The organism is Pseudomonas sp. L13, assembly GCF_009935965.1.
In the GTDB taxonomy this organism is placed as follows: Bacteria; Pseudomonadota; Gammaproteobacteria; order Pseudomonadales; family Pseudomonadaceae; genus Aquipseudomonas; species Aquipseudomonas lactis.
Genome location: NZ_QODJ01000017.1, coordinates 1 through 57,671 on the forward strand (window position 1 = coordinate 1; position 57,671 = coordinate 57,671).

At 61.1% G+C, this 57,671-nt stretch carries 47 protein-coding genes and 2 tRNA genes (1 of these 49 running past the window's edge); 37 read left to right on the forward strand and 12 right to left on the reverse strand.

Translation table 11 applies throughout. The features are described from left to right. Positions 1–253: 253 nt before the first annotated feature. The 5 genes from DK871_RS11160 (at position 254) to DK871_RS11180 (ending at position 7,030) form a co-directional block, all read left to right on the forward strand. Positions 254–862, forward strand: a complete 609-nt coding sequence (locus tag DK871_RS11160; RefSeq protein WP_161905072.1) for a YqiA/YcfP family alpha/beta fold hydrolase — start codon at positions 254–256, stop codon at positions 860–862. Positions 863–908: 46 nt separating this feature from the next. Next, entirely contained in the window at positions 909–2,813 is a 1,905-nt protein-coding gene (gene parE / locus DK871_RS11165; protein ID WP_003188026.1) for a DNA topoisomerase IV subunit B, read from the forward strand. Beyond that, complete coding sequence (locus DK871_RS11170; protein ID WP_161905073.1) at positions 2,813–3,808, forward strand: esterase-like activity of phytase family protein; 996 nt, start codon at positions 2,813–2,815, stop codon at positions 3,806–3,808. Before parE ends, DK871_RS11170 begins: the two co-directional genes overlap by 1 nt. A 70-nt stretch (positions 3,809–3,878) precedes the next feature. Next, a complete protein-coding gene (gene parC, locus DK871_RS11175; RefSeq protein ID WP_020301636.1) occupies positions 3,879–6,143 on the forward strand; it encodes a DNA topoisomerase IV subunit A in 2,265 nt (754 codons plus the stop codon). 173 nt (positions 6,144–6,316) lie between these two features. Continuing rightward, a complete protein-coding gene (locus DK871_RS11180) occupies positions 6,317–7,030 on the forward strand; it encodes a membrane integrity-associated transporter subunit PqiC (RefSeq protein WP_161905074.1) in 714 nt (237 codons plus the stop codon). Positions 7,031–7,203: 173 nt separating this feature from the next. Here the strand turns inward: DK871_RS11180 and DK871_RS11185 are convergent, their stop codons facing one another. Continuing rightward, positions 7,204–8,736, reverse strand: coding sequence for a histidine kinase (locus DK871_RS11185; RefSeq protein ID WP_161905075.1), 1,533 nt, complete (start codon positions 8,734–8,736; stop codon positions 7,204–7,206). A 133-nt stretch (positions 8,737–8,869) separates the two neighbouring features. Between DK871_RS11185 and serB the strand changes: the two genes are divergently transcribed. Beyond that, a complete protein-coding gene (gene serB / locus DK871_RS11190; RefSeq protein WP_161905076.1) occupies positions 8,870–10,084 on the forward strand; it encodes a phosphoserine phosphatase SerB in 1,215 nt (404 codons plus the stop codon). 141 nt (positions 10,085–10,225) lie between these two features. Here the strand turns inward: serB and asd are convergent, their stop codons facing one another. Genes asd through DK871_RS11205 form a run of 3 tightly spaced genes read right to left on the reverse strand, consistent with a single transcriptional unit; the run spans position 10,226 to position 13,510 of the window. Continuing rightward, the gene (gene asd / locus DK871_RS11195; RefSeq protein ID WP_161905077.1) at positions 10,226–11,086 is read right to left on the reverse strand and encodes an archaetidylserine decarboxylase; all 861 of its coding nucleotides are present in this window, start codon (positions 11,084–11,086) and stop codon (positions 10,226–10,228) included. Positions 11,087–11,101: 15 nt separating this feature from the next. Then, the gene (locus tag DK871_RS11200) at positions 11,102–11,917 is read right to left on the reverse strand and encodes a rhodanese-like domain-containing protein (protein ID WP_161905078.1); all 816 of its coding nucleotides are present in this window, start codon (positions 11,915–11,917) and stop codon (positions 11,102–11,104) included. A 57-nt stretch (positions 11,918–11,974) separates the two neighbouring features. Beyond that, a complete protein-coding gene (locus DK871_RS11205; protein ID WP_161905079.1) occupies positions 11,975–13,510 on the reverse strand; it encodes an HDOD domain-containing protein in 1,536 nt (511 codons plus the stop codon). Positions 13,511–13,676: 166 nt separating this feature from the next. Here DK871_RS11205 and motA point away from each other — a divergent pair, with 166 nt between their 5' ends. Both motA and motB read left to right on the forward strand, forming a co-directional pair. Then, complete coding sequence (motA, locus tag DK871_RS11210; protein ID WP_003188041.1) at positions 13,677–14,528, forward strand: flagellar motor stator protein MotA; 852 nt, start codon at positions 13,677–13,679, stop codon at positions 14,526–14,528. Between the two features lie 3 nt (positions 14,529–14,531). Further along, positions 14,532–15,551, forward strand: coding sequence for a flagellar motor protein MotB (gene motB, locus DK871_RS11215; protein ID WP_161905080.1), 1,020 nt, complete (start codon positions 14,532–14,534; stop codon positions 15,549–15,551). A gap of 58 nt (positions 15,552–15,609) precedes the next feature. Here motB and DK871_RS11220 read toward each other — a convergent pair whose 3' ends face one another. Together DK871_RS11220 and rsgA are read right to left on the reverse strand one after the other, a co-directional pair. Then, the gene (locus tag DK871_RS11220; protein ID WP_161905081.1) at positions 15,610–16,005 is read right to left on the reverse strand and encodes a type II toxin-antitoxin system PemK/MazF family toxin; all 396 of its coding nucleotides are present in this window, start codon (positions 16,003–16,005) and stop codon (positions 15,610–15,612) included. Between the two features lie 286 nt (positions 16,006–16,291). Continuing rightward, positions 16,292–17,323 carry a small ribosomal subunit biogenesis GTPase RsgA gene (gene rsgA, locus DK871_RS11225; RefSeq protein ID WP_032893853.1) on the reverse strand — a complete coding sequence of 344 codons (1,032 nt, stop codon included), beginning with the start codon at positions 17,321–17,323 and terminating at the stop codon, positions 16,292–16,294. 108 nt (positions 17,324–17,431) lie between these two features. On the opposite strand from rsgA, the gene orn reads away from it, so the two are divergent. Next, the gene (gene orn / locus DK871_RS11230; protein ID WP_161905082.1) at positions 17,432–17,974 is read left to right on the forward strand and encodes an oligoribonuclease; all 543 of its coding nucleotides are present in this window, start codon (positions 17,432–17,434) and stop codon (positions 17,972–17,974) included. 181 nt (positions 17,975–18,155) lie between these two features. Beyond that, positions 18,156–18,773, forward strand: coding sequence for a trimeric intracellular cation channel family protein (locus DK871_RS11235; protein WP_169913170.1), 618 nt, complete (start codon positions 18,156–18,158; stop codon positions 18,771–18,773). On the opposite strand, the gene queG is transcribed toward DK871_RS11235, so the two are convergent. Continuing rightward, the gene (gene queG / locus DK871_RS11240; protein WP_161905083.1) at positions 18,770–19,834 is read right to left on the reverse strand and encodes a tRNA epoxyqueuosine(34) reductase QueG; all 1,065 of its coding nucleotides are present in this window, start codon (positions 19,832–19,834) and stop codon (positions 18,770–18,772) included. The genes DK871_RS11235 and queG overlap by 4 nt on opposite strands. A 63-nt stretch (positions 19,835–19,897) precedes the next feature. Between queG and DK871_RS11245 the strand changes: the two genes are divergently transcribed. The 12 genes from DK871_RS11245 to DK871_RS11300 all read left to right on the forward strand — a co-directional run bounded on the left by DK871_RS11245 (position 19,898) and on the right by DK871_RS11300 (position 34,246). After that, the gene (locus DK871_RS11245) at positions 19,898–20,758 is read left to right on the forward strand and encodes an NAD(P)H-hydrate dehydratase (RefSeq protein ID WP_161905084.1); all 861 of its coding nucleotides are present in this window, start codon (positions 19,898–19,900) and stop codon (positions 20,756–20,758) included. Beyond that, on the forward strand, positions 20,746–21,216 hold the full coding sequence (gene tsaE, locus DK871_RS11250) for a tRNA (adenosine(37)-N6)-threonylcarbamoyltransferase complex ATPase subunit type 1 TsaE (RefSeq protein WP_161905085.1): 471 nt from the start codon (positions 20,746–20,748) through the stop codon (positions 21,214–21,216). Before DK871_RS11245 ends, tsaE begins: the two co-directional genes overlap by 13 nt. A gap of 15 nt (positions 21,217–21,231) precedes the next feature. Further along, positions 21,232–22,653: an N-acetylmuramoyl-L-alanine amidase gene (locus DK871_RS11255; RefSeq protein WP_003188054.1), complete on the forward strand. Its 1,422-nt coding sequence runs from the start codon at positions 21,232–21,234 to the stop codon at positions 22,651–22,653. Beyond that, positions 22,653–24,569, forward strand: a complete 1,917-nt coding sequence (gene mutL / locus DK871_RS11260; protein ID WP_375139737.1) for a DNA mismatch repair endonuclease MutL — start codon at positions 22,653–22,655, stop codon at positions 24,567–24,569. The genes DK871_RS11255 and mutL overlap by 1 nt, the downstream gene beginning before the upstream one ends. Beyond that, positions 24,569–25,540 (forward strand): tRNA (adenosine(37)-N6)-dimethylallyltransferase MiaA, encoded by a 972-nt coding sequence (miaA, locus tag DK871_RS11265; protein WP_161905086.1) that lies wholly within the window; start codon positions 24,569–24,571, stop codon positions 25,538–25,540. Before mutL ends, miaA begins: the two co-directional genes overlap by 1 nt. Before the next feature lie 94 nt (positions 25,541–25,634). Next, positions 25,635–25,895, forward strand: coding sequence for an RNA chaperone Hfq (gene hfq, locus DK871_RS11270; RefSeq protein ID WP_003188059.1), 261 nt, complete (start codon positions 25,635–25,637; stop codon positions 25,893–25,895). Positions 25,896–25,907: 12 nt separating this feature from the next. Further along, positions 25,908–27,209, forward strand: coding sequence for a ribosome rescue GTPase HflX (gene hflX, locus DK871_RS11275; protein WP_032893840.1), 1,302 nt, complete (start codon positions 25,908–25,910; stop codon positions 27,207–27,209). Positions 27,210–27,305: 96 nt separating this feature from the next. Continuing rightward, positions 27,306–28,481, forward strand: coding sequence for an FtsH protease activity modulator HflK (gene hflK / locus DK871_RS11280; protein ID WP_003188062.1), 1,176 nt, complete (start codon positions 27,306–27,308; stop codon positions 28,479–28,481). After that, positions 28,481–29,347, forward strand: a complete 867-nt coding sequence (gene hflC, locus DK871_RS11285) for a protease modulator HflC (RefSeq protein WP_003188064.1) — start codon at positions 28,481–28,483, stop codon at positions 29,345–29,347. The genes hflK and hflC overlap by 1 nt, the downstream gene beginning before the upstream one ends. A 293-nt stretch (positions 29,348–29,640) precedes the next feature. After that, positions 29,641–30,828: an ATP phosphoribosyltransferase regulatory subunit gene (locus DK871_RS11290; RefSeq protein ID WP_003188066.1), complete on the forward strand. Its 1,188-nt coding sequence runs from the start codon at positions 29,641–29,643 to the stop codon at positions 30,826–30,828. 54 nt (positions 30,829–30,882) lie between these two features. Beyond that, positions 30,883–32,172, forward strand: coding sequence for an adenylosuccinate synthase (locus tag DK871_RS11295; RefSeq protein ID WP_003188067.1), 1,290 nt, complete (start codon positions 30,883–30,885; stop codon positions 32,170–32,172). Positions 32,173–32,311: 139 nt separating this feature from the next. After that, positions 32,312–34,246 carry a methyl-accepting chemotaxis protein gene (locus DK871_RS11300; protein ID WP_161905087.1) on the forward strand — a complete coding sequence of 645 codons (1,935 nt, stop codon included), beginning with the start codon at positions 32,312–32,314 and terminating at the stop codon, positions 34,244–34,246. Between the two features lie 108 nt (positions 34,247–34,354). Here DK871_RS11300 and DK871_RS11305 read toward each other — a convergent pair whose 3' ends face one another. From DK871_RS11305 to DK871_RS11320, 4 genes are all read right to left on the reverse strand, one after another. Further along, the gene (locus tag DK871_RS11305) at positions 34,355–35,908 is read right to left on the reverse strand and encodes an iron ABC transporter permease (protein WP_161905088.1); all 1,554 of its coding nucleotides are present in this window, start codon (positions 35,906–35,908) and stop codon (positions 34,355–34,357) included. Further along, positions 35,908–36,933 carry an extracellular solute-binding protein gene (locus tag DK871_RS11310; RefSeq protein WP_161905089.1) on the reverse strand — a complete coding sequence of 342 codons (1,026 nt, stop codon included), beginning with the start codon at positions 36,931–36,933 and terminating at the stop codon, positions 35,908–35,910. The genes DK871_RS11305 and DK871_RS11310 overlap by 1 nt, the downstream gene beginning before the upstream one ends. A gap of 143 nt (positions 36,934–37,076) precedes the next feature. Then, a tRNA-Leu gene (locus tag DK871_RS11315) sits at positions 37,077–37,163 on the reverse strand. 154 nt (positions 37,164–37,317) lie between these two features. Then, positions 37,318–37,404: transfer RNA gene (locus DK871_RS11320), tRNA-Leu, on the reverse strand. 224 nt (positions 37,405–37,628) lie between these two features. Here DK871_RS11320 and rnr point away from each other — a divergent pair. The 10 genes from rnr (at position 37,629) to DK871_RS11370 (ending at position 48,867) form a co-directional block, all read left to right on the forward strand. Then, the gene (rnr, locus tag DK871_RS11325; RefSeq protein WP_161905090.1) at positions 37,629–40,256 is read left to right on the forward strand and encodes a ribonuclease R; all 2,628 of its coding nucleotides are present in this window, start codon (positions 37,629–37,631) and stop codon (positions 40,254–40,256) included. After that, positions 40,253–41,017: a 23S rRNA (guanosine(2251)-2'-O)-methyltransferase RlmB gene (rlmB, locus tag DK871_RS11330; RefSeq protein ID WP_161905091.1), complete on the forward strand. Its 765-nt coding sequence runs from the start codon at positions 40,253–40,255 to the stop codon at positions 41,015–41,017. The genes rnr and rlmB overlap by 4 nt, the downstream gene beginning before the upstream one ends. A gap of 201 nt (positions 41,018–41,218) precedes the next feature. Beyond that, entirely contained in the window at positions 41,219–41,635 is a 417-nt protein-coding gene (gene rpsF, locus DK871_RS11335) for a 30S ribosomal protein S6 (protein WP_005784250.1), read from the forward strand. A gap of 29 nt (positions 41,636–41,664) precedes the next feature. Continuing rightward, positions 41,665–41,895: a 30S ribosomal protein S18 gene (rpsR, locus tag DK871_RS11340; protein WP_002551829.1), complete on the forward strand. Its 231-nt coding sequence runs from the start codon at positions 41,665–41,667 to the stop codon at positions 41,893–41,895. A 36-nt stretch (positions 41,896–41,931) separates the two neighbouring features. Beyond that, on the forward strand, positions 41,932–42,825 hold the full coding sequence (locus DK871_RS11345; RefSeq protein WP_161905092.1) for a hypothetical protein: 894 nt from the start codon (positions 41,932–41,934) through the stop codon (positions 42,823–42,825). An 18-nt stretch (positions 42,826–42,843) separates the two neighbouring features. Further along, the gene (rplI, locus tag DK871_RS11350; protein ID WP_003171376.1) at positions 42,844–43,290 is read left to right on the forward strand and encodes a 50S ribosomal protein L9; all 447 of its coding nucleotides are present in this window, start codon (positions 42,844–42,846) and stop codon (positions 43,288–43,290) included. A gap of 110 nt (positions 43,291–43,400) precedes the next feature. Next, entirely contained in the window at positions 43,401–44,798 is a 1,398-nt protein-coding gene (gene dnaB, locus DK871_RS11355; protein ID WP_003188079.1) for a replicative DNA helicase, read from the forward strand. 184 nt (positions 44,799–44,982) lie between these two features. After that, positions 44,983–47,286 carry a YgiQ family radical SAM protein gene (locus DK871_RS11360; protein ID WP_003188080.1) on the forward strand — a complete coding sequence of 768 codons (2,304 nt, stop codon included), beginning with the start codon at positions 44,983–44,985 and terminating at the stop codon, positions 47,284–47,286. A gap of 202 nt (positions 47,287–47,488) precedes the next feature. Next, on the forward strand, positions 47,489–48,421 hold the full coding sequence (locus DK871_RS11365) for a hypothetical protein (RefSeq protein ID WP_014716676.1): 933 nt from the start codon (positions 47,489–47,491) through the stop codon (positions 48,419–48,421). After that, positions 48,418–48,867 (forward strand): hypothetical protein, encoded by a 450-nt coding sequence (locus DK871_RS11370; protein WP_161905093.1) that lies wholly within the window; start codon positions 48,418–48,420, stop codon positions 48,865–48,867. Before DK871_RS11365 ends, DK871_RS11370 begins: the two co-directional genes overlap by 4 nt. A gap of 54 nt (positions 48,868–48,921) precedes the next feature. On the opposite strand, the gene DK871_RS11375 is transcribed toward DK871_RS11370, so the two are convergent. After that, a complete protein-coding gene (locus DK871_RS11375; RefSeq protein WP_161905094.1) occupies positions 48,922–49,410 on the reverse strand; it encodes a type VI secretion system tube protein Hcp in 489 nt (162 codons plus the stop codon). Positions 49,411–49,597: 187 nt separating this feature from the next. On the opposite strand from DK871_RS11375, the gene DK871_RS11380 reads away from it, so the two are divergent. The 5 genes from DK871_RS11380 to DK871_RS11400 form a co-directional block, all read left to right on the forward strand. Beyond that, positions 49,598–50,512, forward strand: a complete 915-nt coding sequence (locus tag DK871_RS11380) for an NAD synthetase (RefSeq protein ID WP_161905095.1) — start codon at positions 49,598–49,600, stop codon at positions 50,510–50,512. Further along, a complete protein-coding gene (locus tag DK871_RS11385) occupies positions 50,509–51,003 on the forward strand; it encodes a solute carrier organic anion transporter (protein WP_161905096.1) in 495 nt (164 codons plus the stop codon). The genes DK871_RS11380 and DK871_RS11385 overlap by 4 nt, the downstream gene beginning before the upstream one ends. Positions 51,004–51,204: 201 nt before the next feature. Next, the gene (locus DK871_RS11390) at positions 51,205–54,495 is read left to right on the forward strand and encodes a DUF2126 domain-containing protein (RefSeq protein WP_161905097.1); all 3,291 of its coding nucleotides are present in this window, start codon (positions 51,205–51,207) and stop codon (positions 54,493–54,495) included. 158 nt (positions 54,496–54,653) lie between these two features. Continuing rightward, entirely contained in the window at positions 54,654–57,140 is a 2,487-nt protein-coding gene (locus DK871_RS11395) for a circularly permuted type 2 ATP-grasp protein (protein ID WP_161905098.1), read from the forward strand. Then, positions 57,140–57,671, forward strand: the 5' portion of a protein-coding gene (locus DK871_RS11400; RefSeq protein WP_161905099.1) for a transglutaminase family protein. 359 nt of this gene lie beyond the right edge of the window; only the first 532 of its 891 coding nucleotides appear in the window; its start codon is at positions 57,140–57,142; its stop codon lies beyond the right edge, outside the window. The genes DK871_RS11395 and DK871_RS11400 overlap by 1 nt, the downstream gene beginning before the upstream one ends.

The window sequence follows — 57,671 nt, forward strand, 5'->3', positions numbered from 1 at the left end:
GCGTGGTTTGACGGGGCGCCTAAGATCAAAAGCAGATCAAGATCAAGAGCGACTCGCTTCGCATCGTGGTTACCGTCTGCTGCTACAGCCCACAAAGTTGTGTAGATACCTATGCTGCGATGACGGTGTACCTGGCGCTGACTCGTTGACTGAATCGCCGCCATCGCAGGCAAGCCAGCTTCCACATTGGGTCCGCTTCTGCCTGCATTCCCTGTAAACTGCGCCTCTTTGGCCCCAGCACGGAGAGCCCGGCATGTCCGCTTCGATCCTGTATATCCACGGTTTCAACAGTGCGCCGGCTTCCAACAAGGCCAGCCAGTTGACCACTGTGATGGATGCCCTCGGCCTGTCCGACCAGCTACGTGTACCGGCGCTGCATCACCACCCTCGTCAGGCGATTCTTCAATTGGAGCAAGCGATTGCGCAACTGGGCCGGCCACTGCTGGTCGGCAGCTCACTCGGCGGCTACTATGCAACCCATCTTGCCGAACGCCATGGTCTCAAGGCGCTGCTGGTCAACCCGGCGGTCAGCCCCCATCGGATGTTCGACGGTTACCTGGGTACCCAGAAGAACCTCTACACCGATGAGAGCTGGGAATTGACACAGGACCACGTCACGGCGCTGGCCGAGCTGGAAGTACCGGCTCCCCAGGATGCTGCGCGTTATCAGGTGTGGTTGCAGACCGGGGACGAAACCCTGGATTATCGCCTGGCCCAACAGTATTACCGGGCCTGTGCCTTGCGCATCCAGGCCGGTGGCGACCACGGTTACCAAGGGTTCGCCCAGCAATTGCCGGCACTGTTGTGCTTTGCCGGTATTGGCGCAGATCAGTTTCAATCCTTCGATTTTTCGTCACTGTAGAAAATCGCAGGTCACTTTTTAATCGAACGACTCACGACGAGACCCCATGGCCACTCCCAGCGCTAGCTCTTATAACGCCGACGCCATCGAAGTCCTCTCGGGCCTCGACCCGGTGCGCAAACGCCCCGGCATGTACACCGACACCAGTCGGCCGAACCACCTTGCCCAGGAAGTCATCGACAACAGCGTCGACGAAGCCTTGGCCGGGCACGCCAAGTCGGTGCAAGTCATCCTTCACGCCGACCATTCCCTGGAAGTGTCCGACGACGGTCGTGGCATGCCGGTGGACATTCACCCCGAAGAGGGGGTGCCGGGCGTCGAGCTGATCCTTACCAAGCTGCACGCCGGCGGCAAGTTCTCCAACAAGAACTACCAGTTCTCCGGCGGTTTGCACGGCGTGGGTATTTCCGTGGTCAACGCCCTGTCGACCCTGGTGCGGGTCAAGGTCAAGCGCGACGGCAACGAGTACCAGATGACCTTCGCCGATGGCTACAAAGCCACCGACCTGGAAGTGATCGGCACCGTGGGCAAGCGCAACACCGGCACCAGCGTGTACTTTGCGCCGGACCCCAAGTATTTCGATTCGCCCAAATTCTCCATCAGCCGCCTCAAGCACGTGCTCAAGGCCAAGGCTGTGCTGTGTCCGGGCCTGCTGGTCAGCTTTGAAGACAAAGGCACCGGCGAGAAGGTCGAGTGGCACTACGAAGACGGCCTGCGCTCTTATCTGGAAGATTCGGTCAGCGACTTCGAACGTCTGCCCAACGAGCCGTTCTGCGGCAGCCTGTCGGGTAATAAAGAAGCGGTGGACTGGGCGCTGCTGTGGTTGCCCGAAGGTGGCGACAGCGTGCAGGAAAGCTACGTCAACCTGATCCCCACGGCCCAGGGCGGTACCCACGTCAACGGTTTGCGCCAAGGCTTGCTGGATGCCATGCGTGAATTCTGCGAATACCGCAGCCTGTTGCCGCGCGGCGTGAAGCTGGCGCCGGAAGACGTGTGGGAGCGCATCGCGTTCGTGTTGTCGATGAAGATGCAGGAACCGCAATTCTCCGGCCAGACCAAAGAGCGCCTGTCGTCCCGCGAGGCGGCGGCGTTTGTCTCGGGTGTGGTCAAGGACGCGTTCAGCCTGTGGCTCAACGAGCACCCCGAGCTGGGCCTGGCCCTGGCGGAGCTGGCGATCAACAACGCCGGCCGTCGCTTGAAAGCCAGCAAGAAGGTCGAGCGCAAGCGCATCACCCAGGGCCCGGCACTGCCGGGCAAACTGGCCGATTGCGCCGGGCAAGACCCGATGCGTTCCGAGCTGTTCCTGGTGGAGGGTGACTCCGCCGGCGGTTCCGCCAAACAGGCGCGGGACAAGGAATTCCAGGCGATCCTGCCGCTGCGCGGCAAGATCCTCAACACCTGGGAAGTCGATGGCAGCGAAGTGCTCGCCAGTCAGGAAGTGCACAACATCGCCGTGGCCATCGGTGTCGATCCAGGCGCGGCAGACATGAGCCAGTTGCGCTACGGCAAGATCTGCATCCTCGCCGACGCCGACTCCGACGGCCTGCACATTGCTACCTTGCTGTGCGCGTTGTTCGTCCAGCATTTCCGCCCGTTGGTGGATGCCGGTCACGTCTACGTCGCCATGCCGCCGCTGTACCGCATCGACCTGGGCAAGGAAATTTTCTACGCCCTGGACGAAGCCGAGCGCGATGGCATCCTCGATCGCCTGGTGGCCGAGAAGAAACGCGGCAAGCCACAGGTCACGCGATTCAAGGGCCTGGGTGAAATGAACCCGCCGCAACTGCGCGAAACCACCATGGACCCCAACACCCGGCGCCTGGTGCAGTTGACCCTGGAAGACTTCGCCGCCACCTCGGAAATGATGGACATGCTGCTGGCGAAGAAACGCGCGGGCGACCGCAAGACCTGGCTGGAATCCAAAGGCAACCTGGCCGAGGTGCTGGGCTGATGCGCACAGGCTTCGCCCTGGCGATCCTGATATTGAGCGGGCTGGCGGTCACCCCGGTGGCCGCAGCCAGCGTGGCAGAGCTCAAGCTGGTCTCGGAACACCCGGTTGATGGCATGCGCGGTGGGAACCTGTCGGGCCTGGCGTTGTGTGGCAACGAGCTGTGGACGGTTTCGGACCGCGATGACGACCAGATCTACCGCCTGGATACCCGTGCGCCGACCTGGAGCGCCGAGGCGCTGAAGATCGACGTGCCGCCCGTGCCCGAGTCCGGCCTGCCTTGGGGCTTGCGTTCGCGCACCAAGGCCGCTTCGTTCATACGCGGTGGCGACCTGGACTTTGAAGGCATCAGCTGTGATGCCGCAGGCAACCGCTACATTGTCAGCGAAGCCCATGCCGCAGTACTGCAGGTGCCGGCGGCGGGTGCGCCCGAATGGTTGAAAATCGCTCCGGGCATGGTGCGTGAAGCTAGGGCCAGTGGCATGTTGCTGCACTTTAATGCCTTGTTCGAGGGCCTGGCGGTCAACCCGGAAGGCAACCAGATCTGGCTGGCTGCCGAGCGCGAGCGACGTGGCCTGGTCTCGATCAAGCGTGGGCAGAGCGTATGGGATTGCGATGGCCGTTGTGTATTGTTGAGCGAGGCCGGCCAGGAAGTGCAACCGGCACAGTTCCCCAACGCCAAGGCCGTGTCCAAGGACTTTGCCGACTTGTCGCTGTTCAACGGCAAGCTGTTTACCCTGGAGCGCAATGCGTTCCAGATCTGCCGGCGCGACCCGCTCACGGCCAAGGTTGAGCGGTGCTGGTCGTTTGCCGACGAAGCCCTGACGCCGCAGCGACGTTACCCGCAGTCGTATGGCCTGGCTGAAGCCCTGTTGGTGGATGCCGACGGTGCCTGGGTCGGCATCGACAACAATTTCGGCCCGCGTGCCGATGGTGAAAAGCGTCCGATGGTCTATCGTTTCGCCGCCCCGGACGGCGGCTGGAGTGCCCAGCCATGAGTCGAGATTTTTTTGAATTGAATCAGCGCAGCGGCAGTTCCGCTGCGCCTTACCCCATGATGAGGCCCGCATGAGTGACATCCTCGCAGACAGTTTAGATGGCGTAGAACGCCGGTCGCTGGCTGAATTCACCGAAAATGCCTACCTCAACTACTCCATGTACGTGATCATGGACCGTGCCTTGCCGCATATCGGCGACGGCCTGAAACCCGTGCAACGGCGCATCATCTACGCCATGAGTGAGTTGGGCCTGGACGCTGATTCCAAGCACAAAAAGTCGGCGCGTACCGTCGGTGACGTGCTGGGTAAATTCCACCCCCACGGCGATTCGGCGTGCTATGAAGCCATGGTGTTGATGGCCCAGCCGTTCAGCTACCGCTATACGTTAGTAGACGGCCAGGGTAACTGGGGTGCCCCGGATGACCCCAAATCCTTCGCCGCCATGCGTTACACCGAGGCGCGGTTGTCGCGTTATTCCGAAGTGCTGCTCAGCGAGCTGGGCCAGGGCACTGCCGACTGGGGGCCGAACTTTGACGGCACCCTTGACGAACCCCTGGTGTTGCCGGCGCGTTTGCCGAATATCCTCCTCAATGGCACCACCGGTATTGCAGTCGGCATGGCCACCGACGTGCCGCCGCACAACCTGCGCGAAGTCGCCACCGCCTGCGTGCGCTTGCTCGATGAGCCCAAGGCTACGGTCGAGCAGCTCTGCGAGCATATCCAGGGCCCGGATTACCCGACCGAAGCAGAAATCATCACGCCGCGCGCCGACCTGCTGAAGATGTACGAAACGGGCAAGGGCTCGGTGCGTATGCGCGCCGTGTACCACATCGAAGACGGCGACATTATTGTGACCGCGCTGCCGCACCAGGTATCGGGTGCCAAGGTGCTGGAGCAAATCGCCGCGTTGATGCAGGCCAAGCCGTCGAAGTTGCCGCAAGTGGCCGACCTGCGTGACGAGTCCGACCACGAGAACCCGTGCCGCATCGTGATCATCCCGACCAACAGCCGGGTGGATCATGAAGTGCTGATGCAGCACTTGTTTGCCAGCACCGACCTGGAGTCCAGCTACCGGGTCAACGTCAACATCATCGGCCTGGACGGCAAGCCGCAGTTGAAGAACCTGCGCAATCTGCTGGTGGAATGGCTGGAATTCCGCGTGCAGACCGTGCGCCGCCGCCTGCAATTCCGCCTCGACAAGGTTGAGCGCCGCTTGCACCTGTTGGACGGTTTGCTGATCGCCTACCTCAACCTGGATGAAGTGATCCATATCATCCGTACCGCCGAGCACCCGAAGGCCGAGCTGATCGCGCGTTTCGAGCTGAGCGAAATCCAGGCTGACTACATCCTCGACACCCGCTTGCGTCAGTTGGCACGCCTGGAAGAAATGAAGCTGCGCGACGAGCAGGATGCGCTACTCAAGGAACAAGCCAAGCTGCAAGCCCTGCTGGGCAGCGAAGCCAAGCTCAAGAAGCTGGTGCGTAGCGAACTGATCAAAGACGCCGAAACCTATGGCGATGACCGTCGCTCGCCTATCGTCGAGCGTGCTGAAGCCAAGGCCCTGACCGAAACCGAGCTGTTGCCCAACGAGAAAATTACCGTCGTTCTGTCGGAAAAGGGTTGGGTTCGCTCCGCCAAAGGGCATGATATTGACGCCACCGGCCTTTCGTACAAAGCTGGTGATGGCTTCAAGACCGCTGCCGCCGGGCGTTCCAATCAGTTCGCGGTGTTTATCGACTCGACCGGGCGTAGTTATTCGGTGCCGGCCCACACCCTGCCGTCTGCACGGGGGCAGGGCGAGCCGTTGACCGGGCGCCTTACGCCGCCACCGGGGGCGAATTTCGAGTGCGTGCTGTTGCCGGATGACGATTCGCTGTATGTCATCGCCTCCGACGCCGGTTACGGTTTCGTGGTCAAGGGCGAAGACCTGCAGGCCAAGAACAAGGCGGGCAAGGCGCTGTTGAGCCTGCCGAACAACGCCAAGGTGATTTTGCCAAGGCCGGTGGAGGATCGTGAAAGCAATTGGCTGGCGTCGGTGACCACCGAAGGGCGCTTGCTGGTGTTCAAGATCAGCGACTTGCCGCAGTTGGGCAAGGGTAAAGGCAACAAGATTATCGGGATTCCCGGGGACCGGGTGGCCAGTCGCGAGGAGTATGTGACTGACATCGCCGTGGTCCCGGAAGGCTCTACCCTGGTGCTCCAGGCCGGCAAGCGCACGTTGTCATTGCGCCCTGACGACCTTGAACACTACAAGGGTGAGCGTGGCCGGCGAGGTAACAAACTGCCACGAGGCTTCCAGCGAGTGGATGCCTTGCTGGTCGAGACGCCGGTTTAAGCGGTACTAGAGGCCTCGATCTACGATTTAACGCGTAGATCGATGCTTTCGCGCTGGAGTCATGGCGCATATTCACGGATGATATGGCCTTTCCAGCGCCGGCGTGGCCGAGCGTGTTCAGGTTATTTTTAGTATTACATTGTGGTTCGCCTTGTGGCAGCCACTTGGATGGGATGATGACTGCTCCACGCCTTCCTCTATTTTTGATGCTCGCTGGCCTTTTGGGGCTAGCGGGTTGCAGCACACATCAACCGGTGTCGCTGTACCAGCTGGACAGCGGAAGTCCGGCTCAGCCAGCTCAAACCGCTGGCATGGCTGTATTGCTGGGGCCGGTAGTCGTTGCCGATTACCTGCAACGCGAAACCCTGCTTCAACGTCAGAGCGACGGCAGCCTGCAAGGTTCCACGGATGGTCGTTGGGCCGGTAGCCTGTCGTCGGATATCAACCAGTTGATGTTGCGTCAGGTCGCCGGCCAGCTAGACAGCCAGCGTGTGGTCCTGGCACCGGGACCCTCCGGGTTCACCCCGGATGTACAGGTGCTGCTGACCATTACGCGGCTGGACTCCGGCAAGTCGCAACCGGCGATCCTGGATGCACAGTGGCGCCTGATCGACCGTCGCGGGCAAGTGCGGGACAACCGCATTGTGCACCTGCAGGAAGAACATGCAGGCACCACCGCGTCCCAGGTCCAGGCCCAGGGTGTGCTGTTGCAGCACTTGGCCCAGCAGTTGTCGGTGGCGCTCAAGCCATTGGCCAACCAGCCGCCGATTGCCGAAGCGCAGCCGCGTAAACAGGCCCCGGCCCAGGCCAAGCCTGCGGCCCCGGAAAAACCGAAGATGCCGATGGCCACGCCGATTCGCACGGACTTGGAAGTGTTCAGGTTCTGATCTGAATCGCGTACAAACAAAAGGCCCGCTGAATAAGCGGGCCTTTTTGTTGGGCTGTTGTGTAGGAGCGAGCTTGCTCGCGAAAAGCGTCAACGATAACGTGTGCTTGCTGAATAAACGCGGCGTCGTTAAGTTTTTCGCGAGCAAGCTCGCTCCTACAAAAAGCCTTAGCCTCAGGGCTTACGGGTCTCGTGCATCCGCGCCAACTGCCGTTCCAACATCGACGGATACGGCTCCATCAATCGCTCCACACAGCTGGCCCCTTCAGGGCTGGCAATCGGGCGGATACGCGCGCGTTGGCGGATCAGTGTGTCTTCGCTGATCTTGCGCTCCACCAACAGCAGGTTGCGGCTGTGCTGGGACAGGGCCAGGGCATCCTGGGCTATTTCAGTGAGCAGCAGGTCGATCTGGCTCATGCCAAACAGGTCGTCACCCACGGTTAGGCCCAGCTGCAGTTGCAGGGTAATGCCGCTGTCGGCCACTTCGATCTGTAGGGCATGGCCCAGGGCGCGCAACAGCTCGCCGCAGCAGATGGCATTGGTCAGATAGTCTTCGCCGCTGTCCTCGCTGTGGAACAGCATCAACGTGCTGCCATCGTTCAGGGTATGCAGTTCGCTCTGGTAGAGCGAGGCGGCCTGGTCAAGGCAGTCACGGTAGCGTTCGAGCAGTTCGGTCAGGCGGGCACGGGGCAGGCGGCGCAGTTGCTCCTGGGCACCCAGTTGCACGGCGAGTACGGCACTGTGCTGCGGCTCGGCGTTCTTGACCACAACCGGTTTCGGTGCCGCGACCGGGGCGGCTGCCGAGGTGTCGCGCAGGTCGGCGAACGGGTCTTCGTCGTCCAGTTCATCTTCCTCGGCCTTGATCACATGGCGCGGCGCAGGCTTGAGGCCGGCCACCGGGGCGCTTTCGTCGAAGCCTGGGTCGCGCAGGTCGCGCACTTCAAACTCAGGCTCGTCGGTATAGTCCTCGGCGTCGTCGTACTCAGGCTCGGGCTCGACTTCAGGCGCTTTCGGCTCCGGGGCAAAGCTGGCGTGGAGCTGGCGCGCGAGGTCGCCGATTTCATCCTGGCGATCGGTAGCCGGGGTGTGTTCGTCGATATCCCGCAGCCAGATGCGCAGTTGCATCAACGGCGTGGAGATATGCCGGCCCAGGCGCAGGCTCAGGGCCAGGGCCAAAGCCAGCAGGATCGCACTCAGGATGCCCATGCTCTGCAGGCTGATGGTCATCGGCTGCTGGAACTGTTGCATATCAAGGCTGATACGCAGTTGGCCGGCCTTCACGTCCTGGAACGTAATATTGCTCTGGTACAGGCCTTCGGCCTCACCGAGCAGGCCGTTTTTCGGGCGCTGCCCGGCCTCGGCCATGATCCGGTTGTCCACGCTATAGATAGCGGCATGGGCCACCAGCGGGTTCTTGGTCAGGTTGTTGAGCAACACGTTGAGGCTGAGGATGTCGTTGGACACCAGCAACTCAGTCGCCGAAGTGGCGGTCTGGGTTGTCAGGCTTGCGCCCAGGGCATCAGCTTGCTCGTGCATGGCCTGCTTGAACTGCAAACCCATCACGCAGGCGTAGATCACCAGGGCCAGAGCGACCAGGATCACGTTATGGCTGGCGATGCGCAATGCAATCGGTACACGGCGATGGCGCAGTGCCCGGAAGATCAGCAGGAAGAAGTTATCGGTTTTTACTGGCGTGGGCCGGTTCACTTGCGCTCGGCTCTTGGTCCGTGAAGTTGACGCGCAGTATAGCGACAGGCCCATGGCCGGCAAAGCGCTGGCTGTGCCCGATGGTCACTGAAAGTGGGTAGAATGCGGTTTTTTTCCAGCCTGGGGGTGCGCTTTGCGCGAAATTGTCCTGATCAACATCACGGGTGAAGACCGACCGGGTCTCACCGCAGCCATTACCGGCGTCTTGGCCCAGGGTGGTGTGAACATTCTCGACATCGGCCAGGCGGTGATCCACGACACCTTGTCGTTTGGCATCCTGGTGGAAATCCCCAGCACCGAACAGGCCTCCTCGGTACTCAAGGACATCCTGTTTACGGCGTATAAGCTCGATCAACAGGTACGTTTCACCCCGGTGTCCGAAGTCGATTACCAGCACTGGGTCGAAGGCCAGGGCAAAAAGCGCCACATCGTCACCCTGTTGACCCGCAAGGTCACGGCTGAGCAGTTGCAGCGCGTCAGCTCCATTACCGCGCAGTACGGATTGAATATCGACCATATCGACCGTCTGTCGGGTCGCATGCCATTGGACACTCCGGCCGACAAGGGCAAGGGCTGCATCGAGTTCTCCGTACGCGGTGAGCCGGCTGACGCGCAAGCGCTGCGCGCCGACTTCCTGAGCGTGGCCCAGGAACTGAATGTCGATATCGCCTTCCAGGAAGACTCCCTGTTCCGTCGCAACCGCCGCCTGGCGGTGTTCGATATGGACTCCACCTTGATCGAAGCCGAAGTCATCGATGAGCTGGCCAAGGCGGCCGGCGTGGGCGAGCAAGTTTCTGAGATTACCGAGCGGGCGATGGCCGGCGAGCTGGATTTTCGCGCCAGCTTCAAGGAGCGTCTGGCGCTGCTCAAGGGCCTGGACGTGGGCGTGCTGGATTCGATCGGCGCGTCGCTACGCCTGACGGAAGGCGCCGAAACCCTGTTCGCCGAACTCAAGCGCCTGGGCTACAAGACCGCCATCCTGTCCGGCGGCTTCACTTACTTCGCCAAGCAGTTGCAGGCCAAGCTGGGCATTGACTATGTATTTGCCAACGAGTTGGAAGTGGTGGATGGCAAAGTGACTGGCGTGGCGGTAGAGCCGATTGTCGACGCGCAACGCAAGGCCGACCTGCTCAAGGAATTGGCGCACAAGGAAGGCTTGCGCCTGGAGCAGACCATTGCGGTCGGCGACGGCGCCAATGACCTACCGATGCTGGCGATTGCCGGGTTGGGCGTGGCGTTCCGTGCCAAGCCGTTGGTCAAGCAATCGGCCAAGCAGGCGATTTCGACCTTGGGGTTGGATGGCGTGCTGTACCTGCTGGGCTTGCGTGACCGCGACGGCCAGCTATAAGCCGATCTCACTGTAGAAATACAGGCAAAAATGTGGGAGCCGGGCTTGCCCGCGATGGCGGAGTGTCAGTCAACACATCATTGACTGAACTGCCGCTATCGCGGGCAAGCCCGGCTCCCACATACGATCTCACCAGTAATATCAGGCTTTAGCAGCGGCGATACCCTGGCCCATCTGCACCGGTGTACCCGCTGTCAGTTCTTCAGCCCACTTCACCTGGTCCGGCCCGAACAGCACGATGGCGGTCGATCCCAGTTTGAAACGACCCAGTTCCGCACCTTTTTCCAGATGAATCGGCGCGCGGGCGGTTTCGTCGTAGCGGAAGGTTTTCAGCTCGCGCTTGGGCGGCGTCACCAAGCCTGCCCACACGGTTTCAATCGACGCAACGATCATCGCACCCACCAACACCACGGCCATCGGCCCGCGTTCGGTGTCGAACAAGCAGACAACACGCTCGTTACGGGCGAACAGCTCCGGCACGTTTTCGGCGGTGGTCTGGTTGACCGAGAAAATCCGACCCGGCACATACACCATCTCGCGCAGGGTACCGGCTAATGGCATGTGCACCCGGTGGTAGTCCTTGGGCGACAGGTAAATAGTCGCGAACTCGCCGCCCATGAACGGCGCAGCCATTGCCGCATCGCCACCGAGCAGTTCCAGCACGCTGAAGCTGTGGCCTTTGGCCTGGAAGATACGGCCATGTTCGATCGGGCCCAGTTGGCTGACCGCGCCATCGGCGGGGCTCAGCACTGCGCCTGGGGTTGGATCCAGCGGGCGGGCACCGTCTTTCAACGCGCGGGTGAAGAAGGCGTTGAAGTGCTCGTAGGCGCTCAGGTCTTCCACCAGGGCCTGGGACATGTCCACCTGATAGCGCTTGGCGAACCAGGCAGTGAAGGCGTTTTTGAACCAGCGCACGCGGCACTCGGCGATACAGCCGGCCAGGCGCGACAGCAAGTGGTGCGGCAGCAAGTACTGGCTGAGGATAAACAACTGCTTTTTCATAACTGTCCTTAAACCTTAAATCTCAACGGGGGTGTCGGGGTGGTTGCCCCATTCGCCCCAGGAACCGGCATAACCTTTGACTCGCGGATAACCGAGCGCCTTGGCCACCAGGTAGGTGAAGCCAGAGCGGTGGTGAGTCTGGCAGTGGGTGATGATTTCTTTGTCTTTGGTCAGCCCGAGGTCTTCGAGGATTTGCGGCATGTCACGGCGGATACGCAGGTTGCGCGCCTTGTCCATGCCGGCGGTCCATTCGAAGTTCACCGCGCCGGGAATGTGGCCGCCCTTGGCTGCGAGCACTTTCTCGCCGGAATACTCCAGCGGGCCACGGGCGTCCCAGATCCCCAAGTCGGCTGCGCCGAGACGGCTTTGCAGGTATTCACGGGTGGCGGTAGGGCCGTCGTGCAGCGTGAGGCTGACCGGGCCGCGGGCGGCTGGGGGCGCATCGGTGGAAAGCGCGTGGCCTTCCTCCAGCCATGCCAGCAGGCCGCCGTCGAGGTAGTGGTATTTCTGGTGGCCGATCACGTCGAGCATCCAGATAAAACGCCCGGCCCAACCGCCGCCTTCGTCGTCATAGACCACATAGGTGGCGTCCGGGGTGTGGCCCAATTCGCCGAACAGTTTTTCCAGGTCGGCCTTGCTCGGCAGCAGGCCGGGTGCGGGTGGCTGGCCCAGTTGGGTGCGCTTGGGGTCAACGAAATGCGCGCCGGGGATATGCCCTTCGGCGTAGCGGGCGACACTGGTGAGGTCCACCAGTATCAAGTGCTTGGAATCGAGGCGACTCAACAGGTCGGCGGATTCGATCACCAGCGGCAAGCCAGAGAAGTCAGGCATGTGAGGTCTCCTGGGCACAAATGTTGGCGATAAAGGCCGGTGATTGTAGCGCAAGCATCAGGCGCTGCGGTTGGTAAAGCTGTGCAGGGCTTTCTCGATGCATTGGGCGGTTTTGCCGAACGCTTGCACGGTGGTTTCCGAGAACGGCCCGCCGCCCTGGTCCGCCACGATCAGCATGACCACCCGGCCGTTGCAGCTCAGTGAGCGCAACAGCAGGTGCTCGCCGACAAACAGGCGACGCAGGATCGGTGGCAGCAAGGCGAAAAACTGCGCATGGTTGTCGGGGTTCAGGCGTACCTGGGCGGACTTTTCCAGCAGGCGTTGCAGCAATGTGCTGTTGACCACATCCAGGCTCAGGTGGGCCGCGTCCTTGGGCAGGCCGTCGGCCTGGTGCACACGCAAGGTGCTCAAGGCGCGATCGGCCATGAATATCAGTACCCGCTGCATGCCACTGGCCACCAGGGCTTCCTTGGCGCAAGTGGTCAGGTGCATGGCGTTGGCAAAGCGGCTCGGTTCCACCAGCAACTCGGTGCAACGCGTGCGCCACACGGCCAAGGCTTCGGCAGTCGGAGGCGGTGCAGGCAGCAAGCCGCGATGGACTTTCTGCACATGCCACGGCCAGATCAGCGACAGCGCCGGGTGCCAGAGGTCGGGCATCAAGGTGGTACGAGCGCTGGTCACCGCTTGCTGGTGGGCTTGCTGTTGCACATCGCTCAACGGCGTTTGCAGGTACAGCGCCGTCAGGTATTGCCAGCGCTCGGTGTGCGGGCAGGTCCAGGATTCCTGGGCCGACATCGCCAGGCCATTGGCCAGCAACACGGTATTGGCCGGCTGGTTCAGCCAGCGTCGCAGGTTGGGCTCGGCATCGAGCAATTGCTGGTGACGCAGGGCATCGTCTTGACGGGCAATGTGCAGCGCCTTGACCAGCAGGCGTTGCTCGGCCAGCAGCAACTTGTAGCCCTGTGAAACCCAGATCGGCAGGTGCCAGGCTTCGGTCAAGCCCAGGCACAGGTCGAGCAAACGCACGCCGAACAGCTGTTGCTCGACCTGGCGCGCCGATTGGCCTTTATGGATCACCCGCAACTCCCATTCTTCCAGGAGCTTGGGGTAGGCGACGGCCATCGGCCACAGCGGCGACAAAAACAACAGGCTGCCCCAGTGGATGTCCTGCCACAACCGCGCCAGGCGACTGCCGAACAAACCGTTGGCTTGCTGGGATGCGTGCTGGCTGATCAGCAACAGCTGACGCAAGGCCACCGGGATTTCCTGAGCGGGTACCGAAGGCAGGCGCGCCAACAACTCCTCGGCACGTTTGAGGCCAAGGCGGTTAAGCGCGACTTCAAGGTTTTCCGCAGGTTCGGCCAGGCTGCCGTGGGCTTGGCTGTTGGCTTCGCGCATCACGCTCAACACCAGGGCCGGGCTGTTGTGCATCAGCTCAGCAATATCTCGCAATGACCTGCGGCTATCGCGAATGGCTTTGCACACGCGTTCATGGCTGGCCTGGGGCACAGGCAGCAGCACGTCGTCCAGGCACTTGATCCAAGCGGCGAGGGTAGTAGGGCGGTTCGTTGGGACTGTCGTTTCAATTGCCATGATTGGGGCGCGATCATCACTTGCGTTCAACACGCCCGGAACGGGCCGAATTGGCTTTTCGCCTTAACGGGCTATAGTCTGGCGCAGTTTTGCCGATAAGTAGAACAAGAGTTTTGTGCAACACCCCCTATGTCCATGAACCCGACGGCGCAAGTACCCCTCTCCTATGGCTAAAATTATCGGCATCATTGTCGTCATCGCAAGTGTGCTCGGAGGGTACGTCCTCTCCCACGGTAAAATCGCCGCACTGATCCAGCCTTTCGAAGTGCTGATTATCGGCGGTGCCGCGTTCGGCGCATTTTTGCAGGCCAACCCAGGCTATATGACCATGCACGTGGTCAAGAAGTCCCTGGGCATGTTCAGCTCGCGCTTCTCCCACACGTTTTATCTGGAAGTGCTGGGGCTGATCTACGAGATCCTCAACAAGAGCCGCCGCGAAGGCATGATGGCGATCGAAGGGGATATCGAAGACGCCGCGGCCAGCCCGATTTTTGCCAAGTACCCGGCCGTGCTCAAAGACGAGCGCATGACCGCGTATATCTGCGATTACCTGCGCATCATGTCCTCCGGCAACATGGCACCCCACGAGCTGGAAGGCCTGTTCGACATGGAGCTGTTCAGCCTCAAGGAAGAGCTGGAGCATCCTTCCCACGCCGTGACCGGCATCGCCGACGGCATGCCCGGTTTTGGTATTGTCGCGGCGGTACTGGGTATCGTGGTGACCATGGCGTCCCTGGGCGAGGGCGATCAGGCGGCCATCGGCATGCACGTAGGTGCGGCGCTGGTGGGGACCTTCTTCGGTATTCTTGCCGCCTACGGTTTCTTCGGCCCGCTTGCCACTTCCCTGGCCCACGATGCCAAGGAAGAGATCAACCTCTACGAAGCGATCAAGGCGTGCCTGGTGGCCTCGGCGTCGGGCATGCCGCCGTCGCTGGCCGTGGAGTTCGGGCGCAAGGTGTTGTACCCGAAACATCGCCCGAGTTTCTCCGAGCTGGAACAAGCGGTTCGCGGTCGCTAAGCCATGGAAAACAACCAGCCGATCATCATCAAGCGCGTCAAGCGCTTCGCTGCGGGGCACCATGGCGGTGCCTGGAAAATCGCCTTCGCCGACTTTGCCACGGCGATGATGGCGTTCTTCCTGGTGCTGTGGCTGATGTCCACCGCTACGCCAGAACAGAAGATCGCCATCGCCGGCTACTTCAAGGACCCGATTGGCTTTTCGGAAAGCGGCACGCCGTTTGTCATTGACCTGGGCGGCTCGCCGGAACTGGCGCCCGAGCGCACCATCAACCCTGAAGTGCAAACGGAGTCGCCCCAGGAAAAAATCCCGATTGAGCGCGACACTGTCGAGTCCATGGCCGAGCAGGTCGAACAGGAGCGTCTGGAACTGTTGCTGCAGGAATTGCAGAACAAGGTTGAAGAAAACCCACAGTTGCTGAAGTTCAAGGACCAGATTTCCTTCGAAATCACCCCCGAGGGGCTGCGCATCCAGATTACCGATGCGGCCAACCGGCCGATGTTCGACTCTGGCAGTGCGCGCTTGAAGCCGTACTTTGAAGACATCCTGCTGGCCATGGCTGACACCATCAAGGCGGTGCCGAACAAGATCAGCATCAGCGGGCATACCGACGCCAAGCCCTACGCGGGCCAGGGCGATTTCGGCAACTGGGAACTCTCGGCCAACCGCGCCAACGCCGCCCGGCGTGCGCTGGTAGCCGGCAGCTACCCGGACCCGCAAGTGGCACGCGTGGTGGGCTTTGCCTCCTCGCAGCTGTTTGATCCCAAAGACCCGTTCAACCCGGTCAACCGCCGTATCGACATCGTGGTGCTGACCAAAAAAGCCCAGCGTGCGATTGAAGGCGATCAACCACCGCCACCGGCACCGACCCAGGGCGAGGGCGCGCCTGGCGAAGTGCCGGCCGACCCCAACGCCCTACCGTCGGAGCAGGAGCCGCTGCCGGCCCATGAGCTGCGCCAGAAGCTGAACCTGTTTGATGATGGGGGCGTCAAGGATCCTACGGCGCCTGCACCAAGGTCATAGTTGATCTATACGCTGGAAACGTAAACGCCCCGATCATTCGGGGCGTTTTTATTTGTGTTCAAAGTGGGAGGTACGCTTTGACACTACTGACTACGCCTCGCATGTCGTCGGCGCACAGGCGCGGTACGAAGTACTCCCGACCTTTGGTGCGAGTCTTTCTATGCAACTTGTCGAGGCGCTCAAAGCTGACGGTATAAATCATGTCGCACTTCACCCATAGCTCTTTATAACCATCGGACTGAAGTGGATTGGTGCGTAGCAAATGGCGCCAGTCGTATTGGGTCGCTGGTGCAGTAGAGGAGATTGGCACCACGGTGCAGAGCTTGCGATTGTGGGTCGCGGTAGGCGATATCACGACAACCTTGCGGATCTTCAGCATTTCCGGGGCGACAAAGCCTCGGGTGAAGTCACACAGCAAAACGTCGCCTTGTTTGGGGTGATAGTAGAGAGCCAAATGTTAATTCCCCACAAAAAGCAAAGCCGCCCGAAGGCGGCTTCATTCGACACGCAGCGGAGCTTGCTTCGCCCCTTCTGCGCCGCTGGATCAACCCCGAAAAGGATCCAGACTCCTGCCAGCTTTCGCTGGTGACGGAGCAATTATGGGCATCAGGAAATCTGAATACAAGCTGGCTTGTGTGTATGAGCCACCCAGTTGATCCGGACTCTTGATGCCCGCTCCTGTTAAATCAATGGGCTAGGGCGTTCAGCACCCTGGTTTATGTGTATCAAGAAATTGACCGTCAATAACTGCTCTCAGGCAAGCTCGCAATAATCGACCGATAGCTGTTCATCCGCTGCTGCTGCACGCGCCCATCTTCCAGTGCCTTGAGCAGCGCACAACCCGGCTCGCGGTCGTGTTTGCAGTCGCGGAAGCGGCAGGTGCCGATCAGGTCGTTGAACTCGATGAAGCCTGCTTCCACATCGCTGCGGCTGACGTGGCCCAGGCCGAACTCACGAATACCCGGCGAGTCGATCAACTCGCCGCCGCCCGGGAAGTGGAACAACCGCGCGGTGGTGGTGGTGTGGGTGCCCTGGCCGGACAGTTCCGACAGCGGGCCCACGCGGGTTTCGACTTCCGGCAACAAGCTGTTGACCAGCGACGACTTGCCCACGCCTGACTGGCCGACGAACACGCTGATGCGCCCGTTCAATTGCTGTTGCAGCTGTTCCATGCCGTTGCCGTGATGGGCCGACACTTCCAGAACCGGGTAGCCCAGGGTGCGGTAGACCGCCAGCAACGCATTGAGCGCCGGGGCGTTCTGCTCGTCGATCAGGTCGAATTTGTTCAGCAGCAGCAACGGGCGGATACCAGCATGCTCAGCCGCGACCAGGTAGCGGTCGATCAGGTTGGCATGGGGCTCGGGCAGCGGCGCGAACACGATCACGATCATGTCGACGTTGGCCGCCACCGGCTTGAGCTGCCCACGGCTGTCGGGGCGGCGCAGTTCGGTGCTGCGCGGCAACTGGGCGACGATGACGCCGATGCCCTGGTTGCCGGCACGCCACACCACCTTGTCGCCGGTGACCAGTGCAGGTAGGTTGGCGCGCAAGTGGCAACGGAACACCTGGCCTGCGAGTTCGCCTTCGAGCGCCTCGACTTCGACCTGCACACCAAAGTGCGCGATCACCAGGCCCGTTTGTTCGGGGCCCAGGTCGCCGCCCTCGAGCGCTTCCACGGCGGAGGATTCACGTTTGGCGGCGCGGGCGGCGCGTTCACCTTGAATCTTTTCGATGCGCCAGTTTTGGCGACGGTTGAGCTGGCGTTTGGCCATTGGTGTTCCGTGTCGATAATGCAAAAGTTGGGTAAAACGGTCGCGAGTCTAGCACGCCCCCGCCTGCTAAACTGCCCGGCTACGCCAAGGTGCCAAGAGAATCAAGCCATGCAAAACCCACAGAACCTGATTTGGATCGATCTGGAAATGACCGGTCTGAACCCCGACACCGACGTCATCATCGAGATGGCGACCATTGTCACCGACAGCAACCTCAACACCTTGGCCGAAGGCCCAGTGATCGCCATCCACCACAGCGACGCTGTGCTCGCCACCATGGACGAGTGGAACACCCGCACCCACGGTAACTCCGGGCTGACCCAGCGCGTGCGCGACAGCCGCATCAGCATGGCCGAAGCCGAGGCTGAAACCATCGCCTTTCTGGGAAAATGGGTGCCCAAGGGCAAGTCGCCGATCTGCGGCAACAGCATCTGCCAGGACCGTCGCTTCCTTTATACGCACATGAAGGGACTGGAAAGCTACTTCCACTACCGCAACCTCGACGTGTCGACCTTGAAGGAACTGGCTGCGCGTTGGGCGCCGGAAGTCAAAGACAGCTTCCATAAAGGCAGCACGCACCTGGCGCTGGATGATATTCGCGAGTCGATTGCCGAGTTGCAGCATTACCGCAAGCATTTCATCAAGGCTTGATTCTGCGGCGCCAGTGAATGCGCCGTCGCAGGCAAGCCAGCTCCCACATTTGACTGCATTCGCAAATCAAAGTGTGGGAGCTGGCTTGCCTGCGATGCAGGCGACGCGGTTTATCGCCAAGCGCCCCCTTTTGGTGCCCTCGGCAAATGATTAGACTGCCGGCCTCTCTGTCAGGATCGCCATCATGTTGCTGATGCTCTACCTCGTCGCCATCACCGCCGAAGCCATGACTGGCGCCCTGTCCGCGGGTCGGCGTGGCATGGACTGGTTTGGCGTGGTGCTGATCGCTTGCGTGACGGCCTTGGGCGGCGGTTCGGTGCGCGATGTGTTGCTCGGCCACTACCCGCTGACCTGGGTCAAGCACCCGGAGTACCTGGTGCTGACCTCTGTTGCGGCGCTGGTGACGATCTTTATCGCACCGCTGATGCGCCACCTGCGCTCGCTGTTCCTGGCGCTGGATGCGGTGGGGTTGGTAGCGTTCACCCTAATCGGCTGCATGACCGCCCTGGAAATGGGCCACGGTATGTTGGTGGCGTCGGTCAGCGGGGTCATCACCGGGGTATTCGGCGGCATCCTGCGGGATATCTTCTGTAACGACATCCCGCTGATCTTCCGCCGCGAGCTATATGCCAGCGTGTCTTTCCTGGCCGCGTGGTTCTACCTGCTGTGTCTTTACCTGGAGCTGCCCAGCGAGCAAGCGATTCTGCTGACGCTGTTCAGCGGCTTTTTATTGCGCTTGCTGGCGATCCGTTTTCACTGGGAAATGCCCAAGTTCGTCTACAACGACGACGTACACTAGCGGGCCGCGTGTTGCTCCAGCGCCCACTCCACGTGTTCGCGCACCAACTCAGACGGGTAGTCCCGCCGCGCCTTCAAGGCTTCCAACACCGGAATGCTGGAGGGCGCATTGCCCAGGCCCACCGCCAGGTTGCGTAACCAGCGTTCGTAACCGGCGCGGCGCAAGGGTGAGCCTTCGGTGCTGCTGAGAAATTTATCCTCGTCCCACATAAACAATTCGGCCAGTTCAGCGTTATCCAGATTGTGCCGTGGCTTGAAATCGCTTTCGGCGGTGGATCGGGCGAAACGATTCCACGGGCAAACGATCTGACAGTCATCGCAGCCAAATACCCGGTTGCCGATCAGTGGGCGCAGGTCTTCGGGGATGGCGCTCTTGAGTTCGATGGTCAGGTAGGAAATGCAACGTCGCGCGTCCAGCACGTAAGGGCCGACGAAGGCGTTGGTAGGGCAGATGTCCAGGCACGCCGTGCAACGGCCACAGTGTTCGGTAGTGTGGGGTGGGTCCACCGGCAACGGCAAATCGACAAACAGTTCGCTCAAAAAGAAATAACTGCCGGCCTTGCGGTTGAGAACCAGGGTGTTTTTACCGATCCAGCCCAGGCCCGCTTGTTCGGCGATGGCTTTTTCCAGGACCGGCGCGCTGTCGACAAAGGCGCGAAAGCCGAACGGCCCGATTTGCGCCTGGATGCGGTCGGCCAGCTGCTGCACGCGCTTGCGGATCAGCTTGTGGTAATCGCGGCCCAGGGCGTAGCGCGAGATGTAGGCTTTTTCTCGCTGGGCCAGCAATTGCGCCATGTGGGTGTCGCCAGGCAGGTAATCCATGCGCAGTGACACCACGCGCAAGGTACCGGGCACCAGCTCGTCCGGGTGCGAGCGTTTGCTGCCGTGGGCGCCCATGTACTCCATCTCGCCGTGGTAACCCGCGTCGAGCCAGCGTTGCAGGTGCTGTTCATGCTCAGCCAGGTCGAGGCCGCTGATGCCCACTTGTTGAAAGCCCAGCTCGCGGCCCCAGTCTTTGATCGATTGAGCGAGGGCGGGCAGATCGGAGGTAATAGCAGGCATGAGACACGGGAAACCACAGGTTAGATGCGTATAATTCTGCCAGACATCGGAGCTTGAAGACGCATGCCTCAGACAAAACACCCAATTACCGACGTTCAGCTGTTGTTGCCCGGCCATTTGCCGCAACTGGCTGCGCGCTCCCCGGACGCCCATAAGGGCCAATTCGGCCACCTGCTGGTCATCGGTGGTGACCGTGGCTTTGGCGGCGCGGCGCTGCTGAGTACCGAAAGTGCCCTGCGCAGCGGCGCCGGCATGGTCTCGCTGGCGACGCGGCCGGAACATGTGCCGGCCGCTCTGGCTCGGCTGCCGGAGGTCATGGCCGTCGGCGTGAGCTCGGCCAACCAGTTGGTGGGCCTGCTGGAAAAAATCTCGGTGATCGTCATTGGTCCTGGCCTGGGCGATGCCGCCTGGGGCAAAAGCCTGTTGTCGGTCGCGGCCAATGCCCGCCAGCCGCAGGTGTGGGATGCCGATGCGCTCAATCAACTGGCCACTGGCAGCGTCGAGCTGCCGGCCAACTGTGTGATTACCCCTCATCCGGGCGAAGCTGCGCGTTTGTTGGGGCTATCGACAGCCGAGGTTCAGGCTGATCGCCTTAAGGTGGCGCGCGCGTTGAGCCAGAAGTTCAATGCAGTGGCTATCCTCAAGGGTGCTGGCAGTTTGATTGCCAGCCCGGATGGGCGTGTGTCACGGTGTGATCAAGGCCACCCAGCGATGGCGACGGCGGGGCTCGGTGATGTCTTGGCCGGTCTGGTCGGCGCACTATTGGCTCAGGGTATGCCCGCGTACGAAGCGAGCTGCCTGGCCGTGTGGTTGCACGCGACCGCCGGAGACCGCCAGGGCAGTTTTGGTCGCGGCTTGGCCGCCAGCGACCTGATCCCCGCCATTCGTCAATTGCTGGAGGAGCAGTCGCCGTGCCTGAAGTAATTCTTTTTTTGGCAGATGAAGAGGCCATGGTCGCGTTGGGCCAGCGTATTTCGCAGGTCACCCAAGGGGCCGGGTTGATCTTTCTCGAGGGCGACCTGGGCGCAGGCAAAACCACACTGTCCCGGGGGATCATTCGGGGGCTGGGCCACGCGGGCGCAGTAAAAAGCCCGACGTTCACGCTTGTCGAGCCCTACGAGATTGGGGATGTGCGAGCCTTCCACTTCGACCTCTATCGCCTGGCCGATCCGGAAGAACTGGAGTTCATGGGCATCCGTGATTACTTCGACGAGGATGCGTTATGCCTGATCGAGTGGCCAAATAAAGGCACAGGCTTTTTGCCAAAGCCGGACCTGACCATTACCATTACGCCGCATGAGCACGGACGTCAGCTGAAGTTGTTGCCCCAGAGCCCACGCGCTGAGTCGTGGTGTGCTGCTCTGGCATTGGAATTCAAATAATTGGTGGGGTTAGGTATGCGCTTTCGCGCGTTGGTTGCTGTCGTGGGGGTGTTGCTTGCGGCAATGACTGTCAATGCTCTGGCTGCTTCACAGGTGAAAAGTGTTCGCCTGTGGCGAGCGCCGGATAACACGCGACTGGTGTTCGACCTGTCTGGCCCGGTCCAGCACAGCGTCTTTACCTTGACGGCGCCTGATCGCCTGGTGATCGACATCAACGGTGCCAGCCTGGCCGCGCCGCTGAAAGTCTCCACCGCCAACACGCCCATTACCGCCATGCGCTCGGCCCAGCGTACGCCGACCGACCTGCGTGTAGTCATCGACCTGAAAAAGGCTGTGACCCCCAAAAGCTTCTCCCTGGCCCCCAACGCCCAGTACGGCAACCGCCTGGTGGTCGACCTGTTCGACAACCCCGCCGACGCCGCACCGCCGCCTGCGCCAACGCCGAGCGTGGCAACGGTGCCTGCGGTGCCGGTCAACCCTTCGCAACCCCAGGTCAAGCTGCCACCGCCGCCGCCCGCCCCGGCAGGCAAGCGCGACATCATCGTGGTGATCGACGCTGGCCACGGTGGCGAAGACCCGGGGGCATCCGGCTCACGCGGCCAGCACGAGAAAGACGTGGTGCTCGCCATCGCCCGTGAGCTGCAGCGCCAGGTCAACGGCATGAAAGGCTACCGCGCCGAACTGACCCGCACCGGTGACTACTTTATTCCGTTGCGTGGCCGGACCGAAATTGCCCGCAAGAAAGGCGCCGACTTGTTCGTGTCCATTCACGCCGACGCCGCGCCTTCAACCGCTGCCTTTGGCGCCTCGGTATTTGCCTTGTCGGATCGCGGCGCTACCTCCGAGACCGCACGCTGGCTGGCCGACAGTGAAAACCGCTCCGACTTGATCGGCGGCGCCGGCAACGTCTCCCTTGATGACAAGGACAAGATGCTCGCAGGCGTACTGCTCGACCTGTCGATGACCGCCTCGCTGACCTCCAGCCTCAACGTGGGCCAGAAAGTCCTGAGCAATATCGGCCGTGTGACCTCGCTGCATAAACAGCGCGTGGAACAAGCCGGGTTCATGGTGTTGAAGTCGCCGGATATTCCGTCGATCCTGGTGGAAACCGGGTTTATCTCCAACGCCAACGAAGCGTCGAAACTGGCCAGCGCCAGCCACCAGCAAGCGCTGGCGCGCTCGATCAGCGCCGGTGTGCGCCAGTTCTTCCAGCAGAACCCGCCGCCGGGCACCTATATCGCCTGGCTGCGCGACTCCGGCAAAATCGCCCAGGGCCCGCGTGACCATCGTGTGCAACCCGGTGACACCGTTGCCATGCTGGCCGTGCGTTTCCAGGTCACGCCTGCAGCCTTGCGCAGCGCCAATAACCTGAAGACCGATGAGTTGAAGATCGGCCAGGTGTTGACCATCCCCGGCACTTCATTGGCGGCGCAGTAATGAGCGAGTCCACCTTGAACAGCGGCTCGCGCATTGAATTGCTCAGCCCGCGCCTTGCCAACCAGATCGCCGCGGGTGAGGTGGTTGAACGCCCGGCGTCGGTGATCAAGGAATTGCTGGAAAACAGCATCGACTCCGGTGCCAAACGCATCGATGTCGATGTGGAGCAGGGCGGCGTCAAGCTGCTGCGGGTACGTGACGATGGCAGCGGTATCTCTTCGGATGACCTGCCCCTGGCCCTGGCCCGTCACGCCACCAGCAAGATCCGCGACCTGGAAGACTTGGAGCGGGTCATGAGCCTGGGCTTTCGTGGTGAGGCCCTGGCCTCCATCAGCTCCGTGGCCCGCCTGACCCTGACCTCTCGCACCCGTAGCGCCGAGCAGGCCTGGCAAGTGGAAACCGAAGGCCGCGACATGGCGCCTCGGGTCCAGCCGGCGGCGCATCCAGTGGGCACCTCGGTGGAAGTGCGCGACCTGTTCTTCAATACCCCGGCGCGGCGCAAGTTCCTCAAGGCCGAAAAAACCGAATTCGATCACCTGCAAGAAGTCATCAAGCGCCTGGCCTTGGCGCGTTTCGATGTGGCCTTTCACTTGCGCCACAATGGCAAGACCATCCTCAGCCTGCACGAAGCCAACGACGACGCCGCGCGTGCTCGGCGGGTCGCGGCGGTGTGTGGCAGCGGCTTCCTGGAGCAGGCGTTGCCGATTGAGATCGAGCGCAATGGCCTGAGGCTGTGGGGCTGGGTCGGGTTGCCGACGTTCTCCCGCAGCCAGGCCGACTTGCAGTATTTCTTTGTGAATGGCCGGGCGGTACGCGACAAACTGGTGGCCCACGCGGTACGCCAGGCTTATCGCGATGTGCTGTTCAACGGGCGCCACCCCACCTTTGTGCTGTTCTTTGAGGTTGACCCTTCGGTGGTCGACGTCAATGTGCACCCGACCAAACACGAGGTGCGCTTCCGTGACGGGCGCATGGTGCATGACTTCCTCTACGGCACGCTGCACCGCGCCCTGGGCGACGTGCGTCCGGATGATCAGTTGTCCGCGCCGATTGTCACGGCGGTGGTGCGGCCGAGCGGTCCGGAAGCCGGCGAGTTCGGCCCCCAGGGCGAGATGAGCCTGGCGGCCAACTTGCTGCAATCGCCACAGGCACAGCCAGCCTACACCGCGCCAAATTCAGGTGCCGGTGCGGGTTATCAGTATCAATACACCCCGCGCCCGCAATCGACGGTGCCGGTGGCCGAGGCCCAGGCGGCGTATCGTGAGTTTTTCGCGCCGCTGCCGGGGGCTGAGTCGGATGCTGCTGTGGCGTTGCCCGAAGGCGGCGGTGATATTCCGCCGCTGGGTTATGCCCTGGCGCAGCTCAAAGGCATTTATATCCTCGCCGAAAACGCCCATGGCCTGGTGGTGGTGGACATGCACGCCGCCCATGAGCGGATCATGTACGAGCGCCTGAAGATCGCCATGGCCAGCGAAGGCCTCAGCGGCCAGCCGCTGCTGGTGCCCGAATCCCTGGCGGTGAGCCAGCGTGAAGCCGACTGCGCAGAAGAACATCACAGCGTGTTCCAGAAGCTGGGCTTCGAGTTGCAACGGCTGGGCCCGGAAACCCTGGCGATCCGCCAGATTCCCGCGCTGCTCAAGCAGGCCGAGGCCAACCGCCTGGTGGCCGACGTGCTGGCAGACCTGATGGAGTACGGCACCAGTGACCGTATCCAGGCGCATATCAACGAATTGCTTGGCACCATGGCCTGCCACGGCGCCATCCGCGCCAACCGCCGCCTGGCCCTGCCGGAAATGAACGGCCTGCTGCGCGACATGGAAAACACCGAGCGCAGCGGTCAATGCAACCATGGCCGACCGACCTGGACCCAGATGGGCCTGGACGATCTGGACAAACTGTTCTTGCGCGGCCGCTGATGAGCGCCTTGCCCCCCGCCATCTTCCTGATGGGCCCCACGGCCGCCGGCAAGACCGACCTGGCCATCGAGCTGACCAAGGTGCTGCCTTGCGAGCTGATAAGTGTCGACTCTGCCCTGGTTTACCGGGACATGGATATCGGTACGGCCAAGCCGTCGAAGGCGCTGTTGGCCCAGTATCCGCACCAGTTGATCGACATCATCGACCCGGCGCAGAGCTATTCGGCGGCGGATTTTCGCACCGACGCCCTGGCAGCCATGGCCGAGATCACCGCGCGCGGCAATATCCCGCTGCTGGTGGGCGGCACCATGCTCTACTACAAGGCATTGCAGGAAGGCCTGGCCGATATGCCGCCTGCCGATGCTCAGGTGCGCGCCGAACTGGAAGAAGAGGCTGCGCGCCTTGGCTGGCAAGCCCTGCACGACCAGTTGGCGGCGGTAGACCCGGTGTCTGCGGCACGTATTCACCCCAATGACCCTCAGCGGCTCACCCGCGCGCTGGAAGTCTGGCGTGTCAGTGGCCAGACCATGACTGAACATCGGCTGAAACAAAGTGCGCAAAGTGCTGATGCAGACGCATCTGGACAGTCACAATTGCCCTATACTGTGGCGAATCTGGCCATCGCTCCGGCAGATCGCCAGGTGCTGCATGAACGAATTGCACAAAGATTCACACTAATGTTGGAACAGGGGTTTGTGGACGAGGTCGTAGCATTGCGTTCAAGAGGTGACCTGCATGCAGGGCTGCCTTCGATACGTGCTGTAGGCTACCGCCAAGTCTGGGATCATCTGGATGGCAAGCTGACGTCAGCCGAAATGCAGGAGCGCGGCATCATCGCCACGCGCCAGTTGGCGAAGCGCCAGTTCACCTGGCTGCGCAGCTGGAGCGATTTGCACTGGTTGGACAGCCTGGACAGCGACAATCTGTCACGCGCCTTGAAATACTTGGGAACGGTCTCCATATTGAGCTGAGTCCTTGCAATTGCCGTCTATCCTTGGGGGTGTGACGGCCATAAGCTATCTATTTTCCGATTTTTTATTATTGATCCTTAAAGGAGTGCGGCACATGTCAAAAGGGCATTCGCTACAAGACCCTTACTTGAATACTTTACGTAAAGAGAAAGTTGGGGTTTCCATCTATCTGGTCAACGGCATCAAGCTGCAAGGTACGATCGAGTCGTTCGACCAATTCGTTATCCTGCTGAAAAACACCGTCAGCCAGATGGTTTACAAGCACGCTATCTCGACAGTCGTTCCAGTTCGTCCAATCCGTCTGCCTAGCGCAGCAGGTGATGAACAGGGTGACGCTGAGCCAGGTAACGCCTGATAGGAGTCTCCTTTGTTCTTTGAGCGCCACGGTGGTGGTGAGCGAGTAATCCTCGTTCACTTGGATGGACAGGACCCTGAGGCGCGCGAAGATCCGCAGGAGTTTCAGGAGTTGGCAAATTCGGCCGGCGCCGAGACCGTTGCGTTTTTTAACGTACCGCGTCATCGGCCAACCGCCAAATACCTGATTGGCAGCGGCAAGGTCGAGGAACTGCGCGACCTGGTTCATGCCGAAGAAGCCGATCTGGTGATCTTCAATCACACCCTCACGCCCAGTCAGGAACGTAACCTCGAACGTGTTTTCGAGTGTCGCGTGATCGACCGTACCGGCCTGATTCTCGATATTTTCGCCCAGCGCGCCCGCACCCATGAAGGCAAGCTCCAGGTTGAACTGGCCCAGCTTGACCACATGAGCACGCGTCTGGTTCGCGGCTGGACTCACCTTGAGCGTCAGGGTGGCGGTATCGGCATGCGTGGCCCGGGTGAAACCCAGTTGGAAACCGACCGGCGTCTGCTGCGGGTTCGCCTGCGCCAGATCAAGGGCCGCCTGGAAAAAGTACGCAGCCAGCGCGAGCAGTCGCGACGTGGCCGTTCCCGTGCGGATATCCCTACGGTGTCGTTGGTGGGCTACACCAACGCCGGCAAATCCACGCTGTTCAATAACGTGACCCAGTCGGATGTGTACGCGGCCGACCAACTGTTCGCCACCCTCGACCCGACCCTGCGCCGTCTGGACATCGACGACCTGGGGCCGATTGTGCTGGCCGATACCGTGGGTTTCATTCGTCACCTGCCCCACAAGCTGGTGGAGGCATTTCGGTCTACGCTCGAAGAGTCGAGCAATTCCGACCTGCTCTTGCACGTGATCGATGCGGCCGAACCGGATCGCATGCTGCAGATTGAACAGGTGATGGTGGTGCTGGGCGAGATTGGTGCCCAGGACTTGCCGATCCTCGAGGTCTATAACAAACTCGATTTGCTTGAAGGCGTTGAGCCACAGATCCAGCGCGACGAAAATGGCAAGCCCCAACGGGTCTGGCTGTCGGCGCGAGATGGCAGTGGTCTGGAGCTGTTGGAACAAGCCATTGCCGAATTGCTCGGCAGCGATTTGTTCGTTGGCACCTTGCGCTTGCCGCAGCGTTTTGCTCGACTGCGTGCACAGTTTTTCGAGCTGGGCGCGGTACAGAAAGAAGAACACGACGAAGAAGGTGTCAGCTTGCTGGCTGTTCGATTGCCACGCTCGGAACTCAATCGGCTGGTCAGTCGAGAGGGTGTTGTACCGGCAGAGTTCATCGAACAACACACTTTGCAATAAAAGCCTGAGAAAGCGGTTGTGCCGCAGTAGCAGGCATTCTGTAGCATTGGTCGGCGCGCCGTGGGTGCGTCTTTGCTTTATCAGATGGAGAGCGCTATGGCTTGGAATGAGCCGGGTGGCAACTCGAATAATCAGGATCCTTGGGGTGGTAAGCGCCGCAATAATGGCGACCGCAAGGGGCCACCGGATCTCGACGAGGCCTTCCGAAAGCTGCAGGAAAGCCTGAATGGGTTGTTCGGTGGTGGGAAAAAACGTGGTGGTGACGACGGCGGTCGCACAAGCAAGGGCGGTGGCTATGGCCTGCTGGGCCTGGGTCTTGTCGTGCTGGCGGCCGTATGGCTCTACAGCGCCGTGTACGTGGTGGACGAGCAGGAGCAAGCCGTGGTGCTGCGCTTCGGCAAGTACTACGAAACTGTCGGCCCGGGCCTGAATATCTATTTCCCGCCGATCGACAAGAAGTACATGGAGAACGTGACGCGTGAGCGTGCGTACACCAAGCAGGGCCAGATGCTGACCGAAGACGAGAACATCGTCGAAGTGCCGCTGACCGTGCAGTACAAGATCAGCAACCTGCAAGACTTTGTGCTGAACGTTGATCAGCCGGAAATCAGCCTGCAACACGCAACCGAAAGTGCCCTGCGCCACGTGGTGGGTTCCACCGCCATGGACCAGGTGCTCACCGAAGGTCGTGAGTTGATGGCCAGCGAAATCAAGGAGCGTCTGCAACGTTTCCTCGACACTTACCGCACCGGTATCACCGTTACCCAGGTGAACGTGCAAAGCGCAGCGGCACCGCGTGAAGTGCAGGAAGCCTTTGACGACGTGATCCGTGCCCGTGAAGACGAGCAGCGTTCGCGCAACCAGGCTGAAACCTATGCCAACGGCGTTGTGCCAGAAGCCCGTGGTCAGGCCCAGCGCATCCTTGAAGATGCCAACGGTTACCGTGATGAAGTGGTCTCCCGCGCCAAGGGTGAGGCCGATCGTTTCACCAAGCTGGTTGCCGAGTACCGCAAGGCACCTGAAGTGACCCGCGAGCGTCTGTACCTGGACACCATGCAGGAAGTCTTCAGCAACACCAGCAAGGTTCTCGTGACCGGCAGCAAAGGTGGGCAGAACAACCTGCTGTACCTGCCGCTGGACAAGATGATCGAAGGTGGTCGTAGCGGCGCCAGCGCACCGTCCACCGGTTCGAATGCCGCTGCCAACGAAGCGAGCGCCCGTGCGGCCGCTGACTTGCTGCAACAGCAAACACGTACCAGGGAGAGTCGTTGATGAGCAATAAATCGCTGACCGCCCTGATTGTGGGCGTCGTCGTGGTCATCGCTGCCTGGAACTGCTTCTACATCGTCGCTCAGACCGAGCGTGCGGTGCTGCTGCAATTCGGTCGCGTGGTCCAGGCGGATGTCCAGCCGGGCCTGCATGTGAAAGTCCCCTACGTCAACCAGGTGCGCAAGTTCGACGCCCGCCTGATGACCCTGGATGCACCGACACAGCGCTTCCTGACCCTGGAAAAGAAAGCCGTGATGGTTGACGCCTACGCCAAGTGGCGCGTCAAGGATGCCGAGCGCTTCTACACCGCGACTTCCGGCCTCAAGCAGATTGCCGACGAGCGTTTGTCCCGCCGTCTGGAATCGGGCCTGCGTGACCAGTTTGGTAAGCGCACCCTGCACGAGGTGGTATCCGGTGAACGTGATGCGCTGATGGCTGACATCACCCGTTCGCTGAACACCATGGCGGAAAAAGAATTGGGTATTGAAGTGGTCGACGTTCGCGTCAAGGCCATTGACCTGCCCAAGGAAGTGAACCGCAGCGTGTTCGAGCGTATGAGCACCGAGCGTGAGCGTGAGGCTCGTGAGCACCGCGCCAAGGGTAACGAGTTGGCTGAAGGTATCCGTGCCGATGCCGACCGTCAGCGTCGTGTACTGCTGGCAGAAGCCTATCGCGAGTCTGAAGAGGCGCGTGGTGATGGCGATGCTCAAGCCGCGGCGATCTATGCCAAGGCCTACGGCCAGGACCAGGAGTTCTACGCGTTCTACCGTAGCCTGCGTGCTTACCGTGAAAGCTTTGCGAACAAAACCGACGTACTGGTGCTGGACCCAAGCAGCGACTTCTTCCGCTACCTGGAAAAGTCCAAGTAACCAGCCCGTGATTCTGTAAGGCGCACTCCGTCGGGCGGCTAAAATGCCTGGCGGGGTGATCCTTTCAGAAAACGGGTGTATGATGCGGCAGCCGGGAAATTCCCGGCTTTTTTGCGTCTGCATGTTTGATTCGGCAGGCGTGACAGGTTTTTCGAGGAAAGTGCCCGACGAGGCCGTTTGCAGGCCGTTCGTCACGTCGCTCTTGCGCGTGGTTTATGCAAGGGGCGGGTATTTTCTGCTTCACTCAAGGCTCGGCCGAGGGCTGGCCGCCCGGATCAAAGGGGAATGGCGTAATGGCAACGGTAGACCGCTGGCTGCTGCCAGATGGCATCGAAGAAGTACTGCCACCAGAAGCTGCGCGCATTGAAGTAGCGCGTCGCCAGGTGTTGGATCTGTTCCAGAGCTGGGGTTACGAGTTTGTCGTGACTCCCCATATCGAGTACCTGGAATCCCTGCTGACCGGCGCGGGCCAGGACCTGGATCTGCGCACCTTCAAGGTCATCGACCCGCAATCGGGCCGGCAAATGGGGTTCCGTGCCGACATCACGCCGCAAGTGGCGCGCATCGATGCGCACACCCTGCGTCGCGAAGGCCCGAGCCGCCTGTGCTATGCAGGCAGCGTACTGCATGCCCAGCCACGCGCGTTGTCGTCTTCCCGTAGCCCGATCCAGTTGGGCGCCGAGTTGTACGGCGATGCCAGCCCGAGCAGCGATGTTGAAGTGATCAGCCTGATGCTGGCCATGCTGCAACTGGCGGATGTGCCGGATGTGCACATGGACCTGGGCCACGTCGGTATCTACCGCGGCCTGGCGCGCGCCGCCGGGTTGTCCGGTGAAGTGGAGCAACAGTTGTTCGATGCCCTGCAGCGCAAGGCGATCGATGAAGTGATCGCCCTCACCGAGGGTGTGCCTGCCGAGCTTGCCGGCATGCTGCGCGCCCTGGTAGACCTGTGCGGCGGCCGTGAAGTGCTGGTGGCTGCGCGTGAGCGCCTGGCCAATGCGCCGGCACCGGTATTGGCGGCACTGGATGATGTGCTGGCGATTGCCGAGCGCCTGTCGGCGCGGTTCCCGGAGCTGCCGCTGTATTTTGATCTGGGTGAATTGCGCGGCTACCACTACCACACCGGTGTGGTGTTCGCGGTGTTCGTTCCGGGTGTTGGCCAGGCCATCGCCCAAGGTGGTCGCTATGACGATATCGGCGCCGACTTCGGTCGTGCGCGTCCGGCCACTGGTTTTTCCACCGATTTGAAAACCCTGGTGACCCTGGGGCGTGCTGAGGTCGAGCTGCCGTCTGGTGGCATCTGGATGCCCGACAGTACGGACGCAGCGCTCTGGCAGCAGGTTTGCCAGTTACGCCGTGAGGGTCAGCGTGTAGTCCAGGCCTTGCCTGGGCAGCCATTGGCCGCCGCCCGTGAAGCGGACTGCGACCGGCAATTGATTCAGCAGAACGGGCTTTGGCAAGTATCGCCACTGGCTTCTTGAGTTTTCCTGCCGGCCATCGCCGGCACCAAGTTTGCGCGAATGAGGACAAGTGTTATGGGTAAGAATGTCGTAGTCCTGGGCACCCAATGGGGTGATGAGGGCAAAGGCAAGATCGTTGATCTGCTGACCGAACATGCTGCCGCCGTAGTGCGCTACCAAGGTGGGCACAACGCTGGCCACACCCTGGTCATCGATGGCGAAAAAACCGTCTTGCACCTGATCCCGTCGGGTGTCCTGCGCGAAGGCGTGCAGTGCCTGATCGGCAACGGCGTGGTGGTCGCACCTGACGCCCTGCTGCGCGAGATCACCAAGCTGGAAGAGAAAGGCGTACCGGTGCGCGAGCGCCTGCGTATCAGCCCGTCCTGCCCGCTGATCCTGTCCTTCCACGTTGCGCTGGACCAGGCCCGTGAAAAGGCGCGTGGCGAGCTGAAGATCGGCACCACCGGTCGCGGCATCGGCCCGGCCTACGAAGACAAGGTTGCACGTCGTGGCCTGCGTGTGGGCGACCTGCTCAACATGCCGCGCTTTGAAGACAAGCTGCGTGAACTGGTGGATTACCACAACTTCATGCTGGTCGGTTACTACAAAGAGCCAGCCATCGAGTTTGAAAAGACCCTGGCCGAGTGCAAGGAATACGCTGAGCTGCTCAAGCCGCTGATGCTGGACGTGACGGCCGAGCTGCACGACCTGCGTCGCGCTGGCAAGGACATCATGTTCGAAGGTGCCCAGGGTTCGTTGCTGGACATCGACCACGGTACCTACCCGTACGTGACCAGCTCCAACACCACCGCTGGCGGCGTTGCGACCGGTTCTGGCGTTGGCCCGATGTTCCTGGACTACATCCTGGGTATCACCAAGGCCTACACCACTCGCGTAGGTTCGGGCCCGTTCCCGACTGAGCTGTTCGACGACGTTGGTGCGCACCTGGCCAAGCAAGGCCACGAATTCGGCGCCACCACTGGCCGTGCTCGTCGTTGCGGCTGGTTCGATGCCGTTATCCTGCGGCGCGCTATCGATGTGAACAGCATCTCGGGCATCTGCCTGACCAAGCTGGACGTACTCGACGGCCTGGAAACCATCAACATCTGCACCGGCTACAAAGATGCTGAAGGTAACGACGTTGCTCCGACCGACGCTGACAGCTACGTGGGCCTGCAGCCTGTGTACGAAGAAGTGCCGGGCTGGACTGAATCGACCGTGGGCGCCAAGACCCTGGAAGAGCTGCCAGCCAACGCTCGTGCTTACATCAAGCGCGTCGAAGCGCTGATTGGCGCACCGATCGACATTATTTCGACGGGCCCGGACCGCAACGAGACCATCGTTCTGCGTCACCCGTTCGCGTAATAAGCTGTTGATGTAACAGGCAAAGGGCTCCTTCGGGAGCCCTTTGTCGTTTCTGCCTGGCAAGCGGCACGACCCTTGCTGTGTTTCCCTTTTTCGAGGTGCTATCAAATTAGTGGCACCCGTGGTGGAGGGATTTCCAGTGTCTGCCGTTCTCTCGTTGTTACAAAGCCGTCTATTGCGGCCGGTGTTCGTTACCCTTGGTATCGCTCTTTTGGTGCAAGTGCTGGTGGCCGTCGCGCTGACGCGGAGCACGGTGACGGCGCTGGAGGCCGATTTGGGCAATCGCCTGGGCATTGATAGCCAGAAGTTGTCTGGCGAACTGGCCCAGGCTGGCAAGGAAGTCACCTCCAGCCTGGACAGCCTGTCCGCCAGCACGCGCCAGCGTCTGACAGCCGGGCTTTCCACGCGCTTACAGGAAGAGCAAAAGCAGTTGCGTGCGACCCTGGAAAAAGACCTGCAGGACTCCGCCAATGACATGGCGCAATTGCTGGCCTCGGTCGCGCCCCGCGCCATGTGGGACAGCGATGTACCTACGCTGTCGGAGTTTGCCCGCCGGGCCCAGCGCAACCCCAATGTGCTGTTCGTGGTGTATGACGACGCCGCAGGCGAGCACCTGACCCGATACCTGAACCGCGAAAACCCGATCAATCAGGCCCTGCTTGCAAAGGGCGCAGGGGAGCGTGCCTTGGATAAGGTGCTGGACGCGGCCAAGACAGACCCGTCCGTGTATTACGTCGAAGCCTCCATCAGCCCCAACGGTGTGGAAATCGGCAAAGTGCGCATGGGTGTGTCGACCGCGACGGTTGAAGCCGACCTGCAAGCCTTGGATAAGCGCTTTGCCGCGCTGATCGCCAGCGGTGACCAGCTGGTGGGCGACAGCCTCAAGGGAGCCGCGGCGGACAGTGCCAGCGCCATGGGCGCCCGGCTGCAATCGGCGCAAGCCACTGCCACGCAAATGACGGCCAACACCGCCGCCGCCGTGCAAGAAGCGGCGGGCACCCTGCGCTGGCGCATCGGCATGGGCCTGGCACTGGTGGGGCTTGGCGTATTGCTGTTGATCGCTATCGTGCTGGGCCGGCGCGTGGTCAATCGCCTGAAGCTGCTGATTGCCGCGATGGATGACCTGGCGGCAGGTGAGGGTGACCTCACCAAGCGCGTGCAGATCAACAGCAAGGACGAAATCGGCGACATGGCCTCGGCGGTCAATCGCTTTGTGGATAAGTTGCAGCCCATCGTGCGGGAGGCGGGTGACGTGGCCCAGCGTACCGGCGTGGAAATCGGCGCCATGACGTTGCGCAATGCCGGCGCCGATGCGGCGGCGGGTTTGCAACGTGATGAAGTGGCCGAGAGTTTGCGCGCCTTGTCGCAAATGGCCGACGAGGCCCAGGCCGAAAGCCACGCCATGCAGGCGGCTTTGCAGCAAGTGGTGGATATTCGTCAGGCCACGGATGAAAACTCACGGACCTCGGCCGAAGTCGGCAGCTTGATCGAGGCACTGGCGGGGCAAGTGCAGGCCGGTTCCCAGGTGATCGAACGGCTGGCGCAGCAAAGCGAGCAAATCGAGGTCGTGCTTACCGTGATTCACGGCATCGCCGAGCAAACCAACCTGCTTGCCCTTAACGCGGCCATCGAGGCGGCACGGGCTGGCGAGACTGGGCGCGGCTTTGCGGTGGTGGCCGACGAAGTGCGTGCGCTGGCCAGCAAGACTCAAAGCTCCACGGGCGATATCCAGGCGCATATCGTCGCGTTGCAGCAGGGCGCGCGTGAAGCGGTGGAAACCATCGGCAAGGCGGGGCGTCAGGCCAATGAGGGACTGGCGGTGCTGCGCGACAGCGTGCGCTTGCAGCAGACGGTACAGGCTTCGGTCGAGCAGGTGCATGCTGCCATCGGCCTGGCGACGCGTGCGGCTGAGCATCAGGCTCAGGGCGCGTATGCGGTGCGTGGGCGCGTGGAGGTGATCCATGCCCAGGCCGAGCGTGCGGCGCAGGCGGTGGTGGAGACGACGGCCAGTGGGAAGGTGCTGGATGGGTTGGCGGCGCAGTTGAAGGCGAGTTTGGGGCAGTTCAGGGCTTGAGGTTGTCTGGACGGGCCTCATCGCAGGCAAGCCAGCTCCCACATCCAACTGCATTCCAAAGTTGGAACTCGGTCAACTGTGGGAGCTGGCTTGCCTGCGATAGCGGTTTCAGCGACTCAAATACATCCGCGTCGTGAGCAAATACACCGGCAACCCCGACACCACTATCAACAACGCCGCATACGGCGCCGCCGCCGCAAATTCCACATTCGAGGTATGCGCCCAGACGGCCGTCGCCAAGGTATTCAACCCGGTAGGGCTGAGCAGCAATGTCGCCGTCAACTCCTTCATCGCATCCAGAAACACCAGTGCAAACGCCGCCCCCAGCGCCGGAAAGATAATCGGCAACGTCACCCGGCAAAACGCACTGAACGACGAGGCGCCGAGCGTACGCGCCGCCTCTTCCAATTGTGGCGCAGCCTTATTCAGCGCTGTACGAATCGGCGCCTGTGCCAACGGCAAAAACAGCAGCGCATAAGCAATCAGCAATAACGTCGAGGTCTGGTACAGCGCCGGCACGTAATGCAGGGCGAAATACACCAGGGTCAGCGCAATCACCAGGCCGGGCAAGGCATGCAGTAAGTACGGCAAGCGTTCGGCCCAGATCGCCAGTTGCCCTTTGTAGCGCACCACCAGCAGCCCGACCGGCACTGCCAGTACCAGGCACAGTGCGGCGCCGCCCAGCGAGAGCGCCAGGGAAGACAGCAGCGCCTCACCGATCTCGGCCATCGGAAACGCCGCCGACGAACCGACTGCCAGCCAATACCCGAGCATACCCAGTGGGATGCCGCTGCCAATGATCGCCAGTGCCAGGCAATACACCTGGCCCAATGGCGCCCACTTGCCCAGTCGAACCTGCTCGGCGTGTCGCGCCGCGCCCTGGCCGATGCGCACGTGCCGGCCCTTGCCGCGTACGCGCAACTCCAGCCACAGCAGGGTCAGGCACATCACCAGCAGCACTGCCGAGAGCATCGCCGCATTGGCATTGCTGAACTCCAGTTCGAACTGCTGATAGATCGCAGTGGTGAAGGTCTGCAACCCGATGATCGACAGCGCGCCGAACTCCACCAGCATGTGCAGTGCGATCAATAGTGAGCCGGCCAGCAGCGATGGCCACAGCAGCGGCAAGGTGATGCGCAAGAACACACCCCAGCGATTGAGCCCCAGGGTGCGGGCCGACTCTTCCAGGGAAGGGTCAAGATTGCGCAGCGTTGCCGCCACCGGCAAAAACACCAGCGGGTATTTGGACAGGCTCATCACCAGGATCGCGCCGCCGAGCCCCTCGAATTGAGCGCTCAGCGACACCCAGGTAAAACTGCTGACAAACGCCGGCACCGCAAACGGCAGGCACAAAATCACGCCCCAGATGCGCCGCCCTGGCAGGTTGCTGCGTTCCAGCAGCCAGGCCAGGGACAGGCCGATCACGCCGCAGGTCAGGGTCACGCCGACCATCAGCGCCAGAGTGTTGCGCAGCAGTCCGAATACATACGGTCGCCACAGTAGATGCACCGCCTCCGTCCAGCCCGCCTGCCAGGTTTTGAGCCCGACATAGACGAGCGGCAACAGGCTCAGGCCAACCAGCAACAGCACGGGCAGCAGCAGCCAGATCGACGGGCGTTTGCGACGGGGGGTGAACCCCGCGACGGAAAGCGATGGGTTCATCAGTTCAGGCCAACGTCACGTTCCAGTTCCAGGGCTTCCTCGGCGTTACCCAGGTCTGCGGGGGTGACTTTGGGCGGCTGCAACTCGCTAAATGGCTTGAGGCCGCGGTTCGATTCCATGCCCTTGCGCAGCGGGTACTCAGCCGACGTGTTAGTAATCACGCGCTGGCCTTCTTCGCTGGCCATAAATGCCAGCAATTGCTGAGCTTCTTTGGGATGCTTGCTGGATTTGAGTGCGGCGGCGGAGGACACGGTGATCAGGCCGCCGGCATCGCCATCGGTGAAGTAGTGCAGTTGGGAATCCAGATTGGTTTTTTCCTTTTTCAGGGCGAACCAGTAGTAGTTATTCACCAAAACGGTGGCTACTTCGCCGTTTTCCACGGCCTTGAGGGCGACCATGTTGTTGCTGTACACCTTGCCGAAGGCGCGCAGGCCGGTCAGCCACTCTTCGGCGGCTTCGCGACCGTGCAGCTTGATGATCGCCACGGCTTGCTCCTGGAACGCGCCGCTGGTGGGGACGAAGCCGACCTTGCCTTGCCACTCGGGGCCCGCGAAATCCAGTACCGACTTGGGCAAGTCTTTTTCAGCAATCAGTTTCGGGTTGAAGGCCACGACGCGGGTGCGTGCGGTCACGCCCATCCAGTCGCCGTTTTTGCCCACGTAATCCTTGGGCAGCACATCGAGGGTGCTGGCATCGATTTTTGCCAACAGGCCTTGCTCGCCGAGTTTGTTCAGAGGTGGTGATTCTTCGGTGTAGATGACGTCGGCAGGGGAGCGCTCACCTTCTTCGACGACCTGGCTGGCCAACTGGTTGCTGCTGCCTTTGCGCACGTTGACGTGGATGCCCGTCTTGGCTTCGAAGGCCTTGGCGAGTTCATCGCCGACTTCTTTGTGTTGGCCGTTGTACAGGGTCAGGGAGACCTTTTCGGCAGAATGGGCGGCGGGCGAGAGCAGGGTCAGGCTGAGTAGGGTGAGGGTCAGGCCGCGCAGAAGGGATGTCTTGAGTCGGTTGTCACGGATCATCATCCGAAGGGTTCCTCGCTTATATGCAACAAATCATTGCAAGGATAAACGATAAATCTTCTCAAGTGCGGATGAGGGGGGAATCACTGGGAAGTTTTCAAACCCCGGAAACGAAAAAACCCGCTTTCGCGGGTTTGATCTGAATTTGGTGCCCAGGAGAAGACTCGAACTTCCACGACCTTGCGATCACCAGCACCTGAAGCTGGCGTGTCTACCAATTTCACCACCTGGGCATTATCTAACAACGTTGCCGCTGTTGATGGGGCGAACTATACGGCGGGGCTTTTGATCTGTAAACCCCTGATTCGAAAAATATAATTCAATTTTTTCGTTAAAAATCAAAGGCCTGAAACGAAAAAACCCGCTTTCGCGGGTTTGATCTGAATTTGGTGCCCAGGAGAAGACTCGAACTTCCACGACCTTGCGATCACCAGCACCTGAAGCTGGCGTGTCTACCAATTTCACCACCTGGGCAGCATCAACAACGTTGCCGTCGTCGATGGCGCGCACTATACGGAGCGATATTTGAGCTGTAAACCCCTGCCATGAAAAAAGCCTGGAAAATTTCGCCAGTGGTCGTGCATGGTGCGCGCCGGGGGTCGCAAAGAGCTTTTAAACGCTTGTTGATACCTGAAATTTCCCGTTTCAATACGCGTATGCCAAACTAACCCGCATATAGACAAGGTGAAAACTCTCTAATGGCCGATTGGCAGTCCCTCGATCCCGAGGCCGCTCGTGAAGCGGAAAAATATGAAAACCCTATTCCTAGCCGCGAACTGATCCTGGCGCACCTCGCCGATCGTGGTTCGCCTGCTAGCCGCGAGCAGTTGGTTGAAGAATTCGGTCTGACCACCGAAGACCAGCTCGAAGCCCTGCGCCGCCGTCTGCGTGCGATGGAGCGCGATGCTCAGTTGATCTACACCCGTCGTGGCACTTACGCGCCGGTCGACAAGCTGGACCTGATCCTGGGTCGCATTGCCGGCCACCGTGATGGCTTCGGCTTCCTGATCCCGGACGACGGCAGCGACGACCTGTTCATGAGCCCGGCGCAAATGCGCCTGGTGTTCGATGGCGACCGTGCCCTGGCGCGGGTTTCTGGCCTGGACCGCCGTGGCCGCCGCGAAGGCGTGATCGTCGAAGTGGTGTCCCGTGCCCACGAATCTATCGTCGGCCGTTACTTCGAAGAAGGCGGCATCGGCTTCGTGGTGCCGGATAACCCGAAGGTCCAGCAGGAAGTGCTGATCACCCCTGGCCGCAATGGCGCAGCCAAGGTCGGCCAGTTCGTCGAGGTGAAAATCACCCACTGGCCAACGGCGCGCTTCCAGCCCCAGGGCGATATCGTTGAAGTGGTCGGCAACTACATGGCGCCGGGCATGGAAATCGACGTTGCCTTGCGCACCTACGATATTCCTCACGTCTGGCCTGAGGCTGTGCTCAAAGAAGCCGCCAAGCTCAAGCCGGAAGTGGAAGAGAAAGACAAAGAGAAACGCATCGACCTGCGCCATCTGCCGTTCGTCACCATTGATGGCGAAGATGCCCGCGACTTCGACGATGCGGTGTATTGCGAAGCCAAGCCAGGCAAGCTGCGCCTGTTCTCCGGCGGCTGGAAGTTGTACGTGGCGATTGCCGACGTCTCCAGCTACGTGAAGATCGGTTCGGCCCTGGATAACGAAGCCCAGGTGCGCGGCAACTCCGTGTACTTCCCTGAGCGCGTGATCCCGATGCTGCCCGAGCAGCTGTCCAACGGCCTGTGCTCCCTGAACCCGAAAGTCGACCGTTTGGCCATGGTGTGCGAGATGACCATCTCCAAAACCGGCGAAATGACCGACTACCAGTTCTATGAGGCGGTGATCCACTCCCAGGCACGCCTGACCTACAACAAGGTCAGCACCATCCTGGAAGCGCCGAAGACCAGCGAAGCCAAGGCCCTGCGTACCGAATACGCTGGCGTAGTGCCGCACCTCAAGCAGCTGTACTCGCTGTACAAGGTGTTGCTGGGTGCCCGTCATACCCGTGGCGCGATCGATTTTGAAACCCAGGAAACCCGGATTGTCTTCGGCTCCGAGCGCAAGATTGCGGCGATCACCCCGACCACCCGTAACGACGCGCACAAGCTGATCGAGGAGTGCATGCTGGCGGCCAACGTGGCCACTGCCGAGTTCCTCAAGAAGCACGAGATTCCTGCGTTGTATCGCGTGCACGACGGCCCGCCGCCTGAGCGCCTGGAAAAACTGCGTGCCTTCCTCGGCGAACTCGGCCTGTCCCTGCACAAAGGCAAGGACGGCCCGACGCCGAAGGATTACCAAGCCCTGCTGGCCAGCATCAAGGACCGTCCGGATTACCATGTTATCCAGACCGTGATGCTGCGCTCGCTGAGCCAGGCGGTGTACAGCGCCGATAACCAGGGCCACTTCGGCCTGAATTACGAGGCGTACACCCACTTCACTTCGCCGATTCGCCGTTACCCGGACTTGCTCACGCACCGGGCGATCCGCAGTGTGATCCATTCCAAGCAGAACACCCCGCACGTCAAGCGCGCCGGTGCCATGACCATTCCGAAAGCACGGATCTATCCGTACGACGAAGCGGCCCTGGAACAGCTGGGCGAGCAGTGCTCCATGAGCGAGCGCCGCGCTGACGAAGCCACTCGCGACGTGGTGAACTGGCTCAAGTGCGAGTTCATGAAGGATCGTGTGGGCGAGTCGTTCCCGGGTGTGATCACCGCCGTGACCGGTTTTGGCCTGTTCGTCGAGCTGACCGACATCTATGTCGAGGGCCTGGTGCACGTCACCGCCTTGCCGGGTGACTACTACCACTTCGACCCTGTGCATCACCGCCTGGCGGGCGAGCGCACCGGTCGCAGCTTCCGCTTGGGCGATACCGTTGAAGTGCAGGTCATGCGTGTCGATCTGGACGAGCGCAAGATCGACTTCGGCATGCCTGACAAACCGGCTGAACCTGCGGGTCGTAAAAAGCGTGGTGAAACCACAGCGCCTGCGTCCAAAGGCAAAACGGCCGCGGCGAAAACCACGGCCGAGCCAGCACCTGCCAAGGCCGGTCGTCGTTCTTCCGTCAAGGACAAGGCCCCTGAAGCCTACCGCCCAAGCGACGCCGCGGCGAAAAACGCCGAGCTGCGCAAGAGCCGCGAGTTGAAGCAGCAGTTGCTCAACGAAGCCAAAAGCGGTGGTAAAGCGGCGTCTGGGGGAAAGTCCCAAGGGGCGGAAAAACCGTCGAGCAAGCCAAGTAAACACCGTAAAGGCCCGCCAAAAGCGGGTTCGGCTCCCGCAAAAAGCGGCGGGTCGCGCAAACCTAAGGCCAAGTCATGAGTCTGGAAAAAATCTACGGCGTGCACGCCGTAGAAGCACTGCTGCGTCACCACCCCAAGCGCGTCAAACAGGTGTGGTTGGCCGAAGGTCGCAGCGAGCCGCGCGTACAGGCGCTGGTCGAGTTGGCCACCCAAAACAAGGTTGCCATCGGCCAGGCCGAGCGTCGTGAAATGGACGTGTGGGTCGAAGGCGTTCACCAAGGCGTGGTGGCCGACGTCAGCCCAAGCCAGGTGTGGGGCGAGGCGATGCTCGACGAGTTGCTCGACCGTACCGAAGGCGCACCGTTGCTCTTGGTGCTGGACGGCGTGACCGACCCGCACAACCTCGGTGCCTGCCTGCGCTCGGCAGACGCTGCCGGTGCGCTGGCGGTGATCGTGCCCAAGGACAAGTCCGCGACCCTGACGCCGGTGGTGCGCAAGGTTGCCTGCGGCGCGGCGGAAGTGATTCCGCTGGTGGCCGTGACCAACCTGGCGCGCACTCTGGAAAAGCTCCAGCAGCGCGGCCTGTGGGTCGTGGGCACGGCGGGGGAGGCCGAGGTCAGCATCTATGACCAGGACCTCACCGGCCCGACCATCCTGATCATGGGCGCCGAAGGCAAAGGCATGCGCCGTCTGACCCGTGAGCATTGCGATTACCTGGTGCACCTGCCGATGGCCGGTAGCGTCAGCAGCCTGAACGTATCGGTGGCGACGGGTGTTTGCCTGTTCGAGGCCCAGCGTCAGCGTGGTGCCAAAAAGACAGTCGCTTCGCGCAAGTCGTAAGCCTCAAGCTGCAAGTTAAAAGCCAGGTGGTTGACCACTTGTAGCTTGTAGCTTGCAGCTTCCCCCCTGCTCCTCTACTATTGCGCCCCTTGCCTTCCTGGCAGGCACCGATGTGCCTCCCCTGCGGCAAGATCCATAAGTGTCATTCACTCCTTGTCTGACCGTTTTTGAGCGGCAGGCTACAACCCGTAAGGAGCATTCATGCGTCATTACGAAATCATCTTTTTGGTCCACCCGGATCAAAGCGAGCAAGTCGGCGGCATGGTTGAGCGTTACACCAAGCTGATCGAAGAAGACGGCGGCAAAATCCACCGTCTGGAAGATTGGGGCCGTCGTCAACTGGCCTACGCAATCAACAATGTTCACAAGGCTCACTACGTGATGCTGAACGTTGAGTGCACTGGCAAGGCCCTGGCCGAGCTGGAAGACAACTTCCGCTACAACGATGCAGTGATCCGTAACCTGGTCATCCGTCGCGAAGAAGCCGTTACTGGCCAATCCGAGATGCTCAAGGCTGAAGAAAACCGCAGTGAGCGCCGTGAGCGTCGCGACCGTCCTGAAGAAGGTGCTGATGATAGCGCTGATGACAGTGACAACAGCGATAACGCTGACGAGTAATCCACGGACCTTATTAAGGAGCCTATCAAATGGCACGTTTCTTCCGTCGTCGTAAATTCTGCCGCTTCACCGCTGAAGACGTGAAAGAGATCGATTACAAAGATCTCAACACTCTGAAAGCCTACGTATCCGAGACCGGCAAAATCGTTCCAAGCCGTATCACCGGTACCAAAGCACGTTATCAGCGTCAGCTGGCCACCGCTATCAAGCGCGCCCGCTTCCTGGCCCTGCTGGCCTACACCGACAGCCACGGCCGCTGAGACCGGGCAGTCGACAAGTAGTAAGGGATTGAATGCATGCGCGCCTTAGCTGAGTTCATCATGCGCGGTCGCGTGCAGGCCACTCTGGTAGTGGCTGGATGTGCGGCATTGCCGTTGCTTTATTGGTTGGGTGCTGCCGCAGGTTGCCTTGTGCTACTGCGGCGCGGTTTGAAGGACGCCCTTGGCGTTCTTGCCCTGGGTTTGTTGCCGGCCTTGATCTGGTGGCTGCAAATGGGTGATCCACGGGTACTTCTGGTACTGCTGGGGTCATCGAGCCTTGCGTTGGTTTTGCGCGCAAGTGAGTCCTGGGTCCGTACGCTGCTGGTCAGCGTGGCATTGGGGTTGGTGTACTCAGTGATGCTTGGCGCGGCTTTCCGCCCGCAAATCGAGGCGCTGGCGCAGGAGATCGTCAAGATCCTGCCGTTGGCCCTCGGGGATCTCTACCAGCACTTGTCGGTAGATGAGCGAGCGCGGTTCGCGTCACTGATTGCTCCGGTCCTGACCGGCCTGATTGCGGCTTTGTTGCAGGTCGTCAGCGTGCTGAGCCTGATTCTTGGGCGTTATTGGCAGGCGTTGTTGTACAACCCGGGTGGTTTTGGTCGCGAGTTTCGCAGTATCAGAATCCCAGCGGGGCCGGCGATGTTGCTGCTGGCGTGCATGGTTGTCGGGCCGAACTTCGGCCCACAGATGGCCTTGCTGGCGCCGATTTGCAGCGTACCGCTGGTGTTTGCCGGGCTGGCCCTGATTCATGGGCTTGCTGCGCAAAAGCGACTGGCCAAGTTTTGGCTGGTGGGGTTGTACGTCACGCTGGTGCTGTTCATGCAGCTGATCTATCCGTTACTCGTGGTCTTGGCCATTGTTGACAGCCTGATTGATTTTCGCGGTCGTCTGGCGTCGAAAGACGCCGATAACGCGAACGGTGAAGGTTAAAAGTTAGAGGATTTTCACATGCAACTGATCCTTCTGGAAAAAGTCGCCAACCTGGGCAACCTGGGCGACAAAGTGAACGTTAAGGCCGGTTACGGTCGTAACTACCTGCTGCCATACGGCAAAGCCACCGCTGCAACCGCTGCCAACCTGGCTGCGTTTGAAGAGCGTCGTGCTGAGCTGGAAAAAGCCGCAGCAGACAAAAAAGCGTCGGCCGAAACTCGCGCTGCCCAACTGGCTGAGCTGGAAGTGACTATCACTGCCACCGCTGGTGACGAAGGCAAGCTGTTCGGTTCGATCGGCACCCACGACATCGCTGATGCACTGACCGCCTCCGGCGTTGAAGTGCAGAAGAGCGAAGTTCGTCTGCCGAACGGCACCATCCGCAACGTAGGCGAATTCGACGTAGCCGTGCACCTGCACGCCGAAGTTGAAGCCACCGTACGCGTTGTCGTGGTAGCAGCTTAAGTCGCACCTAACTGACTGGCACCTCGCGTGTCAGCCGGTTAACATCGGGCACGATCCTGTTTACAGGTCGTGCCTTTTGTTTTTCTACACACCCCAAATTCCAAGTGGCCATGAACGAAATCTCCGCTCCTGAGCAATACGATCTGCAAACCGCTGCCCTGAAGGTGCCGCCGCATTCCATCGAGGCCGAACAGGCCGTGCTCGGTGGCTTGATGCTGGACAACAACGCCTGGGAACGCGTGCTGGATCAAGTCTCGGACGGTGATTTCTATCGCCATGACCACCGCCTGATCTTCCGCGCCATCGCCAAGCTGGCCGACCAGAACTCACCGATCGACGTGGTCACCCTGGCCGAGCAGTTGGACAAGGAAGGCCAGACCTCCCAGGTCGGTGGCCTGGGCTACCTCGGTGAGCTGGCAAAAAACACGCCGTCCGTCGCCAACATCAAGGCCTATGCCCAGATCGTCCGCGAGCGGGCCACGCTGCGCCAGTTGATCGGCATCAGCACCGAAATCGCCGACAGCGCCTTCAACCCCGAAGGCCGCACTGCCGCCGAGATCCTTGACGAAGCCGAGCGGCAGATCTTCCAGATCGCCGAGGCCCGCCCGAAAACCGGCGGCCCGGTCAGCGTCAACGACCTGCTGACCAAGGCTATCGACCGCATCGACACCTTGTTCAACACCGATGCCGCGATTACCGGGATTTCCACCGGTTACACCGACCTCGACGAAAAGACCAGCGGCCTGCAGCCGTCCGACTTGATCATCGTCGCCGGCCGTCCGTCCATGGGTAAGACCACCTTCGCGATGAACCTGGTGGAAAACGCCGTGTTGCGCAGCGACAAGGCGGTGCTGGTGTACTCCCTCGAGATGCCAGGCGAATCGCTGATCATGCGTATGCTCTCGTCGCTGGGGCGTATCGACCAGACCAAGGTGCGTTCCGGTCAGTTGGAAGACGACGACTGGCCGCGCCTGACCTCGGCGGTCAACCTGCTCAACGACCGCAAGCTGTTCATCGATGACACCGCGGGTATCAGCCCGTCCGAAATGCGCGCACGTACCCGCCGCCTGGTGCGTGAGCATGGCGACATCGCCTTGATCATGATCGACTACCTGCAGTTGATGCAGATCCCGGGTTCCAGCGGCGACAACCGTACCAACGAGATTTCTGAAATCTCCCGTTCCCTGAAAGCCCTGGCCAAGGAATTCAACTGCCCGGTGGTGGCGCTGTCCCAGCTCAACCGTTCCCTGGAACAACGCCCCAACAAGCGTCCGGTGAACTCCGACTTGCGGGAATCCGGAGCGATCGAGCAGGACGCCGACGTGATCATGTTCGTGTACCGCGACGAGGTGTACCACCCCGAGACGGAGCACAAAGGCATTGCCGAAATCATCATCGGCAAGCAACGGAACGGCCCGATCGGGTTTATCCGGTTGGCGTTCATCGGCAAGTACACGCGTTTCGAGAACCTGGCGCCGGGCAGCTACAACTTCGACGACGACGAGTAGTTTCAAGCACTTGTAAGGGCCTCATCGCAGGCAAGCCAGCTCCCACCTTTGGAATGCGTTCCCCTGTGGGAGCTGGCTTGCCTGCGATGGCGTCACCACAATTCCGACTACCGCCGTCGGAATTGGTCAAATTTTGTGCTATATTCCGCGCCCGCGATTTTTCATCTTCACACCGGTCACCGTCATGCAAACAGCCAAGCCGTTATTTGACTATCCCAAGTACTGGGCCGAATGTTTCGGTCCTGCGCCATTCCTGCCGATGAGCAGGGAGGAGATGGATCAGCTTGGCTGGGATTCGTGCGACATCATCATCGTCACCGGTGATGCCTATGTTGACCACCCCTCGTTCGGCATGGCGATCATCGGCCGGCTGCTAGAGTCCCAGGGCTTTCGCGTCGGGATCATCGCGCAACCGAACTGGCAGTCCAAAGACGACTTCATGAAGCTCGGCGAGCCGAACCTGTTCTTCGGCGTCGCGGCCGGCAACATGGACTCGATGATCAACCGCTACACCGCCGACAAGAAAATCCGCTCCGACGACGCCTACACCCCTGGCGGCATGGCCGGCAAACGCCCGGACCGGGCGAGCCTGGTGTACAGCCAGCGTTGCAAGGAAGCCTACAAGAACGTGCCGATCGTACTCGGCGGCATCGAAGCTTCCCTGCGTCGTATTGCTCACTACGACTACTGGCAGGACCGTGTGCGCAACTCGATCCTGATCGACGCCACCGCCGATATCCTGCTGTACGGCAACGCCGAGCGGGCCATCGTCGAAGTTGCCCAGCGCTTGTCGTGGGGCCACAAGATCGAAGACATCACCGATGTGCGCGGTACCGCGTTCATCCGCCGTGACACGCCAGCCGGTTGGTACGAAGTGGATTCCACGCGCATCGACCGTCCGGGCAAGATCGACAAGATCATCAACCCGTACGTGAATACCCAGGACACCCAGGCCTGCGCCATCGAGCAAGAAAAAGGCCCGGTGGATGACCCGGAAGAAGCCAAGGTCGTGCAGATCCTCGCCAGCCCGCGCATGACCCGTGACAAAACCGTGATCCGCCTGCCGTCGGTGGAAAAAGTCCGCGGCGACGCGGTGCTCTACGCCCACGCCAACCGCGTGTTGCACCTGGAAACCAACCCAGGCAATGCCCGCGCCCTGGTGCAGAAACACGGTGAAGTGGACGTGTGGTTCAACCCGCCGCCCATTCCCATGACCACCGAAGAAATGGATTACGTGTTCGGCATGCCCTACGCCCGCGTACCGCACCCAGCGTATGGCAAGGAGAAGATCCCGGCCTACGACATGATCCGTTTCTCGGTGAACATCATGCGTGGCTGCTTCGGCGGCTGCACCTTCTGCTCGATCACCGAGCATGAAGGCCGGATCATCCAGAACCGTTCTGAGGAGTCGATCATTCGCGAGATTGAAGAGATCCGCGACAAAGTGCCGGGCTTCACCGGCGTGATCTCCGACCTCGGCGGCCCGACCGCCAACATGTACCGCATCGCCTGCAAGAGCCCGGAGATCGAATCCGCGTGCCGCAAGCCATCGTGCGTGTTCCCTGGCATCTGCCCGAACCTGAACACCGACCACTCGTCGTTGATCCAGCTGTACCGCAGTGCCCGTGCGTTGCCGGGTGTGAAGAAGATCCTGATCGCTTCAGGCTTGCGCTACGACCTGGCCGTCGAATCGCCGGAGTACGTCAAAGAGCTGGTCACCCACCACGTCGGTGGCTACCTCAAGATCGCCCCGGAACACACCGAGGAAGGTCCGCTCAACCAGATGATGAAGCCGGGCATTGGCAGCTATGACAAGTTCAAGCGCATGTTCGAGAAGTACACCAAGGAAGCGGGCAAGGAGCAGTACCTGATCCCGTACTTCATCGCCGCCCACCCCGGCACCACCGATGAAGACATGATGAACCTGGCCCTGTGGCTCAAGGGCAATGGCTTTCGCGCCGACCAGGTGCAGGCGTTCTACCCGTCGCCGATGGCCACCGCCACCGCGATGTACCACTCGGGCAAAAACCCGCTGCGCAAGGTCACCTACAAGAGCGACGCGGTGACCATCGTCAAGAGCGAGGAGCAGCGCCGCCTGCACAAGGCGTTCCTGCGTTACCACGACCCGAAGGGCTGGCCGATGCTGCGTGAAGCATTGACCCGCATGGGCCGTGCCGACCTGATCGGGTCGGGCAAGGACCAGTTGATCCCGCTGCACCAGCCGTCCACCGACAGCTACCAGAGCGCCCGGCGCAAGAACTCGACGCCGGCGGGCAGCCATAAGGTCGCCAAGGAAACCACCACCAAGATCCTCACCCAGCACACCGGCCTGCCACCCCGTGGCAGCGACGGCAGCAACCCGTGGGACAAACGCGAGCAAGCCAAGGCTGCGGCCCAGGCGCGCAATAAGCAGGCGGCCAAAGAGCGCAGCGATGCGGCCAAGGGCAAGGGCGGCAAGCCTACGCGCAAGCCGGTTGTGCCGCGTTGATCGACGCCTGAAATGCAAAACGCCAGCCTCGTGCTGGCGTTTTGCTTTCTGGTCGGTGGTGAGTCTGTTTGGTAAGGTGGCGCCCATTAGATTGCTATCGCAGGCAAGCCAGCTCCCACACTTGGAATGCATTCCCCTGTGGGAGCTGGCTTGCCTGCGATGAGGCCGGTCTGGGCACTCTCGAATTCAAGGAAGAACACTTATGGGCAACCCCTTGCTCAACATCGGCATGGACTCCAACCGCTCCCAATTCATGGCGCGCCAGCGCATTGAGAGCCAGATCAACCTGCCGCGGCTGTTCGCCGTCATCGACGCCGACCCCAGCATCGTCGGCGCTGGCGTGGTGTATATCGATGCCGATTTCAATGTAATTACCCTGCGCGAATTCAAGCCCATCTGCAGCATCAAGCCCAAGCGCGTCATTTTGCGCGAGGCGCAGAAGTACATCTCGCCGGCGCAGTTTGTCGAGCAGGTGAAGACCGACCCCCGTGAAGGGCGTCTCCAGAAGGAGGCCTTTGATATGGGGCTTTCCTGTGGGGCGGCGGTGATCGGTTGGATCGTGGTGTTCAGTGGCAGCGTCGCCGTACCCTTCACCGCCGGCGCCAGTGCTTTTGTGGTGGGTATTGGTGTCACGGCCGCGCTGGCCAGCAGCGCTCAATGCGGGTTTGGCGTGGCCCGTACTTATAACGAGATCCTTGATCCGGATGCCAACGACCGCATGGACGACGCCCAGTGGTATGGCGCGGTGTCACCGATTCTCGATGCCGCGTCGTTGGTCGGTATCGGCACGGGTGCCTTCACCACATTAAGGCTGCTCAAGGCCAAAAAAGCCGCTGCGTTGGGCAAGAGCTGGTATGAGTTGCTCAAGGGCTTGAATCGCCAGGAGCGCAAGAAATTGACCCAGGAATTGCTCAGCCTCAAAGACCCAAGCCTGACCCCCAAGTTGCTCAAGTTGCAGCAACGCGCTGGCACGTTGCCCAAGCGCTACAGCTCTACGGAAATCCGCCATGCCACGCTCACCCAACTCAAGGACGCCTTGGGTGGCATGTTGGGTATCTGGGGCAGCTATCGAACCGGCCACGTCGGCTCGGCGTCTACGCTTGCCATTGGCCTGTATGAGGAACTGACGGAATGAAGGGTTTTCCCGATAGGCGCAGTTTCCTTGCGCGTTATTTTCCGGTGTTCATGGGCACCATCTTCATGGCGATTTTTTCCGGTTCAGTCGCCGTGTCCACCGCGGGCGTGACCTATTTGCGCGGAGTTGAGCCGGCGCTCAAGGCCGACTACTCCGGGGCTGCAATCCTGGTGCTGGTGGCGGTACTGGTGTTTGGCAATGTGATGATCGCACGCGGGTACCCCTGGGCAACCCGGCTGGTGGCGGGCTACCTAGTGTGTTGCCTGCTGTTCGTTTTGCCGATGATTCAATACGACCTCAATACCCTGGTGTACGGCTCGGCAGTGTTGTTTCCGCTGCTGGGTTTGTTGCTGCTCAACAGCAAGCGCCATCGTGAAATGCGCCAGCAATTACTCGAAATACGTCACTTGCGTCGGGCTGTCGTTGCACAGCGTAAAGCACGCTGACGGGCCGCGCAGGCGGCGACTTACTCCTTGCGAGGCAGCCAGATGAGGGGCGCGTCAGATTTTGACGTTTTGACGAATATTCCAGCCGTATTTCACCGCGCCTCCATCCTTGCCTCCATCGGCTTTCTGCGGCTGGTAGCTGACTTCGATGGTTGCGAAGTTCAGGCCTATCACCTCGGTCAGTAAGTCGCTGCTCGTGACCGCATCAGTTTGGTAGGACGTCACCATGACTTCCTTCATGGTGATCACCAGATACTCCACGGCATGGCTGCCCCCGGCCTTGCGCACCACCAGCCTGGCCTCGGGGTAATGCTTGCCGGTGGAGCAGGCCATCATCAGGTTGGGTGAGGATTTATCCAGGGGCTTGGAAAGGGTCAGGTTTTCAATATTGACCTTGCCGGCGCCGCCGCCACTGCCGGTGTGCATGGAGCCTGTCTGGGACATGCCCCAGCCCCATTTGCTGATCTCGATTTCATCGCGATGCGCCTGGTCCTTGGACTCACCTTTGATGTCCCCCAGCTTTAAAAACATGTCAGTTGCCATGAACGCTCCCTGTTTTGGGTGTGCGCCGGTAGTGGCGCGGGCGTACTTTTCCTCATCCGAGATACGGCCTACAAGGTGCTACGTCATGATCAGGAAGTGCCTGTCCGAATAAACCGAAGTTTCTGACATTTTTAAGGGATACCCAGTCTTTAACCTCTGCACTCTTGTGAAAAGCCGGAGTAAAGGGATGACTTCAAGCGTGTTGAAAGACGGTTTCCCCAGTGCCCATTTGCCGACGCGGCAATGGGTCGAAAGCAGTATTGATCTGCGCAAGTTATTTGCCGCCATTGATGCTGATCCGGCGATTGTCGGCGCGGGCGTGGTGTACCTCGACGCTCAGTTGCGGGCGATGGTGTTGCGTGAGTTTCAGCCGATTTGCAGTGTTGCGCCGAAGAAAGTGATTTTGCGTGAGGCTCCAAGCTATGTCGGGCGCGTGGAGTTTGCGCGGCGGTTGGCGAATGAGCCGCGTGAGTCGCAGGTGGCGTTTGAGGCGGTGAATACGGGGCTGGCGTGTACTTCGGCGGTGATTAGCTGGTTGGTGATGGCGGGTGGCTCTACGTTGAGCCCCTTCACCTTCGGGGCTACTGGCGTGGTTGCTGTAATTGGCTATACGTCGGCAGTCGCCAGCTCGCTTCAGTGCTTAGTTGGCGGCCGCCGAACTTACAATGAAGTGACTGACTCTGCTCGTAACGACGCGTTGGATAATGAGCCGTGGTATCGGGCCGTAGTGGTTGGGCTTGATGCGGCTTCGTTGTTAGGTGCTGGTACTTCTGCGATGTCGACAATCCGATTCGTCAATATGCTGAAAAAGGCAACCGGGAAAACCACGCAACAGGTGCTTGAAGGCTTGAATCGGCAGGAACGGGTAAAGCTCACCAGGGAGTTGCTGAGTATCAACCATCCGGAAATAACCCGAAAAATGATCAAGCTCAAACAAATCGCGGGTGAGATGCCAAAGCGCTACGCCTTGGCCGAAGTAAGGAATGGAACGCTCTTGCAGATGCTTGATGCCCTCGGCGCTGCATCTGCTGTTGCTGGCAGCCTACGGTCCGGGAATATCCGGATCATTGCCGTTGGGCTGTATGAGGAGATCTCAGAATGAGGCTTATTACAAGGAAGTATCTTGTCCCTATCCGGCCTTTTCTGGCTCGTAATTTTCCCGTGCTTATTGGCGTAATTCTTTCGGGTTTATTCGGCAGTTCCGCTGTTGTCGTACTGGTGGAAAACTATTATTTACCCTCGTTATCGAATGCGGATGCTGAGATTACCGGCTTGGTGTTGGTCGTCTTTATTACCCACTGCAATTTCATGATTATCTACGGGCGACCGAAATGGGCCTGGGGCATGTACGGCCTTTTCATCGCTTGCCTATTGGTTGCTTTGCCCGGTTTTCAGTTTTCGCCGCATCCATTCGTTTATGCTGGTTGCTTCTTTTGGCCGATACTCGGCCTGCTACTGCTGCGTAGCAAACGCCATCAGGAAATGCGTGCCGCCTATGTAGAAGTTCGCCACATGCGCGCAAAAGTCCAGGCAGCCATCAACAAACGCCGCAAACACGAGCGCGCAATCATCAGAATAAAAAAACCGAGGTAATTCCCCACCTCATCGCCCACCCAATCGCTACCGCCGCACCCACTCGCGCCACAAATATGTGCAAGCCTTGCACCACGGCACCCACGTTGGCGCTGTTTTGGTGCTGTACTGCACCGGGCCCGACGTTTTAGTGCAATGACTGCTGCTGTGGCATAAGTCTTGCGCGCGTTGTGCTTATGCCCTGGCTCGCAGGAGGCCGCCGTGTCGATTCATGTCGCGTTGCACCACGTTACGCATTACCGCTACGACCGTGCTGTCGAACTCGGCCCGCAGATCGTGCGGCTACGCCCGGCGGCCCATAGCCGTACGCGGATACTGTCCTACGCGTTGAAGGTGTTGCCCGAGCAGCATTTCATCAACTGGCAGCAAGACCCCCAGGGCAATTACCTGGCGCGCCTGGTGTTCCCGGAAAAGACTGACGAGTTGCGCATCGAAGTCGACCTGGTCGCCGAGATGGCAGTGTTCAATCCGTTCGATTTTTTCCTGGAGCCCTACGCCGAAAATATCCCGTTCAGCTACGCCGCCGATGAGCAGCGCGAGCTGGCGCCGTACCTGGAAACCCTGCCGCTGACGCCAAGGTTGGCTGCGTACCTGGCGGGTATCGACCGCACGCCGTTGCCGGCGGTGGATTTTCTCGTGGGCCTCAACCAGCGCCTGGCTGCCGATATCGGTTACCTGATTCGCATGGAGCCGGGCGTGCAAACGCCGGAATTCACGCTGGAAAATGCGTCCGGCTCCTGCCGCGACTCGGCCTGGTTATTGGTGCAATTGCTGCGCAACCTCGGGCTGGCGGCGCGATTTGTCTCTGGCTACCTGATCCAGCTCACCGCAGACGTCAAAGCCCTCGACGGCCCGTCCGGTACCGAGGTGGACTTCACCGACCTGCACGCCTGGTGCGAAGTGTATTTGCCCGGCGCTGGCTGGATTGGCCTGGATGCCACGTCCGGGTTGTTTGCTGGTGAAGGGCATATCCCTTTGGCCTGCAGTCCCGATCCGTCGTCTGCCGCGCCGATCAGTGGGTTGGTGGAGCCGTGCGAATGCGAATTCACCCACGAGATGTCGGTAGAGCGCATCTGGGAAGCGCCGCGGGTGACCAAGCCCTACACAGAAGAACAGTGGCTGGCGATCCAGGCTCTGGGCCGGCAGATCGATGGCGACCTGCTCAAGGACGACGTACGCCTGACCATGGGCGGCGAGCCCACCTTTGTCTCTATCGACGACCCCGACGGCGCCGAGTGGAACACCGCAGCCCTGGGGCCGGACAAGCGTCGCCTGTCGGCCGAGCTGTTCCAGCGCCTGCGCCAGCACTATGCGCCCAAGGGCCTGGTGCATTTCGGCCAAGGCAAGTGGTACCCCGGCGAGCAACTGCCGCGCTGGTCGCTCAACTGCTACTGGCGCCGCGACGGCGTGCCGATCTGGCACAACAGCGCACTGATCGCCGATGAGCAAGAGGATTATGGCGCCGATGGGGTGATGGCTGGGCGTTTCCTGGCCAGCGTCGCCGAGCGCTTGAAACTGCCGGCGCGTTTTGTGTTCCCTGCGTTTGAAGACAATTTTTACTACCTGTGGCGCGAAGGGGCGCTGCCCCAGAACGTCACCGCCCAAGACCCACGCCTGAGCGACGACCTGGAGCGTGAGCGCCTGCGCAAAGTGTTCAGCCAGGGCCTGGATAAAGTCATCGGCCAGGTGCTGCCGCTGGCGCGTACGGCGGCCAATGACCGCTGGCAGAGTGGGCGTTGGTACCTGCGCGATAACCACTGCCGCCTGGTGCCGGGGGATTCGCCGCTGGGCTATCGCCTGCCGCTGGCTTCCCAGCCCTGGGTGACGGCGGCGGAGTATCCGTTCGTGCACCCGACCGACCCTAACCAGGATCAGCCGGAGCTGCCGACCAGCGCCCAGTTGCAAAACCATGGCGAACCCGCACGCAGTGATGAGCGTGTGCCCAAGGTGGACGAGTCCGCCGACTGGCTGACCCGCACCGCGCTGTGCGCCGAAGCACGGGAAGGTCGCCTGTACCTGTTTATGCCGCCGCTGGAGCGCGTCGAGGATTATCTGGAGCTGGTGACTGCCATTGAGGCCACCGCCGAAGAGCTGCATTGCCCGGTACTGCTGGAGGGCTACGAGCCGCCAGCGGATACGCGCCTGAGCAATTTCCGGGTCACGCCAGACCCAGGTGTCATCGAGGTCAACGTACAGCCGTCCGCCACCTGGGACGAGTTGGTGGAACGCACCGAATTCCTCTACGAAGAGGCCCGGCAAACCCGCCTGACCACCGAGAAGTTCATGATCGACGGGCGCCACACCGGTACTGGTGGCGGTAACCACTTCGTGCTGGGCGGTGCGACGCCCAAGGACTCACCCTTCCTGCGCCGACCGGACCTGCTGCGCAGCCTGATCAGCTACTGGCATAACCACCCGTCGTTGTCCTATTTGTTCTCCGGCCTGTTTATCGGCCCCACCTCCCAGGCGCCCAGGGTAGATGAGGCGCGCAACGATGCGCTGTATGAACTGGAGATCGCCTTTGCGCAGATGCCGGAGCCAGGCGAGGAGTGCCCGCCGTGGCGAGTGGACCGCCTGTTGCGCAACCTGCTGATCGACGTGACGGGCAATACCCATCGCGCCGAATTCTGTATCGACAAACTCTACTCACCCGACGGCGCCACGGGCCGCCTGGGCCTGCTGGAACTGCGCGCCTTTGAAATGCCGCCCCATGCGCGCATGAGCCTGACCCAGCAGTTGTTGCTGCGGGCGCTGGTCGCGCGGTTCTGGCGCGAGCCCTATGCACCGCCGAAACTGGCGCGCTGGGGCACGGAACTGCATGACCGCTTCCTGTTGCCGCACTTTATCGAGCAGGACTTTGCCGACGTGATCGTCGAGCTGAACGCGGCCGGCTACCCAGTGCGGGCCGAATGGTTCGCGGCGCATCTGGAGTTCCGTTTCCCCAAGGTGGGCGACTACGCCGTCAGCGGCATCGAACTGGAACTGCGCCAGGCCTTGGAGCCTTGGCATGTACTGGGCGAGGAAGGCGCGGTGGGGGGCACGGTGCGCTATGTGGATTCGTCCCTGGAGCGCCTGCAAGTGAAGTTGAGCGGGTTGCCGCCGCAACGCTACCTGCTGACCTGCAATGGCGTACCGGTGCCGCTGCAACCGACCGGCCGCGTCGGCGAGTTCGTGGCGGGCGTGCGTTACCGCGCCTGGCAACCGGCCAACTGCCTGCAACCGACCATCCCCGTGCATGCGCCGCTGGTATTTGACCTGCTCGACACCTGGATGCAGCGTTCGTTGGGTGGTTGCCAATACCATGTGGCGCACCCGGGCGGGCGCAATTACGACAGCCTGCCGGTGAATGCCAATGAGGCGGAGAGCCGGCGCATGGCGCGGTTTTTCCGCTTGGGGCATAGCCCGGGCAAGCTTGTGGTGCCGACTGTAGTGGTGAACGATGAATTGCCAATGACCCTGGATTTGCGGCGTTTCACAAAAAATAAGGAATGAACATGATCCAAGTGTGGGAGCTGGCTTGCCTGCGATAGCGGTGGTTCAGTCGATAGTTCTGGTGACTGACACACCGCTATCGCAGGCAAGCCAGCTCCCACATTGGATCGTAGTGAATTTGAGTTAACCTGACTTCCCTTGCCTCTGCCGAGCGTTCCATGTCCGACTTGCTCGACCGTTACCCGCTCACCGCGGGCACCTATCACGAACTGCTGGACGCCAGCGGCGCGGTGCGTGCCCATTGGCGGCGCTTGTTCGATCACCTGCAACGCAGCACGCCCGCACAACTGGCCCAGCGCCAGGCGTTGCTGACGCGCCAGATCCAGGAAAACGGCGTGACCTACAACGTCTACGCCGACCCCAAGGGTGCCGACCGCCCCTGGGAGCTGGACCTGTTGCCCCATGTGCTGGCCGCCGAGGAGTGGCAGCAACTGTCGGCTGGCATCGCCCAGCGTGCGCGCCTGCTCAATGCGGTGCTGGCCGACCTGTATGGGCCGCAGCGCCTGATCAAGGAGGGTTTGCTGCCGGCCGAACTGGTGTTCGGGCATAACAATTTTCTATGGCCGTGCCAGGGTATTCAGCCGCCCGACGGTGCGTTCCTGCATCTGTACGCGGTCGACCTGGCCCGCACCCCGGATGGCCGCTGGTGGGTCACCGCCGACCGTACCCAAGCCCCATCGGGCGCCGGCTACGCCCTGGAAAACCGCACCATCGTGTCCCGCGCCTTCCCGGACCTGTACCGGGATATGCAGGTGCAGCACCTCACAGGCTTCTTCCGCACGCTGCAGGAAACCCTGGCCCGCCAGGCCCCTGGCGATGACCAGCCGCCACTGATCGTGCTGCTCACGCCGGGGCGTTTCAACGAAAGCTATTTCGAACACCTGTACCTGGCGCGCCAGCTCGGCTACCCCTTGGTGGAGGGCGGCGACCTCACCGTGCGCGACAGCACCGTGTTCCTGAAAACCCTCAGCGGCCTGCGCCGGGTACACGCGATCATGCGTCGCCTTGATGATGATTTCTGCGACCCGCTGGAGCTGCGCACCGACTCGGCGCTGGGCGTGCCGGGCCTGCTTGACGCCGTGCGCCAAGGCAATGTGCTGGTGGCCAATGCCTTGGGCAGTGGCGTGCTGGAGTCGCCGGGGTTGCTGGGCTTTTTGCCCAAGATCAACGAGTTTTTGTTCGGTGAAGCCTTGATCCTGCCGTCGATTGCCACTTGGTGGTGCGGCGAAGCGCCGGTGCTTGCCGAAGCGTTGGAAAAACTCCCGGAGCTGCTGATCAAGCCGGCATTTCCCTCACAAAGTTTCGCCCCGGTGTTTGGTCGCGACCTTGACGATGAACAGCGCCAGGCCCTGGCCGAACGCATGCGTGCGCGGCCCTATGCCTATGTCGCCCAAGAGCTGGCGCAACTGTCTCAGGCGCCGGTATGGCACACCGTGGATGACCACTTGCAACACCGTGCCATTGGTATGCGTGTCTACGCCGTGGCCAGTGATGACGGTTATCGGGTGCTGCCCGGCGGCCTGACCCGCGTGGCGGCCGACGCTGATGCCGAAGTGGTATCGATGCAGCGCGGCGGGGCGAGCAAGGACACCTGGGTGCTCGGCGAACGCGCGCCGGGTGGCGAGCAGTGGCGCGCCCAACGCACCATTGGCGCCTATGACCTGGTGCGCCGCGATCCCTATTTGCCCTCGCGGGTGGTGGAAAACCTGTTCTGGTTCGGTCGTTACTGCGAGCGCTGCGATGACAGTGCGCGCTGGCTGCGTATCGTACTGGCGCGGTATGTCGATGGCGATGATCCGCTGGCGTTGCAGGCCGCCGTCGAACTCGGCGAAAGCCTGCGCCTGTTGCCGGAGGAGGGCGAGCTGCCGGAGCGTCTGCTCGCCGCCTTGCTGGGTGATGACTGGCCTTCAAGCCTGCGCGCCAATTTGCAGCGCTTGCAGTGGGCGGCGTCCCAGGTGCGCGGTAAGTTGTCCCGGGAAAACTGGCAAGCCCTGGTGGAGCTGCAGCGTGAAGCCATGGAGCTGGAAAGTGACACTGCGGACTTTGGCGAGCTGCTCGACTTTCTCAACCGCCTGGTGATGTCCCTGGCGGCGCTGTCCGGGTTTGCCCTGGACGACATGACCCGCGATGAAGGCTGGCGCTTCTTGATGATGGGCCGGCGCATCGAGCGTCTGCAATTTCTGAGCAGCAGCCTTGCGGCGTTCCTGCGTGGCGTGGCGGTGTTTGATCAGGCCGGGCTGGAATGGTTGCTGGAGCTGGGCAACAGCAGCATCACCTACCGCTCGCGCTACCTGGCGGTGCCGCAGTTGATCCCGGTGCTCGACCTGCTGCTGCTCGACGAGCAGAACCCCCATGCGGTGCTGTTCCAGCTCAAGTTGGTGAGCCGCACCCTGCGCCGTCTCAATGATGATTTTGGCGTGCCCCGTGAAACCGGGCTGGCGCCGTTGGTCGAGCGCCTGGCGCATTTTGACCTGGGCTGCCTGGAGAACGGCCTGTTTGGCGAAACCAGCGTGCGTGCCGCCCTGGACGGCCTGGCCGACCTGCTGCAAGCGGTGGCCGATGAGAGCGGGCAAGTGTCCGACCGCCTGGCGTTGCGCCATTTTGCCCACGTCGATGATGTCAGCCAGCAAACGGTGTCGGTGTAATGAGCGCGCGCTATCAGATTTTCCACGATACCCATTACCACTACGACAGCCCGGTGTCCCTGGCCCAGCAACTGGCGCACCTGTGGCCACGGCCGTGTGCCTGGCAGAAGTGCACCTGGCAGCAGTTGGATATCAGCCCGGAACCCACCTCGCGCCGCGATGAGCGGGACGTGTTCGGCAACCCGATCACCCGCCTGGCGTTCGAACGGCCCCATGATGAATTGCTGGTGAACGCCGGGCTCACGGTAGAAGTGTTGGCGCGGCCTGTTTTGGACTTTCAGCGCTCGCCGCCCTGGGACCATACCCGCGACAGCCTGACCTACAGCAGCCAGCCCCTGAGCGCCGAGGCGATCGAAGCCTGCCGCTATCGCTTCGAGTCGCCCTATGTGCATCTGAAGAAAACCTTCGTGGAGTTCTCCGAAAGCTGCTTCCCGCCCGGCGAGCCTTTACTGCTGGGCACGCAGGCATTGATGGAGAAGATCTTCAGCGAATTTACCTTCGATGCCGAAGCCACCCAGGTCGCCACACCGC

What these genes read in the sequence shown, in the direction of transcription:
- DK871_RS11160 (WP_161905072.1), top strand. Translation starts at nt 254, where the DNA reads ATGTCCGCTTCGATCCTGTATATCCACGGTTTCAACAGTGCGCCGGCT.
- parE (WP_003188026.1), top strand. Translation starts at nt 909, where the DNA reads ATGGCCACTCCCAGCGCTAGCTCTTATAACGCCGACGCCATCGAAGTC.
- DK871_RS11170 (WP_161905073.1), top strand. Translation starts at nt 2,813, where the DNA reads ATGCGCACAGGCTTCGCCCTGGCGATCCTGATATTGAGCGGGCTGGCG.
- parC (WP_020301636.1), top strand. Translation starts at nt 3,879, where the DNA reads ATGAGTGACATCCTCGCAGACAGTTTAGATGGCGTAGAACGCCGGTCG.
- DK871_RS11180 (WP_161905074.1), top strand. Translation starts at nt 6,317, where the DNA reads ATGATGACTGCTCCACGCCTTCCTCTATTTTTGATGCTCGCTGGCCTT.
- asd (WP_161905077.1), bottom strand. Translation starts at nt 11,086, where the DNA reads ATGAAAAAGCAGTTGTTTATCCTCAGCCAGTACTTGCTGCCGCACCAC.
- DK871_RS11200 (WP_161905078.1), bottom strand. Translation starts at nt 11,917, where the DNA reads ATGCCTGACTTCTCTGGCTTGCCGCTGGTGATCGAATCCGCCGACCTG.
- DK871_RS11205 (WP_161905079.1), bottom strand. Translation starts at nt 13,510, where the DNA reads ATGGCAATTGAAACGACAGTCCCAACGAACCGCCCTACTACCCTCGCC.
- motA (WP_003188041.1), top strand. Translation starts at nt 13,677, where the DNA reads ATGGCTAAAATTATCGGCATCATTGTCGTCATCGCAAGTGTGCTCGGA.
- motB (WP_161905080.1), top strand. Translation starts at nt 14,532, where the DNA reads ATGGAAAACAACCAGCCGATCATCATCAAGCGCGTCAAGCGCTTCGCT.
- rsgA (WP_032893853.1), bottom strand. Translation starts at nt 17,323, where the DNA reads ATGGCCAAACGCCAGCTCAACCGTCGCCAAAACTGGCGCATCGAAAAG.
- orn (WP_161905082.1), top strand. Translation starts at nt 17,432, where the DNA reads ATGCAAAACCCACAGAACCTGATTTGGATCGATCTGGAAATGACCGGT.
- queG (WP_161905083.1), bottom strand. Translation starts at nt 19,834, where the DNA reads ATGCCTGCTATTACCTCCGATCTGCCCGCCCTCGCTCAATCGATCAAA.
- DK871_RS11245 (WP_161905084.1), top strand. Translation starts at nt 19,898, where the DNA reads ATGCCTCAGACAAAACACCCAATTACCGACGTTCAGCTGTTGTTGCCC.
- DK871_RS11255 (WP_003188054.1), top strand. Translation starts at nt 21,232, where the DNA reads ATGCGCTTTCGCGCGTTGGTTGCTGTCGTGGGGGTGTTGCTTGCGGCA.
- mutL (WP_375139737.1), top strand. Translation starts at nt 22,653, where the DNA reads ATGAGCGAGTCCACCTTGAACAGCGGCTCGCGCATTGAATTGCTCAGC.
- miaA (WP_161905086.1), top strand. Translation starts at nt 24,569, where the DNA reads ATGAGCGCCTTGCCCCCCGCCATCTTCCTGATGGGCCCCACGGCCGCC.
- hfq (WP_003188059.1), top strand. Translation starts at nt 25,635, where the DNA reads ATGTCAAAAGGGCATTCGCTACAAGACCCTTACTTGAATACTTTACGT.
- hflK (WP_003188062.1), top strand. Translation starts at nt 27,306, where the DNA reads ATGGCTTGGAATGAGCCGGGTGGCAACTCGAATAATCAGGATCCTTGG.
- hflC (WP_003188064.1), top strand. Translation starts at nt 28,481, where the DNA reads ATGAGCAATAAATCGCTGACCGCCCTGATTGTGGGCGTCGTCGTGGTC.
- DK871_RS11290 (WP_003188066.1), top strand. Translation starts at nt 29,641, where the DNA reads ATGGCAACGGTAGACCGCTGGCTGCTGCCAGATGGCATCGAAGAAGTA.
- DK871_RS11295 (WP_003188067.1), top strand. Translation starts at nt 30,883, where the DNA reads ATGGGTAAGAATGTCGTAGTCCTGGGCACCCAATGGGGTGATGAGGGC.
- DK871_RS11305 (WP_161905088.1), bottom strand. Translation starts at nt 35,908, where the DNA reads ATGAACCCATCGCTTTCCGTCGCGGGGTTCACCCCCCGTCGCAAACGC.
- DK871_RS11310 (WP_161905089.1), bottom strand. Translation starts at nt 36,933, where the DNA reads ATGATGATCCGTGACAACCGACTCAAGACATCCCTTCTGCGCGGCCTG.
- rnr (WP_161905090.1), top strand. Translation starts at nt 37,629, where the DNA reads ATGGCCGATTGGCAGTCCCTCGATCCCGAGGCCGCTCGTGAAGCGGAA.
- rlmB (WP_161905091.1), top strand. Translation starts at nt 40,253, where the DNA reads ATGAGTCTGGAAAAAATCTACGGCGTGCACGCCGTAGAAGCACTGCTG.
- rpsF (WP_005784250.1), top strand. Translation starts at nt 41,219, where the DNA reads ATGCGTCATTACGAAATCATCTTTTTGGTCCACCCGGATCAAAGCGAG.
- rpsR (WP_002551829.1), top strand. Translation starts at nt 41,665, where the DNA reads ATGGCACGTTTCTTCCGTCGTCGTAAATTCTGCCGCTTCACCGCTGAA.
- DK871_RS11345 (WP_161905092.1), top strand. Translation starts at nt 41,932, where the DNA reads ATGCGCGCCTTAGCTGAGTTCATCATGCGCGGTCGCGTGCAGGCCACT.
- rplI (WP_003171376.1), top strand. Translation starts at nt 42,844, where the DNA reads ATGCAACTGATCCTTCTGGAAAAAGTCGCCAACCTGGGCAACCTGGGC.
- dnaB (WP_003188079.1), top strand. Translation starts at nt 43,401, where the DNA reads ATGAACGAAATCTCCGCTCCTGAGCAATACGATCTGCAAACCGCTGCC.
- DK871_RS11360 (WP_003188080.1), top strand. Translation starts at nt 44,983, where the DNA reads ATGCAAACAGCCAAGCCGTTATTTGACTATCCCAAGTACTGGGCCGAA.
- DK871_RS11365 (WP_014716676.1), top strand. Translation starts at nt 47,489, where the DNA reads ATGGGCAACCCCTTGCTCAACATCGGCATGGACTCCAACCGCTCCCAA.
- DK871_RS11370 (WP_161905093.1), top strand. Translation starts at nt 48,418, where the DNA reads ATGAAGGGTTTTCCCGATAGGCGCAGTTTCCTTGCGCGTTATTTTCCG.
- DK871_RS11375 (WP_161905094.1), bottom strand. Translation starts at nt 49,410, where the DNA reads ATGGCAACTGACATGTTTTTAAAGCTGGGGGACATCAAAGGTGAGTCC.
- DK871_RS11380 (WP_161905095.1), top strand. Translation starts at nt 49,598, where the DNA reads ATGACTTCAAGCGTGTTGAAAGACGGTTTCCCCAGTGCCCATTTGCCG.
- DK871_RS11385 (WP_161905096.1), top strand. Translation starts at nt 50,509, where the DNA reads ATGAGGCTTATTACAAGGAAGTATCTTGTCCCTATCCGGCCTTTTCTG.
- DK871_RS11395 (WP_161905098.1), top strand. Translation starts at nt 54,654, where the DNA reads ATGTCCGACTTGCTCGACCGTTACCCGCTCACCGCGGGCACCTATCAC.